Source organism: Mesorhizobium sp. M1428 (assembly GCF_040317515.1).
Classification (GTDB): Bacteria; Pseudomonadota; Alphaproteobacteria; order Rhizobiales; family Rhizobiaceae; genus Mesorhizobium.
On record NZ_JAMYKT010000027.1, the window covers coordinates 1 to 54913 of the forward strand.

60 protein-coding genes and 1 pseudogene (1 of these 61 cut by a window edge) are annotated in these 54913 nt (G+C 61.4%); 43 read left to right on the forward strand and 18 right to left on the reverse strand.

What is annotated here, in order from left to right; genetic code table 11:
- Positions 1 to 80: 80 nt before the first annotated feature.
- Positions 81 to 314: pseudogene (locus tag NKG60_RS26550) on the forward strand (mandelate racemase/muconate lactonizing enzyme family protein); the annotation flags it as partial.
- A gap of 329 nt (positions 315 to 643) precedes the next feature.
- Here NKG60_RS26550 and NKG60_RS26555 read toward each other — a convergent pair.
- The gene (locus NKG60_RS26555; RefSeq protein WP_352975990.1) at positions 644 to 2389 is read right to left on the reverse strand and encodes an adenylate/guanylate cyclase domain-containing protein; all 1746 of its coding nucleotides are present in this window, start codon (positions 2387 to 2389) and stop codon (positions 644 to 646) included.
- A gap of 339 nt (positions 2390 to 2728) precedes the next feature.
- On the opposite strand from NKG60_RS26555, the gene NKG60_RS26560 reads away from it, so the two are divergent.
- Positions 2729 to 3121, forward strand: a complete 393-nt coding sequence (locus NKG60_RS26560) for a hypothetical protein (RefSeq protein WP_502911931.1) — start codon at positions 2729 to 2731, stop codon at positions 3119 to 3121.
- 1835 nt (positions 3122 to 4956) lie between these two features.
- Here the strand turns inward: NKG60_RS26560 and NKG60_RS26565 are convergent.
- The 4 genes from NKG60_RS26565 to NKG60_RS26580 all read right to left on the reverse strand — a co-directional run bounded on the left by NKG60_RS26565 (position 4957) and on the right by NKG60_RS26580 (position 6929).
- Positions 4957 to 5247 (reverse strand): DNA ligase-like domain-containing protein, encoded by a 291-nt coding sequence (locus NKG60_RS26565; RefSeq protein ID WP_352869951.1) that lies wholly within the window; start codon positions 5245 to 5247, stop codon positions 4957 to 4959.
- The gene (locus NKG60_RS26570; protein WP_352869953.1) at positions 5244 to 5519 is read right to left on the reverse strand and encodes an ATP-dependent DNA ligase; all 276 of its coding nucleotides are present in this window, start codon (positions 5517 to 5519) and stop codon (positions 5244 to 5246) included. The genes NKG60_RS26565 and NKG60_RS26570 overlap by 4 nt, the downstream gene beginning before the upstream one ends.
- A gap of 165 nt (positions 5520 to 5684) precedes the next feature.
- Positions 5685 to 5981, reverse strand: a complete 297-nt coding sequence (locus NKG60_RS26575; protein WP_352869955.1) for a hypothetical protein — start codon at positions 5979 to 5981, stop codon at positions 5685 to 5687.
- A gap of 642 nt (positions 5982 to 6623) precedes the next feature.
- Positions 6624 to 6929: a hypothetical protein gene (locus tag NKG60_RS26580; protein ID WP_352869957.1), complete on the reverse strand. Its 306-nt coding sequence runs from the start codon at positions 6927 to 6929 to the stop codon at positions 6624 to 6626.
- 629 nt (positions 6930 to 7558) lie between these two features.
- Between NKG60_RS26580 and NKG60_RS26585 the strand changes: the two genes are divergently transcribed.
- The 3 genes from NKG60_RS26585 to NKG60_RS26595 all read left to right on the forward strand — a co-directional run bounded on the left by NKG60_RS26585 (position 7559) and on the right by NKG60_RS26595 (position 9141).
- Positions 7559 to 8032, forward strand: a complete 474-nt coding sequence (locus NKG60_RS26585; protein ID WP_352869959.1) for a mobile mystery protein A — start codon at positions 7559 to 7561, stop codon at positions 8030 to 8032.
- Positions 8029 to 8616, forward strand: coding sequence for a mobile mystery protein B (locus tag NKG60_RS26590; protein WP_352869961.1), 588 nt, complete (start codon positions 8029 to 8031; stop codon positions 8614 to 8616). The genes NKG60_RS26585 and NKG60_RS26590 overlap by 4 nt, the downstream gene beginning before the upstream one ends.
- 327 nt (positions 8617 to 8943) lie before the next feature.
- A complete protein-coding gene (locus NKG60_RS26595) occupies positions 8944 to 9141 on the forward strand; it encodes a hypothetical protein (RefSeq protein WP_352975993.1) in 198 nt (65 codons plus the stop codon).
- A 162-nt stretch (positions 9142 to 9303) separates the two neighbouring features.
- On the opposite strand, the gene NKG60_RS26600 is transcribed toward NKG60_RS26595, so the two are convergent.
- On the reverse strand, positions 9304 to 10020 hold the full coding sequence (locus tag NKG60_RS26600) for a pentapeptide repeat-containing protein (protein ID WP_352975995.1): 717 nt from the start codon (positions 10018 to 10020) through the stop codon (positions 9304 to 9306).
- A 364-nt stretch (positions 10021 to 10384) separates the two neighbouring features.
- On the opposite strand from NKG60_RS26600, the gene NKG60_RS26605 reads away from it, so the two are divergent.
- The 9 genes from NKG60_RS26605 to NKG60_RS26645 all read left to right on the forward strand — a co-directional run bounded on the left by NKG60_RS26605 (position 10385) and on the right by NKG60_RS26645 (position 20521).
- On the forward strand, positions 10385 to 12133 hold the full coding sequence (locus NKG60_RS26605) for an adenylate/guanylate cyclase domain-containing protein (RefSeq protein WP_352868546.1): 1749 nt from the start codon (positions 10385 to 10387) through the stop codon (positions 12131 to 12133).
- 1217 nt (positions 12134 to 13350) lie between these two features.
- Positions 13351 to 13962 (forward strand): cupin domain-containing protein, encoded by a 612-nt coding sequence (locus NKG60_RS26610; protein WP_352868549.1) that lies wholly within the window; start codon positions 13351 to 13353, stop codon positions 13960 to 13962.
- Between the two features lie 116 nt (positions 13963 to 14078).
- Positions 14079 to 15017 carry an ABC transporter substrate-binding protein gene (locus NKG60_RS26615; RefSeq protein ID WP_352975998.1) on the forward strand — a complete coding sequence of 313 codons (939 nt, stop codon included), beginning with the start codon at positions 14079 to 14081 and terminating at the stop codon, positions 15015 to 15017.
- Positions 15018 to 15091: 74 nt separating this feature from the next.
- Positions 15092 to 15889, forward strand: a complete 798-nt coding sequence (locus tag NKG60_RS26620) for an ATP-binding cassette domain-containing protein (RefSeq protein ID WP_023721835.1) — start codon at positions 15092 to 15094, stop codon at positions 15887 to 15889.
- Positions 15886 to 16890: an ABC transporter permease gene (locus tag NKG60_RS26625; protein ID WP_352868554.1), complete on the forward strand. Its 1005-nt coding sequence runs from the start codon at positions 15886 to 15888 to the stop codon at positions 16888 to 16890. The genes NKG60_RS26620 and NKG60_RS26625 overlap by 4 nt, the downstream gene beginning before the upstream one ends.
- A 4-nt stretch (positions 16891 to 16894) precedes the next feature.
- A complete protein-coding gene (locus tag NKG60_RS26630) occupies positions 16895 to 17983 on the forward strand; it encodes a phosphotriesterase family protein (protein WP_352976000.1) in 1089 nt (362 codons plus the stop codon).
- Positions 17984 to 18011: 28 nt separating this feature from the next.
- On the forward strand, positions 18012 to 18782 hold the full coding sequence (locus NKG60_RS26635; RefSeq protein ID WP_352579663.1) for a glutamine amidotransferase: 771 nt from the start codon (positions 18012 to 18014) through the stop codon (positions 18780 to 18782).
- Positions 18783 to 18785: 3 nt separating this feature from the next.
- Positions 18786 to 19694, forward strand: coding sequence for a ribokinase (locus NKG60_RS26640; protein ID WP_352868561.1), 909 nt, complete (start codon positions 18786 to 18788; stop codon positions 19692 to 19694).
- Complete coding sequence (locus NKG60_RS26645; RefSeq protein ID WP_352868563.1) at positions 19691 to 20521, forward strand: BtpA/SgcQ family protein; 831 nt, start codon at positions 19691 to 19693, stop codon at positions 20519 to 20521. The genes NKG60_RS26640 and NKG60_RS26645 overlap by 4 nt, the downstream gene beginning before the upstream one ends.
- 218 nt (positions 20522 to 20739) lie before the next feature.
- On the opposite strand, the gene NKG60_RS26650 is transcribed toward NKG60_RS26645, so the two are convergent.
- The 3 genes from NKG60_RS26650 to NKG60_RS26660 all read right to left on the reverse strand — a co-directional run bounded on the left by NKG60_RS26650 (position 20740) and on the right by NKG60_RS26660 (position 21928).
- A complete protein-coding gene (locus NKG60_RS26650) occupies positions 20740 to 20943 on the reverse strand; it encodes a PIN domain-containing protein (protein ID WP_352868566.1) in 204 nt (67 codons plus the stop codon).
- Positions 20940 to 21185, reverse strand: coding sequence for a type II toxin-antitoxin system Phd/YefM family antitoxin (locus NKG60_RS26655; RefSeq protein WP_352868569.1), 246 nt, complete (start codon positions 21183 to 21185; stop codon positions 20940 to 20942). Before NKG60_RS26655 ends, NKG60_RS26650 begins: the two co-directional genes overlap by 4 nt.
- A gap of 455 nt (positions 21186 to 21640) precedes the next feature.
- Positions 21641 to 21928 carry a hypothetical protein gene (locus NKG60_RS26660; RefSeq protein ID WP_023679221.1) on the reverse strand — a complete coding sequence of 96 codons (288 nt, stop codon included), beginning with the start codon at positions 21926 to 21928 and terminating at the stop codon, positions 21641 to 21643.
- A 404-nt stretch (positions 21929 to 22332) separates the two neighbouring features.
- Here NKG60_RS26660 and NKG60_RS26665 point away from each other — a divergent pair, with 404 nt between their 5' ends.
- The 3 genes from NKG60_RS26665 to NKG60_RS26675 all read left to right on the forward strand — a co-directional run bounded on the left by NKG60_RS26665 (position 22333) and on the right by NKG60_RS26675 (position 25685).
- Entirely contained in the window at positions 22333 to 23472 is a 1140-nt protein-coding gene (locus NKG60_RS26665; RefSeq protein WP_352976004.1) for an FIST N-terminal domain-containing protein, read from the forward strand.
- Between the two features lie 10 nt (positions 23473 to 23482).
- Positions 23483 to 24823 carry an ATP-binding response regulator gene (locus NKG60_RS26670; protein WP_352868572.1) on the forward strand — a complete coding sequence of 447 codons (1341 nt, stop codon included), beginning with the start codon at positions 23483 to 23485 and terminating at the stop codon, positions 24821 to 24823.
- A 178-nt stretch (positions 24824 to 25001) separates the two neighbouring features.
- Entirely contained in the window at positions 25002 to 25685 is a 684-nt protein-coding gene (locus tag NKG60_RS26675; protein ID WP_352976006.1) for a hypothetical protein, read from the forward strand.
- 107 nt (positions 25686 to 25792) lie between these two features.
- Here NKG60_RS26675 and NKG60_RS26680 read toward each other — a convergent pair whose 3' ends face one another.
- The 3 genes from NKG60_RS26680 to NKG60_RS26690 all read right to left on the reverse strand — a co-directional run bounded on the left by NKG60_RS26680 (position 25793) and on the right by NKG60_RS26690 (position 28645).
- A complete protein-coding gene (locus NKG60_RS26680) occupies positions 25793 to 26476 on the reverse strand; it encodes a response regulator (protein WP_023679211.1) in 684 nt (227 codons plus the stop codon).
- A 400-nt stretch (positions 26477 to 26876) separates the two neighbouring features.
- Positions 26877 to 27446 (reverse strand): S-(hydroxymethyl)glutathione synthase, encoded by a 570-nt coding sequence (gfa, locus tag NKG60_RS26685; RefSeq protein ID WP_352667921.1) that lies wholly within the window; start codon positions 27444 to 27446, stop codon positions 26877 to 26879.
- Positions 27447 to 27517: 71 nt separating this feature from the next.
- Complete coding sequence (locus NKG60_RS26690; RefSeq protein WP_352868577.1) at positions 27518 to 28645, reverse strand: S-(hydroxymethyl)glutathione dehydrogenase/class III alcohol dehydrogenase; 1128 nt, start codon at positions 28643 to 28645, stop codon at positions 27518 to 27520.
- A gap of 329 nt (positions 28646 to 28974) precedes the next feature.
- On the opposite strand from NKG60_RS26690, the gene NKG60_RS26695 reads away from it, so the two are divergent.
- From NKG60_RS26695 to NKG60_RS26715, 5 genes are all read left to right on the forward strand, one after another.
- Positions 28975 to 30150 carry an ABC transporter substrate-binding protein gene (locus tag NKG60_RS26695; protein ID WP_502911918.1) on the forward strand — a complete coding sequence of 392 codons (1176 nt, stop codon included), beginning with the start codon at positions 28975 to 28977 and terminating at the stop codon, positions 30148 to 30150.
- 21 nt (positions 30151 to 30171) lie between these two features.
- Complete coding sequence (locus tag NKG60_RS26700; RefSeq protein ID WP_352868582.1) at positions 30172 to 31143, forward strand: YVTN family beta-propeller repeat protein; 972 nt, start codon at positions 30172 to 30174, stop codon at positions 31141 to 31143.
- 98 nt (positions 31144 to 31241) lie between these two features.
- Positions 31242 to 32030, forward strand: a complete 789-nt coding sequence (locus NKG60_RS26705) for a lanthanide ABC transporter ATP-binding protein PedB/LutE (protein WP_352868585.1) — start codon at positions 31242 to 31244, stop codon at positions 32028 to 32030.
- Entirely contained in the window at positions 32027 to 32902 is an 876-nt protein-coding gene (locus NKG60_RS26710; protein ID WP_352868588.1) for a lanthanide ABC transporter permease protein PedC, read from the forward strand. Before NKG60_RS26705 ends, NKG60_RS26710 begins: the two co-directional genes overlap by 4 nt.
- Positions 32902 to 33531, forward strand: a complete 630-nt coding sequence (locus tag NKG60_RS26715; protein ID WP_352868591.1) for a hypothetical protein — start codon at positions 32902 to 32904, stop codon at positions 33529 to 33531. Before NKG60_RS26710 ends, NKG60_RS26715 begins: the two co-directional genes overlap by 1 nt.
- A gap of 27 nt (positions 33532 to 33558) precedes the next feature.
- On the opposite strand, the gene NKG60_RS26720 is transcribed toward NKG60_RS26715, so the two are convergent.
- The 4 genes from NKG60_RS26720 to NKG60_RS26735 form a co-directional block, all read right to left on the reverse strand.
- On the reverse strand, positions 33559 to 33759 hold the full coding sequence (locus NKG60_RS26720) for a hypothetical protein (RefSeq protein WP_352976010.1): 201 nt from the start codon (positions 33757 to 33759) through the stop codon (positions 33559 to 33561).
- A gap of 294 nt (positions 33760 to 34053) precedes the next feature.
- The gene (locus NKG60_RS26725; RefSeq protein ID WP_352868593.1) at positions 34054 to 34869 is read right to left on the reverse strand and encodes an oxidoreductase; all 816 of its coding nucleotides are present in this window, start codon (positions 34867 to 34869) and stop codon (positions 34054 to 34056) included.
- Positions 34870 to 34934: 65 nt separating this feature from the next.
- On the reverse strand, positions 34935 to 36239 hold the full coding sequence (gene fabF, locus NKG60_RS26730) for a beta-ketoacyl-ACP synthase II (RefSeq protein WP_352868596.1): 1305 nt from the start codon (positions 36237 to 36239) through the stop codon (positions 34935 to 34937).
- Positions 36240 to 36285: 46 nt separating this feature from the next.
- Positions 36286 to 36864, reverse strand: coding sequence for a TetR/AcrR family transcriptional regulator (locus NKG60_RS26735; RefSeq protein ID WP_352868598.1), 579 nt, complete (start codon positions 36862 to 36864; stop codon positions 36286 to 36288).
- An 81-nt stretch (positions 36865 to 36945) separates the two neighbouring features.
- On the opposite strand from NKG60_RS26735, the gene NKG60_RS26740 reads away from it, so the two are divergent.
- A complete protein-coding gene (locus NKG60_RS26740; protein ID WP_352868600.1) occupies positions 36946 to 37308 on the forward strand; it encodes a hypothetical protein in 363 nt (120 codons plus the stop codon).
- Between the two features lie 343 nt (positions 37309 to 37651).
- Entirely contained in the window at positions 37652 to 38110 is a 459-nt protein-coding gene (locus tag NKG60_RS26745) for a nuclear transport factor 2 family protein (RefSeq protein ID WP_352868602.1), read from the forward strand.
- Positions 38111 to 38320: 210 nt separating this feature from the next.
- Here the strand turns inward: NKG60_RS26745 and NKG60_RS26750 are convergent, their stop codons facing one another.
- Positions 38321 to 39280 carry a LysR family transcriptional regulator gene (locus tag NKG60_RS26750; protein ID WP_352868604.1) on the reverse strand — a complete coding sequence of 320 codons (960 nt, stop codon included), beginning with the start codon at positions 39278 to 39280 and terminating at the stop codon, positions 38321 to 38323.
- A gap of 123 nt (positions 39281 to 39403) precedes the next feature.
- Between NKG60_RS26750 and NKG60_RS26755 the strand changes: the two genes are divergently transcribed.
- The 10 genes from NKG60_RS26755 (at position 39404) to gph (ending at position 49392) form a co-directional block, all read left to right on the forward strand.
- Positions 39404 to 40450, forward strand: coding sequence for a class 1 fructose-bisphosphatase (locus tag NKG60_RS26755; RefSeq protein ID WP_352868607.1), 1047 nt, complete (start codon positions 39404 to 39406; stop codon positions 40448 to 40450).
- Positions 40451 to 40455: 5 nt separating this feature from the next.
- Positions 40456 to 41328, forward strand: coding sequence for a phosphoribulokinase (locus tag NKG60_RS26760; RefSeq protein WP_352868609.1), 873 nt, complete (start codon positions 40456 to 40458; stop codon positions 41326 to 41328).
- A gap of 10 nt (positions 41329 to 41338) precedes the next feature.
- Positions 41339 to 43360 carry a transketolase gene (tkt, locus tag NKG60_RS26765; RefSeq protein ID WP_352868611.1) on the forward strand — a complete coding sequence of 674 codons (2022 nt, stop codon included), beginning with the start codon at positions 41339 to 41341 and terminating at the stop codon, positions 43358 to 43360.
- A 10-nt stretch (positions 43361 to 43370) separates the two neighbouring features.
- Positions 43371 to 44450 carry a class II fructose-bisphosphate aldolase gene (fba, locus tag NKG60_RS26770; RefSeq protein WP_352868614.1) on the forward strand — a complete coding sequence of 360 codons (1080 nt, stop codon included), beginning with the start codon at positions 43371 to 43373 and terminating at the stop codon, positions 44448 to 44450.
- Positions 44451 to 44486: 36 nt separating this feature from the next.
- The gene (locus tag NKG60_RS26775; RefSeq protein ID WP_352665803.1) at positions 44487 to 45965 is read left to right on the forward strand and encodes a ribulose-bisphosphate carboxylase large subunit; all 1479 of its coding nucleotides are present in this window, start codon (positions 44487 to 44489) and stop codon (positions 45963 to 45965) included.
- A gap of 18 nt (positions 45966 to 45983) precedes the next feature.
- Positions 45984 to 46418, forward strand: coding sequence for a ribulose bisphosphate carboxylase small subunit (locus tag NKG60_RS26780; RefSeq protein WP_023678835.1), 435 nt, complete (start codon positions 45984 to 45986; stop codon positions 46416 to 46418).
- An 8-nt stretch (positions 46419 to 46426) separates the two neighbouring features.
- Positions 46427 to 47365 carry a CbbX protein gene (gene cbbX / locus NKG60_RS26785; protein WP_352665679.1) on the forward strand — a complete coding sequence of 313 codons (939 nt, stop codon included), beginning with the start codon at positions 46427 to 46429 and terminating at the stop codon, positions 47363 to 47365.
- Between the two features lie 63 nt (positions 47366 to 47428).
- The gene (gene rpe, locus NKG60_RS26790) at positions 47429 to 48115 is read left to right on the forward strand and encodes a ribulose-phosphate 3-epimerase (RefSeq protein ID WP_352665680.1); all 687 of its coding nucleotides are present in this window, start codon (positions 47429 to 47431) and stop codon (positions 48113 to 48115) included.
- 21 nt (positions 48116 to 48136) lie between these two features.
- Complete coding sequence (locus NKG60_RS26795; RefSeq protein WP_352665681.1) at positions 48137 to 48694, forward strand: thioredoxin family protein; 558 nt, start codon at positions 48137 to 48139, stop codon at positions 48692 to 48694.
- On the forward strand, positions 48691 to 49392 hold the full coding sequence (gene gph, locus NKG60_RS26800; RefSeq protein WP_352665682.1) for a phosphoglycolate phosphatase: 702 nt from the start codon (positions 48691 to 48693) through the stop codon (positions 49390 to 49392). Before NKG60_RS26795 ends, gph begins: the two co-directional genes overlap by 4 nt.
- Before the next feature lie 63 nt (positions 49393 to 49455).
- On the opposite strand, the gene NKG60_RS26805 is transcribed toward gph, so the two are convergent.
- A complete protein-coding gene (locus tag NKG60_RS26805) occupies positions 49456 to 49836 on the reverse strand; it encodes a c-type cytochrome (RefSeq protein WP_352665683.1) in 381 nt (126 codons plus the stop codon).
- Between the two features lie 363 nt (positions 49837 to 50199).
- Here NKG60_RS26805 and NKG60_RS26810 point away from each other — a divergent pair, with 363 nt between their 5' ends.
- The 9 genes from NKG60_RS26810 to NKG60_RS26850 all read left to right on the forward strand — a co-directional run.
- Positions 50200 to 50409: a hypothetical protein gene (locus NKG60_RS26810; RefSeq protein WP_352665684.1), complete on the forward strand. Its 210-nt coding sequence runs from the start codon at positions 50200 to 50202 to the stop codon at positions 50407 to 50409.
- Between the two features lie 43 nt (positions 50410 to 50452).
- A complete protein-coding gene (locus NKG60_RS26815; protein WP_352665685.1) occupies positions 50453 to 51439 on the forward strand; it encodes an ABC transporter substrate-binding protein in 987 nt (328 codons plus the stop codon).
- The gene (locus NKG60_RS26820) at positions 51436 to 52233 is read left to right on the forward strand and encodes an ABC transporter permease (protein WP_352976017.1); all 798 of its coding nucleotides are present in this window, start codon (positions 51436 to 51438) and stop codon (positions 52231 to 52233) included. Before NKG60_RS26815 ends, NKG60_RS26820 begins: the two co-directional genes overlap by 4 nt.
- Positions 52202 to 52942, forward strand: a complete 741-nt coding sequence (locus tag NKG60_RS26825) for an ABC transporter ATP-binding protein (RefSeq protein WP_352976026.1) — start codon at positions 52202 to 52204, stop codon at positions 52940 to 52942. The genes NKG60_RS26820 and NKG60_RS26825 overlap by 32 nt, the downstream gene beginning before the upstream one ends.
- Before the next feature lie 35 nt (positions 52943 to 52977).
- Positions 52978 to 53136 carry a hypothetical protein gene (locus NKG60_RS26830; RefSeq protein ID WP_352665688.1) on the forward strand — a complete coding sequence of 53 codons (159 nt, stop codon included), beginning with the start codon at positions 52978 to 52980 and terminating at the stop codon, positions 53134 to 53136.
- A gap of 4 nt (positions 53137 to 53140) precedes the next feature.
- Entirely contained in the window at positions 53141 to 53563 is a 423-nt protein-coding gene (locus NKG60_RS26835; protein WP_352665689.1) for an MBL fold metallo-hydrolase, read from the forward strand.
- Between the two features lies 1 nt (position 53564).
- Positions 53565 to 53750 (forward strand): MBL fold metallo-hydrolase, encoded by a 186-nt coding sequence (locus NKG60_RS26840; protein WP_352665690.1) that lies wholly within the window; start codon positions 53565 to 53567, stop codon positions 53748 to 53750.
- A gap of 194 nt (positions 53751 to 53944) precedes the next feature.
- Positions 53945 to 54868, forward strand: coding sequence for a DUF899 family protein (locus NKG60_RS26845; RefSeq protein WP_352665691.1), 924 nt, complete (start codon positions 53945 to 53947; stop codon positions 54866 to 54868).
- Between the two features lie 43 nt (positions 54869 to 54911).
- On the forward strand, positions 54912 to 54913 hold a 2-nt sliver of the coding sequence (locus NKG60_RS26850; RefSeq protein ID WP_352665804.1) for a thiosulfate oxidation carrier complex protein SoxZ. It continues 154 nt past the right edge of the window; only 2 of the gene's 156 nt are visible here; its start codon straddles the right edge of the window (only 2 of its three bases are visible, at positions 54912 to 54913); its stop codon lies beyond the right edge, outside the window.

A 54913-nucleotide genomic window follows, 5' to 3' on the forward strand; every position in this document is an offset into this window, starting at 1 on the left:
ACCTCCATCGAGGTGGATGTTGAATCAGCACAAAACGCAGCCGTCACATCACAATCGATTCATCGATCACAGGACGTGCTCTAGGCCTCGGCGCGCTGATCAATGTCTGCGCCACGCTGCCCGCCAACTACATCGCGTTCGAATACCCGAGCGCCTCCGATCCCTGGTGGGAGGATCTTGTAATCGGCCTGCCGTCGCAGATCGTGAAGGACAGCATGGTGGACCTGCTGGAAGCGCCGGGGCTGGGCCTCGATATCGACGCCGAAGCAGCCAGGAAGTATCTCCGGGAAGAGGATGCGGGCTTCTTCGACTGAACCATCCTTCTTGGGCAACCCTGCACCATGCGGACCGCTCTACGCAATTGACATCCGGAATGACCACTTCGGGCCGAAAGCTGGCTGGCGGCTTCAGCTCGGCGCAGGTCTGTCCTCACCTGACCCAACGGCGACATTTGTCTGGACCGTCGGTAGGTCTCGTCAGGGTGGAAACCGAAAGTTCGACGCGAATTCAGCAGAGAGCTTGCCGGCTGTTCACGGCTTCTCTACGCGCTCAGTCGTCAGACAAGCCGGCCAGAGGACTGTCCTTGCAGAAGCGAAGCGGTCAAGGGCCGTCGCCTCGCTGGGCATCTTTGCAGCCGCGACGATCACTCCGGCACGCCGGAGATGCCCAGCGCCTCGACGTAACGCTCGGCGAACACCTCGTCCAGCCACGGGTTGATCTGTCTCTGCAGGGTGAGCGTGTAGGTCGGGAACGCCTTCATCAGCCGCCGCGCCGCCGCCTGCGCCTCGTGCAGCCGGTTGAGTTTGACCAGCGCCATGATCACAACCCGGTGCGAGGAGCCGTAGTTCGGCATCTCGTGCAGCGCGCGTTCTCCCCATGCCAGCGCTTCCTCGTAGCGCTCGAGCATCAGGTAGCTCATCCCGATGCCGGAGAGGGCGATGCCCTTCTCGGGGTCGACCGGGCTCAGCCGCATTGCCCTGTGAAAGTGCTCGATGGCGACGAGCGGGCGGCTGGAGTGTGCGTTCACCCAGCCGCTGCCCGTATAGCCCTGCGCCGAATTGGGATTAAGCAGCAGGGATCGTTCGATCGTGCGCAGCGCCATCTCGTAGTTCTTCGCGCTGTAGGCGATCACCTGCGCGGCGAATCGTAGGCTCGTGGGGTCGTCGCGCGCTTCCGCCAGTACCTCGCGCGCCATGCGCGCGGCGACTCGGATATCGTCCGGCTCGTGCCAGCACTGGCTCACGGATAGGCTGCGGATATAGGCGCCGAGTGCCTTCGCCAAGGTGAAGCCAGGGTCGATGCTGAGCGCCTCGTTGGTGAGCCGGCGCACGTCGGCAAAGCCTTCGCGCGTCATGCTGTAGAAGCGCGGCAGCGCGCGAAGGAAGAGGTCGTAGGCGCTGATGTAGTCGGTCGGCTTCATGCGCGCCTGCCTGATCTCCGCCAGCCGGATGGTCGGCTCGACAGCGCCGACGACGCTCTCGGTCACCTTGTCCTGCAGGTCGAAAATGTCGCTCACGTCGCCCTCGAAGCGGTCGGCCCAGACATGATGTCCGCTGATCGCGTCCACCAACTGCCCACTGATGCGCACCCGCGATCCTGCTCTGCGGATGCTGCCTTCGAGCACGTAGCGGACGCCCAGCTCGCGCCCAACCTGGCGCAGGTCCACCGCCCGGCCCTTGTAGGTGAAGGACGAGTTGCGGGCGATCACGAAGAAGGAGTTCACCCGGCTCAATCCCGTGATGATGTCCTCCACCAGTCCGTCGGCGAAGTATTCCTGGTCGGGATCTCCGCTCATGTTGGTGAAAGGCAGAACCGCGATCGAGGGTTTCTCGGGCAGCGGAGGCAGTGCAGCCACCGAGGCGCTGGCGCCGGTCTCGACGCGGTAGGCGCGCACAGGACGCTCGATGTTCTTGAGGCGCAGGTTGCCGAGCGGCGTGAAGCCGCAGTCGAGCTTGCCCTGAAGGTGGTCGAAGGCGGTACCCGAGACGACCACGGTGCCGGGATCGGCGGCGCTTTCGAGGCGGGCGGCGATGTTGACCGCGTCGCCGTAGAGGTCGCCGTCCTCCTCGCAGACCACGTCGCCGAGATTGACGCCGATGCGGAAGCGAATCCGCTCTTCCTCGGGCGTCTCCGCCTCGTGATCTGCCAGGGCCTGCTGGATCGCCATTGCCGAGGTCACCGCGTTAACGACGCTCGCGAACTCACACAGCATGCCGTCGCCGGTGAGCTTGACGATCCGACCCCCGTGCTCGGAGACCAGGGGTTCGAGGAGGTCCCTGCGGTAGATCTTCAGCCGCTCGAGGGTCCCGCGCTCGTCGCGCTCCGTCAGGCGCGAATAGCCGACCACGTCGCAAGCCAGGATCGCTGCGAGGTGGCGCTGCGTGGTCATTGCATCGCTCAGCCAAGCGCCTGCACGCGGGCCGCCCCGTGTCCGTGTCCTGCCAACTTCCAGACGCCCCATGTCCATGGTATCCATCTCTCCGGTCGCCGCCTGTCGCCGATACAGAACGAGAATGCAGCTCGACCTTGCGTTCACGAGATTTCGCTATACCGCTTGCGAGGCGTAGAGCGTTCCAGTCGCCGCGCTAGCAGCCCAACCGACAACACGCCTATGCAGCCTCTGGGGACGCTGGCACTTCACTCCCAGAAGGCCGGAAATATTTCTTGTCCTGTGTAACCGGTTGACGCCACCGTGGCGGTGCTTTTGTCACCGCGATGTAACAGCGAGATGCCCTACGAACGGGCGCAGCGGGCATTACACCAGACGTTCGCGCTTAGAGGTGCTGAGGTCGGCAGGTGGCGCATCGAAGACTTCCAAATCCTGGTGAGCATCGGCTTCACCAACCTGTTGCACCTCTACTCGCCTGATCTGATCGTGACGGGCGGCGGCCTCGCCAACGGCTTCGATCTCCTGGCGGGTGCGGGTGATGCCACCTACCGCGACGTGCCGATCGTACAGGCGCAGCTCGGTGACCAAGCCGGCCTGGTCGGCGGGGCAACCCTTATCCTGCGGGAGGGCGAGCCAGGAACGTCACTGGCAATCGCGCAGAACGACAGAGAAGATGACGCCGGCACTCGCCGTGAGCGCTTCGGCCGCAGCTCCACCAGCGGTATGTCGTAAGCGGCCGAAACATCATGGTATTTTTCAGCACCCGCCATCGATCCCCACTTTTGTCCCCACTTGTTGTCATTGCGTACCGATGGGAACGGCCAGAATGCCCGTGAACTGCTTTGGCGGGTTGCCTGCTTTCGAGGAATAGTTTTCCCCCTCTCTGGTTTCCTTTCTGTCTCCAGGCGTGAGCCCCTGTTGGCGCGGCTCACTGTTCCTCGACTGTTCTCAGTGGAGAGCGGTCGGCCGACGCTGTTCCGCCGCTGTTTTCAGCGAGAATGCTAACTGTTTCCGACTGTTTTCAGTTGCAGCGGTTAACCAGAAATCCGTAATTAAAGTCGGCTCAAGCCATTGGCGACATCACTCAAACGAATGGCAATTATCTGTTTGAATGCGTCTAGGGTCCCTCCGCGGAGACCCACGCATCCGCGCGTAGGGACACAGCAACTTCCCCTTTAAAGGCGTCGAGATGCCACGAGCACCGAAACCTCAGTTCCTTAGACCTAAGGATCGAGCAATCTGCCAGCGGGTTGTCGACCAGGTAGCCGCCGACGCCAAATCGCACAGCACCTCGATAAACAGACAGATTCTGGCCTCGACCACGCTGTCTCTCTTTCAATGCGGGGTCGTCAATGAAGTGAATTTGCTGGCACATGTTCGCGCGCGCCGCCATGACTTCACGAAGCAGGCCGGCACTGCGTCGCCGGTCGCTTCGTGACGCCCTCAGGTGCCGGCACGCACCGTCGCTCACCACCTTGTCCGATTACTAATGAAGAATGCGGGGCGGAGGCGCTCACCCACTCTGACGAGTATCGTGCTGTTGCGACGCTGTTCTGAGCATCGAATTCAACGGATGTGCCGATCGATTTGGGAATCCGGTAAGAACCGCTCCCTCACGGCGCTTCTCGCTTCCTCCTGTCCATGATCTCTACCATCCCTTCCATAACCCGTTTGTCGGGATTTCTCTTACAAAAGCCGTAGAGAGACGCCCAAATCTCATTGATGGTCATGCTACCGAGATCGTATCGAGGCTGACCTAAGTGCTTCAGTGCCGTGTTCGCTGCAGTAATGTAGCCCTCCGTCCACGCGACCATTGCCATCGGGATGCGAGAACGAGGCGAGTCAGACTCGCTTGTGATACTCAGCAGCTTCGTGCACTCCATACCTGTTGCGATGGAGCACACTCGAAAATCTACGAGATCCCAGCACCGGCTTCGATTGAGCGGCGATAATTCACTCCGATTCGCATAAGGGGCAGAGAGGTGAAAGCTGAGTTCCGGCGATCCGGCCAATGGGCCGACATAACGAACGCCACAGGGACCGAGCGATGGCTGAATGATGGGGACGGTTGTCGCAGGATCAGCCCCTAAAGATTGCCGGCCGAATGACATGCATGGAGATGACGGGTGGTCAACTTGCTCTAATGGACCGTTGCCGGTGAATGAGGGCGAGGCGCTTGCAAAGGCGATCATCGAAACGGTCGCGAGATTAACCCGCGGGCGAATTGACGGGGCGCCTTGATCAAGGCCGAATTAGCACTCCCGAGCCGTACAGTTGCACTCCAAGCCGATCGTTCTTCCGCCACCGGACCACCGCCTGATAGGTGGCCCCGTCCTCAGGGATGAACAGCACAAAACGATCCGGGACCAAGGCATCAGCAGCGACCCGCAGTTCCGCGCCTCTCTCATGCTGGTTGCAGACCGAGCAGCTTATGTCCATGTCCCGACGCCCAGTGGTTATGGTCGCGTCCTTCAGAACAGGCGTTCTCTGGTGAAGGCGGCGGTCAGGTTTAGGCTCGGTAGGGTCCATGGGATGCAGTCCTTGTCGTGCTGGATTAGCCGTGTGGTTCATCGCCGAAACCTTACAGCGAAGCGCTGCGTATACAATTGTGCTCGCCGCGGAGGTGCTTGAGGCGCCGCTTGACCTCCTCCGGCTTTACCCACTGCGTCGCCGGTCGCTTCCCATGCGGAGGCGGGCCGGCATGGTCCTGCACCCGCTTCGCCGGGAATGCTTTCGCTGAACTGGATCCGGCTGTTCGGCTTGATGATACTGAACAGGATTTCGCGGCGCGCCTTGCAGCCGATATCGCGCAGATCGTGGCCGTCCAAATACATGATGTCGAAGGCACCGAGGATCATGGCATAGGGGTCGCTGTGAACGGCCTTCTGCAGTGCATTGAAGTCGGGCAGACCGGCGGCGTGGTGACCACCGCCTCACCCTCGAAGATCGCGGTCTTGACGTCGAGCTGACGCGCGGCCTCGAAGAGGCCGGTGTATTTGGTTGTCCAGTCGGCACCGCTTTTGGTGAAGGCGCGGATATCGTCGGGGCTGTTGATGACGATCTGGGTGCGGTAGCCGTCGAGCTTGATCTCGTGAATCCAGTGCTCACCCTCGGGTGGCTTTGAGACCAACTTGGGCTCCATCGGCGGAATGAACTCGAGACGGCCGCCGCCGGTACTTACAATTTTACGCACCCAGTCAATACTAGGTACAAAGCTTACATTAGCTAGAGTGAACGGAACGTGATTCCGCGCGGCTCCTGGCGACCATCGTGAAAGACACAGACGGAGCGGGCGCTATAGAGAATACGCACGAGCGAGCGCGTACCCGGCCAATACCAACATCGAGAGCACATAGAGAACCAGCAGCAACGGAACCACGGATGATTGGTGGGCGACGGAGGCGTCAGCTTCTTCCTGTTCCTCAAAAAGATTGTGATCCAGACCGGCCTTCGTGACCACCGTATGGTCAGGCCCATTCTTGCCGTAGGTCTCTCTCGAAACCCGTGTCGCGATATCGGCCCGGATCACTCGATCGTCGGGCAGGTCGCCCGGAAGCCATTCTGGAAGATTGTCGCCGTCGCTCTTGTCCATGGCGCCAATAATGCTTTGTGCCTCACCTACGTTCCAGATTCCTAATGTACGATTCTAACCAGCGGCTCGCTCACTGCGGCAACGCGTCGGTCGGGTGTCACGGCAGTAAAAAGTCCCGCCGCACTGCCAGGACGGCGGGACCCGATCAAGCGACTTGCACCAAGCTTAGGGACTTCGGGGTTGCTCTGGTGCGCGCGATCAGCTCGATTTTAGGCGCATGAGCTGTAACGCGTCCACCAACTGGCGGTTTTGGTAGTGGGTTAGTTTGAAACCTGTCTCGCCTGAACGTGTCTTAATAGCCAGACGACATATCGTTCCATATCAAGCCGGCGAGCGGTTCCAAGTACACTTGCCCAGGTATCCTGAGGACTGGCGCCAGACGCGATCATGGCCGGTGCGTTGTGAAATGAGTCAGCGAGCATCCGTGCTTTGGATAGATCATCGGTCGCGCGAATTTCGACGAGAACGATGCCAAGAGCCATCAGAATATTTTCGTTCGTGATGGGTTTAGGATCAATCAATCGAGACGCCTTTCTTCCGGTACGGTCCGCGCACTATTGGCTTCTCCGCTTCCTTGGCTTCGACCGCTACGCGACAGCGGCGTTTTCAGCCTCAATTTCAAACTGACCCACTACCGCGGTTTTAGTTCAGCGCCGGCGTCCGTCCCGGCCTGAAACCCTTCAGCGCCGCGGCGATGCCCATCATCACTGATTGCTCCGGGCGATCGAGAACGCGCAGGGTGCCCGGCTCGTCGCCACCCACCCCGCAGATCGGTAGGATCTGATAGTCGCCTTCGAAAGGCTCCGTATCGCCATTCAAGAAGAAGTCATATTCGGGGAAACACCTTTTCAGCTTCCAACGCTTCGTGATCGCATCGGGCCATACCGCACCCTTGGCGATCGCCTGCTCAAATGCGATGTGTCTTTGGATGTGGGGCGAACGTCTCATGCAGCCCGATCGTGTCGGCGCGGAGCTTCACCAGTCCGTCGGAATATCGGGCGCTGATCCGATCCACCAGATTGGTAGGGATTGGTTTACCATCTCGGATCGCAGATGTGATCGTTCGGTCGAAACGTTTGTCGCGTTGCTTCCGAGTCAGATAGGCCCGCAACTGGTCGGGCTCGCCAGAGAGCAGTTCATCGCGGGGTCGGGCGACACAGTGGCTCTGAACTGTGGTGAGCCCGATCACCCCCGCCTTTTCTGCTGCCGGTCACCCGATTGATGCGCCCGACCACCTCCAGTGCGGTCCTGGTCGGATTAGCGCCGCAGCACAACGAAAGCCGCTTGGATCGCGAAGCGCCGGCATCTGCTCGACGCTGGCAACCCCGTCGTCATTGAAGGTCTGCCGGATGGCTTCTTCCAGCGGCCGAAACGCGGCCTCATCGAGGTTCATCGCCTGGATCGCGCCGTTGCGAACGAGAACGGCCGAAGCAGTCCGCTACGCGTGACCTTGCCCCCAGTTCTATCCTACTGATCAGACTCGCCAATGGCAATAACATATATGTTATAGTAATTTGACAAATTGATTATATATATGTTATTGCATGAAATGTTTGAATAATGAGGGGATCATCAAAATGCGCCCGCAGGAACGCGCCACAGCCAGACGCCAGCTCGACAAGAGGCTCAGCCCCTTGCGAACCCAGGAGGGATTCGCAAGGCCGCCGCGCGGCTGGATCAAGGCGATCCGCGAGGCGCTCGGCATGACGACGGCACAGCTTGGAAAGCGGCTGGGCGTCAGCCAGCCGCGCGCCGTCGCCATCGAAAAAGCCGAAAGCACCAATGCGATCACGCTCGATTCGCTTGAACGCGCCGCCCGGGCGCTGGACTGCGACCTCGTTCATGCGCTGGTGCCGCGCAAGCCGCTCGAAGCCCTTACAGAAGAACGCGCTCTCAAGCTAGCAAGGCGCCGCGTCAAGCCTGCCCGCCACACAATGGCGCTTGAAGCACAAAGCCTCGATCCGGAAGCCGAAGAAGAGCAGGTCAGGCAACTCGCAAGACGCCTGCTGGAAAAGCCCGGCTCGGCGCTGTGGGATGACGAGGCGTCATGACTGATCCGCTCCTCGAACAGGATGACGCCGCAACGCCGCTCAGCCCTGAAGAGCGCGAAGCCCTGATCCCGGCTTACATCACCCTGCGCGGCGAACTGAACGAAGCCGAACAGGCGAATATTCTCGACGCGGAAGAATGGGCGTTCGCCCGCAAACGCGATGTGCTCAGCGAAAAATTCCTGAACGATCTGCACAAGCGGATGTTCGGCCGCGTCTGGCGCTGGGCCGGCAGCTACCGCCACAGCAACAAGAATATCGGCGTCGATGCCTACCGCATCCCCACCGAACTGCGACAGCTCATCGATGACTGCCGCTACTGGATCGACCACGAAACCTACCCGCCCGATGAAATCGCAGCGCGCTTTCACCACAAACTCGTATGGATCAATCCCTACCCCAACGGCAACGGCCGCCACGCACGGCTCGCGACCGACCTGTCGCTCGTCAGCAAGAACCGCCCCCGTTTCTCCTGGGGCAGCGCCGGCCTCGTCGATCCCGGCGAAACCCGCCAGCGCTATGTCGAAGCCCTGCGCGCCGCCGACAATCACGATATCGGCCCGTTGCTGGAATTTGTCCGGTCCTGAGGGGCACGATTCCACCGCTTGCCACCTGGCAAAGCTCATCCTACTCCACGTCGTTCTCGACTAACCGGTCCATGAGAATGTCAGGCGCTTCCCGCTCCGCCGCCTTGAGCAGCGCGAGAACGCACCATCCCCTAAAATAGGTGGACACAATCCGTTAATCCCCCAAGATGCCACGGCCTATTTCAAGTGCTGTCGCCCGGTACTGGACCGGGTGTTTGTGACCGGCGACGAAGTGACGGCGGGAGGGCTGATCATCGCAGGCGTGTTGACAGGCTTGCAGGTTCGTATCGAGCGCCGCGCTCCTACCATTGTGGAAGCAGAGGCGTTATGAGAGTCGCCTATCGAAAACCGGTCGCTCGTCGTCTCGGTTGGAGGCTTCGCCGCGAGCATCGCGGCGAACACCAGTTCGACGCCGTCACCCATTTTCCGGACAGGCGCGCAAATATCGAGCTCGACGAGCTTGCAGCGCGTCTCAATGACTTTGATTTATTCGGACAGGAGCTACCGGTTCGATTGAACCGGTAGCGGTGAACGGAAGCGGCACAAACACCCTTTGGCTGCGATTTCGCCAATAGCAATACCGTAGAAACGTGCCACTTTGGCGGAGGATCTGCGCCCCTCCGAAGGCACAAGTTACAGGTTCGAATTCTGTCGGGTGCAGCATTGCCGCAGTTCGCTTGCCGACAACTATTCCTGCTGGAATTGACAGGGCCAATCTTCAGGCCTCGTCAAGCCAGAAGGCAACTCGGTCCGGGCGTCTCCGCAAGCCATGTTGAGCTGCCACTGGGACAGACCCACCGAATTGGAAAGGTCGACGCCCTCGATACGGGTCAGAAAGAAAAAGGCGCGGTCAAAGTCTATCGGCGCGGTAAACCTCGCTCCTCGGAAGTCCGCCCGTGCGAGATTGGCAAACGAGAAGCGGCTGCCGCTGATATCGGCGTCATGGAACTGCGCACGCCCCAGTTCTGCCTTTGTGAAATCAACATTGGTCAGATTGGCGTCCTGGAAATTCGAGCGCTGCATTTCCGCGCTCGCAAACACAGCGCCCTGCGCGTCCATACGGCTGAAGTCGGTCCTGTAGCCCTCGATTCTGTCGAACCGGGCGCCTTTGGCGGTCGAGTCGGCCAGGGAAGCACGCACAAGAGTTGCCTTCTCAAGATTTGCCGCACGGAGATTGGTGTTCCTGAGGTCGGTCGAAGTGAAATCAACACCGAACAGGTTCGCCCCGCTCAGGTCCTGTCCATCTAGGATGAGAAGCTTCTTGTCACACTCTTGCCAATTGACGCCAGGCGTCGCGGCTGCGTCGCAATTTTGAGCGGCAGCGGCGTTCTGCCAAGCAAACACGGTGCAAACCGCTAGAACCAAGCCGGATGCGCCGTAACCTCTGGTTCGCCTCAAAGTCATTGTTGCTGCACCTCTGCCACTCGCCGACACTCAACCCTTACCACATCTGCTGACACACGAGCCACGGTGACCACCGCCGTCACAGTTAGCGCGTTTCTCATATCAAGCTTCGATGTTGATCAACCGATCACCCCGCGCGTAGGGCGCGATTTGCGAGCGCCTCCCCATATCATATCATCGGCGGTCCAGCGGAGAGGGCCCTGAAAGACTGGTGGTCCATTCCCCCACTCCCTGGTTGCGAGCGCAAAGGTATCGTCACGTGATCCATCCAAGACATTCCCCGCAGCCCGCCGTGTAGCACTCGCGGAGAACGTCATGTCGGCGTATGATCCGACTGCTTCGAACGCGGTTGAAGGCCTTAGCAATGGATCGGATCGAACGAAAGCTTTCGGCGATCCTCGTCGCCGACGTGGCCGGCTACAGCCGCCTCATGGGGATCGACGAAGAGGGGACGCTGACCCGACTGACCGCGCACCGCCGTTACGTTGTCGATCCGAGCATCATTCGCAACCGCGGCCGAATTGTCAAAAACACCGGTGACGGGCTGCTGGTGGAGTTTGCGAGTGTCATCGACGCAGTACGATGCGCGGTCGAAGTGCAGACCGATATGGCCAAACGGAACTCCGGCGTGGCCGAGGATAAGCGCATAAGTTACCGAATTGGCATTAACGTTGGCGACGTCGTAGAGCAGGACGGCGACATTTTCGGTGAGGGCGTGAACATCGCCGCGCGGCTGGAAGGCATTGCCGAGCCGGGTGGGATTTGCGTGTCAGCACGCGTGCAGGAGGATGCCGCCGGAAAAGTCGACCTCACCTTCATAGATATGGGTGAACAGGCGCTCAAGAACATCGCACGTCCAGTCCGCGCCTTTCGGCTGCTGGTCGAGCAACCCGCCCCATTTGACGCGGCTGCGCATCCGACGTCGCCCGATAAGCCGTCGATCGCGGTCCTGCCATTTCAGAATATGAGCGGTGATCCGGAACAGGAATATTTCGGCGACGGAATAGCCGAAGACATAATAACCGGCTTGTCGAAGCTCCGGGGCTTCTTTGTCATCGCCCGAAATTCGACCTTCGCCTACAAAGGCAAAGTGCCGAACATCCGGCAGGTCGCGCGCGAGCTAGGCGTGCGGTATGTACTCGAAGGCAGCGTCCGCAAAGCAGGCGAGCGGCTGCGGGTGACTGGGCAGCTCATCGACGCGACCAGCAGCAATCACATCTGGGCAGAGCGCTACGATCGTCCCATCGCTGACATCTTTTCAGTGCAGGATGAGATTACGGCAAGCGTCGTTGCAGCTATCGAGCCGCAACTTTATGCTGCTGAAGGCCTTCGTCTCCAAAGCAAGCCGCCCGAAAGCCTCGATGCCTGGGGCTGCGTCGTTCGGGCAATGCCCCATATCTGGACTTGGGTTGCCCAGAACGAAGACGATGGGGTCAATCTTCTGAATCGGGCGATTAAGCTCGATCCGAGTTATGCGCGCGCACGGAGCCTTCTGGCGTGGGCTTTCGCCACCCGCGTCGTCCTCGGCAACATGGATTTTGAGAGAGGCATCTCCGATGGTCTCGTTCTCGCCCAACGTGCGATCGACCTCGATCCCGACGACCCCTGGGCCCATATCGCGGCTGGGTACGTCTATGTGTTTTCGCGACGATTTGGGCCTGCCGTCGAGGAGTTGAACGAAGCGCTGCAGCGCAATCCGAATTTCGCCTTTGCGCGGATGATCCTTGGCTGCGCCTACGGCTATGCCGGGTTAGCGGAGGAAGGTCACCGTCAGCTCGAGATCGCAACACGATTGAGCCCGCGCGATCACACCCAGGCCGCCAATCTTTCGATCGAAGGGCTTTGTCATTTTGTGGCCGGCCGGTACATCGAAGCCGCAACCGCGGAACGCCGAGCCGTCCAACTGCGGTCGAATTTCGGCACCGCTTGGCGCACGCTCACTGCCGCCGCGGGCCTCGCGGGCGATCTGGAGTTAGCCCGGCAAGGCCTCGCCGAATGCAGGCGTTTACAGCCGGACGTCAGCCTCGCCTGGGTTGAGAAATATTATCCAATGATCCGGGTTGAAGACCGCGCTAGGTACATCGAGGGCTTGCGACGGGCGGGGCTCGAATAGCGGAGGCAGCCGTTCGGAAGTGCGACAGTTGGGGGTCGCGACATCCGTTGCTGGCGCAACCGCGACTCCCAGAGTGGTTGCCCGGTATGTTCGCTTCCAAATCTGGCAAATCCGACCTCAACGGCTGAGTTGAGGCGCAGAGCAGACGGTCGGCTTTCAAACCCGGAGCGACACGAGCAGACCTTTGTTCGGCGCAAGTGTCGTCCTGACGTGGTCCAAGGCGGTCTTCCGTTGCCACCGTCGCTTGCTGGAGCTGCGTTAAGTCGGTCGGAAGCCAATGGTATTTTCAATGGAACGCTAATATACATGGAACCCCAACGAGCAGCGCCTGCCAGATACTTGAGGGATGCCATGCGAAGGCTCATCTTCACGGCAATGTGTATCGCCGCCGCAACAGCCGCTAACGCCCACGATTGGTACGAAGACAAGATTGACCCACAGACCAAATTCAAGTGCTGCGGCGGTTCAGATTGCCGCGCCGTACCTCGGTCTTCGGTGCAGTCCAGGGTAGACGGTGGGTACACCTATTTGCCGCATAATTTCATCATCCCACGGGACCGCGTACAAGAATCGCCGGACGGCCAATACCATATCTGCGAAAATAAATATGTTGTAACCAACCAGCTGTATTGGCGTTGCTTCTTCGCACCTCGTGTCGATGTGTCTATACTTCTAAAGCATTAACTGCGCGTCGCTTCCGCAACTTACATCCGCAAGGTGCTAGTCCATTAATTCTGTTGGACTTTCTTCAAAATTGTCGAAGCTCAAGCGGTGCGCGACTGCCCCAGGGATTTCATTGGATACGTCGCGGCTATCGAGAGCCTGCGCACGCTAGGCGTTACTCCATAGGGCGCTGCCGCGGGTGACTTCTGGCGGACTCCGCAAGTTCGGTGACAGGCCAGATTTTATCGTGTCGGCAGGGCCGTGGTTGTGTAGATTGGCTGCGTGGCCCGCCTTGCCTGCATTGTCGTTCCAAGTCCACTCGCCACGTGACGCAAACGCGGTAACGGCTGGCGATTTCGACCACGATGGACAGCCAAGCGATAGGGGATAACTGGCGCGGGATCATCAGCACAGTTCATGCGGGAGCGGCATTCGCCGGATGCGGTAGTTGCGGCTGCAGTCTCGAATTTGACGCATCAGCACTTGCAAATCGTCAGCCGAGGTCTTTTGCTCGCGCGATAGTTGCCCTTGACCGTTGAATGGTTGGCGAACAGATGAACAAAATCGATCGACGGCGGCCAGAGTCAGAAACGGACGCCACCGTAAATGCCGCAAGACTTGGAACTCGGCTGCGCCTCGCCCGCCAGACACGCGGCATGACGCTGAAGAGCCTGGCCGCGGCTGCGAATTGCTCGGAAAGCCTGCTGTCCAAGATCGAGAACGGCAAGGCTTCGCCGTCCCTGCCCATGCTTCACCGTCTGGTCGAGGTTCTCGACACCAACATCGGCTGGATGTTCGAGCAAGTCGATGACGACGAGGCGATCGTATTCCGGGCGGGCGCAAGGCCTTTGATTGCGCTCGACGCGCTACGGCGTGGCGAAGGAATTTCGCTCGAACGCATCATTCCGTATTCGCCTGGCCACCTCTTACAATGCAACATCCATCACATCGAGGCAGAGGGCTCGAGCGAAGGTCCGATCCAGCATGCCGGCGAGGAAGTCGGCTATGTGCTCGCCGGCCGGATCGAGTTGATCGTTGACGGCAAGAGCCATGCTCTCGCCACGGGTGATGCCTTCGTGTTCAGATCGGAGTTGCCGCATCATTACCGCAACATCGGCGAGGAACGGGCCAGCATTTTCTGGGTCAACACGCCGGCGACTTTCTGAGCGACGCACTGCGTTCATTTGGATTGACAAATATTCAAGTCTCTTGAATGCTTGCCTCGTGCCTGTAGCACCAACGGGACCAGCCGAGGTCTGGTCCGCAAGCAAGGGGAACCAAAATGCGTCTGTTCAAACTTCTCGCCGGCTGTGCCGCCGCCATTGCCGTGGGCTCGGCAGCCATGGGATCGGCGCTTGCCGATACGTTCGCTCTCGTCAACATCAACCAGCAGGCCCTGTTCTTCAACCAGATCAACGAGGGCGCGCAAAAGGCAGCCGACGCCGCCGGCGCCAAGCTGGTCATTTTCAACGCCAACAATGTGCCCAGCGCGCAGAACGACGCGATCGAGAACTACATCACGCAGAAAGTCGACGGCATCATTCTGGTCGCCATCGACGTCAACGGCGTCAAGCCTGCGATCACCGCGGCCAAGGCGGCCGGCATTCCCGTCATAGCCATCGACGCGCAGATCCCCGACGGCGACAATATTTCGTTCATCGGCGTCGATAACACCAAGGCCGGCGAGGACATCGGCAAATTCTACGCCGACTATGTGAAGGCCGAGATGGGCGGCAAGGCCAAGATCGGTATCGTCGGCGCACTCAATTCATTCATCCAGAACCAGCGGCTCGACGGCTTCAAGAAGGCGGTGACCGAAAGCGGCCAGGCCGTCACCTTCCTCGACACGGTCGACGGCCAGAACGTTCAGGAGACCGCGTTGAGCGCTTCGGAAAACCTGATGACCGCCAATCCGGACATGAACTCGCTCTATGCGACCGGCGAGCCGGCATTGCTCGGCGCCGTTTCGGCTGTGACTAGCCAGGGCCGCACCGGCGACGTCAAGGTGTTCGGCTGGGATCTGACCAAGCAGGCCGTTCAGGGCATTGACGACGGCTGGGTGGTGGCGGTGGTGCAGCAGGATCCGGCCGGCGAAGGAAAGGCCGCAGTCGAAGCGCTGGGCAAGCTCAAGAAGGGCGAGAAAATCGATCCGATCATCAATATCCCGGTGACGATCGTGACCAAGAAGAATGTCGACGAATACCGCGCGATGTTCAAGTAAACTGCGTCGGCGACCGAGCCGCGGCGCCGCCTGAGGCTGCGCTGCGGACCCCTTGCAATCGCGTGGAATCCCAGATGAGCAGCGGCCAGACCTATCGGGTGCGGATGAGCGGCATCTCAAAGCGCTACAACGCCATCCAGACGCTCGATGACGTGTCGCTGACGCTGAAGCCGGGCGAGGTGCTGGGGCTCGTCGGCGACAATGGCGCCGGCAAGTCGACATTGAGCAAGGTGCTGTCGGGGGCTGTGGTTCCCGACGCGGGCACCATCGAGATCGACGGTAAGCCGGTGATCTTCAGCTCGCCGGCGGACGCACGTGCGGCGCGCGTCGAGATGGTCTACCAGGACCTGTCGCTGTGCGACACGGTCGATGTCGCCGGCAATCTGTTTCTCGGCCGCGAGCCGCGCCGCCGCATCGCAGGCATTTCCTTTCTCGACAAGAAGCGCATGCATGACGAGACCCGCCAGATGCTCGATCGGCTCGGCATCGTCATTGCCGACACGCGGCTCAAGGTCGAAAACCTCTCCGGCGGGCAGCGCCAGTCGATCGCGATCGGCCGCGCCGCCTCGTTCGAGCCGGCCGTGCTCATCATGGACGAGCCGACGGCAGCGCTTGCCGTGGCCGAAGTCGAGGCGGTGCTCGAACTGATCCGCGCGGTCAGTGCGCGCGGTGTCAGCGTCATTTTGATCACCCACCGGCTGCAGGATCTGTTCCTTGTCTGCGATCGCATCCAGGTCATGTATGAGGGGCGCAATGTCGCCGAGCGACTGATCGGCGAGACCAATATCGAAGACGTGGTCAATCTGATCGTCGGCCGCAAGTTCAGTGCGCGTTCCGCCACCAATGGCTATCGCGGTGGAGCGCCGGCATGAGTGACGCGATCCACGCCGCCCAGCCCTCACGAGTGCACAAGGGCACCTGGCGCGATGTGCTGCTCGCCAATGGCAGTGTCGTCTCGATCGCGCTGTTCTTCCTGGTCGTCTGCATCATCTTCTCGCTTGCGACCGACGCCTTTCTGACGTCGCCCAATCTGTTGAACATCCTGCGGCAGTCGGCGCCGCTGTTGATCGTCGCCGCGGCAATGACTTTCGTCATCACCACTGGCGGCATCGATCTTTCTGTCGGCTCCGTACTGGCGCTGGTGGCGACGCTGTCGGCGACGCTTTTGCAGTTCGGCCTGCCCTGGCCAGTCGTTATCCTCGCGATGTTGGCACTCGGTGCCCTGCTTGGCGCGGTGCAGGGCTATTTCGTCGCCTATGAGGGCATCCCGTCCTTCATCGTTACGCTTGCCGGGCTTTCGGTGATCCGTGGCGTGGCGCTGCTGATCACCGGCGGCTATTCCATCCCGATCGAGCCAGGAAGCGCTTTCACCGTGCTGGGCCGCGCCTGGTTCCTTGGCGTGCCGGTGCCGGCGCTGATCGCGCTGGCGATCCTGGCCATCGCCTATCTCGCCTTCAACGAGACGCCATTCGGCCGCTATGTCACCGGTATCGGCGCCAACGCCGAGGCGGTGCGGCGTGCCGGCGTCAACACGCGGCAGACGACGCTGTTCGTGTATGTGATTTCCGCCACCGCGGCAGCCCTTGCCGGGATCATCATTGCTGCCCGGCTTGGATCGGGATCTTCGAATGCCGGACAGGGTTTCGAGCTGGAAGTCATCGCCGCCGTCGTGCTCGGCGGTACCAGCCTGTTCGGCGGCCGCGGAACGATCATCGGCACGGTGCTCGGCGCGCTGACCGTGGCCGTCATCGGCAACGGCCTGATCCTGGCGCATCTGTCGCCTTTCCTGACGCCGATCGTCACCGGAACGATCATCCTGATCGCTATCTGGCTGAACTTCCGCCTGTTTCGCGGCGCCGTGCGGAGCCGTTGAGCCGATGAGCGATCTGTTCGATGACGCGGTACCCAGGCAGCGGCTGCCAATCGGGGTCGAAACCGGCCATGTGATGACCGTGCTCGGCCCGGTTCCGGTCGAGGAGATGGGCATCACGCTGATGCACGAGCACATATTGCTCGACGGCGCGCGCAGCTGGAAATGCCCCTGCCATCCCAATGACATGGCGATCGCCGAGCAGCCGGTGAACATCGAGATCATCGGCGAGTTGCGCATGAACCCATACGTCAACCGCGACAACGTCTCGCTCGACGACGCCGACCTGGCGCTGTCGGAGCTGCAGCGCTATCGCGCGCTGGGCGGCCACACCGTCGTCGATGCCACCAATATCGGCATCGGCCGCGACCCCGAAAAGCTCGCCCGCATCAGCCGCATGTCCGGCCTGAAGATCGTCATGGGCACCGGCTTCTATCTCGAGCACACCCATCCCGAATGGCTGAAGGCGATGGATGTGGACGCGGTGACCGAGTTCATCGTCAACGACGTCGGCGGCGGCGAGACGCAGCCGCCGATCATGGCCGGGCTGATCGGCGAGGTCGGCGTCAGCAAGGATTTCACCGCCGAGGAACGCAAGTCGCTGCGGGCTTCCGCGCGTGCCTCGCGCATCACCGGCGTGCCGCTGTCAATCCATCTGCCTGGCTGGGAGCGGCTGGCGCACGACGTGCTCGATATCGTCGAGGCCGAGGGCGCCGATCTTCGCCACACCGTGCTCTGCCACATGAACCCGAGCCACGACGACCCCGATTACCAGAAAAGCCTCGCCCGGCGCGGCACGTTCCTCGAATACGACATGATCGGCATGGATTATTATTATGCCGACCAGGACGCGCAATCGCCCTCCGACGAGGAGAATGCACGCGCCATCGCTGCCCTTGTCGAGGCGGGCTTCGGCGACCGCCTGCTGTTGTCGCAGGATGTATTCCTTAAGATCATGCTGACGCGCTTCGGCGGCTTCGGCTATGGCTATATCCTGAAGCATTTCATACCGCGCCTGAAACGCCACGGCGTCGAGCAGGCTGCTATCGACCGCATGCTGATCGCCAATCCAAAGAGCGTATTCGCGCGGCTCTGAATGGCCTCGAGTTACGACGGGAGTTCAAATGTCCAAGAAGAAAATCCTGCTTGCCGGCGAATCCTGGGTTTCGACCGCGACCCATATCAAGGGTTTCGATCAGTTTCCGACCGTTACCTACCACACCGGCGCGGACGAGTTGCTGGGCGCGCTGAAGGCGACCGACTTCGACGTCACTTTCATGCCGGCGCATGAGGCGCAGCGCGGCTTTCCACAGACGATGGAGGCGCTGTCCGCCTATGACGCGGTCGTGCTCTCCGACATCGGCGCCAACACGCTGCTGCTGCATCCCGACACCTGGGTACACTCCAAGCCGACGCCGAACCGCTTGCGCCTGCTGCGCGATTACGTCAGCGGCGGCGGCGGTCTATTGATGTTCGGCGGCTACTACAGCTTCCAGGGCATCAATGGCGGCGCGCGCTACCGCAAGACCCCGGTCGAGGACGTGCTGCCGGTGAACTGCCTGGCCTACGACGACCGCGTCGAGGTTCCCGAAGGTTTTGCGCCCGTGCCGAAACCAGGGTCGAGCCATCCCATCCTCAGGGGCCTCGGCTCGGACTGGCCGATCCTGCTCGGTTTTAATGAGGTGACGCTGAAGGACGGGGCCGAGGTCCTGGCCAGCGTGTCGTCGGATTATGGCTCGCTGCCGCTGCTTGTCACCGGCCATTACGGCAAGGGCCGCACCGTTGCCTGGACATCCGATGTCGGGCCGCATTGGCTGCCGCCGCAATTCATCGCCTGGCCAGGTTACAAGACTCTGTTCGAACAGATGCTGGGCTGGGCGACCGGTGAGAGCTGAGCCATGCATGTCCACGTCGTCGGCAATGCCTGCGTCGATACCGTGTTTCGCATCGGCCGCTTCCCTGCCGCGGGCGAGACTTTGAATGCCATGAGTTATGCCGACGGGCTCGGCGGCAAGGGCGCCAACCAGGCAGTCGCAGCAGCACGGACTGGTGCAGAGGTGACGTTCTGGACGGCGCTCGGCAAGGACCCTGCTGGCGCGTGGATCAGGAGCCGCCTCGACAGCGAGCTATCAAACCTTGAGGCGAGCGAATTCGAGCTGTCGAGCGACCGCTCGACCATCGTCGTCGATAAAGGCGGAGAGAATTTCATCGTCAGCGGCGTCGCCTGCAGCGAAGCCTTCGATCCGGTGGCGCAAACAGCACTTGCCCGCTGGATCGCCCCCGGCGATATCCTCGTCTGTCAGGGCAATCTGCGGGCCGCAGCGACCAATGCCTGCCTGGGGGCAGCAAGGGAAAACGGCGCGCGCACCGTCCTCAACGCCAGCCCCATCGATGCGGCTTCTGTGCCCGATCTCGGCCTGGCGGAGGTTTTGGTGGTCAACCAATCCGAGGCGAAAACCCTGACCGGCCGGGATGACATGACAGCAGCAGCCGGCGCGCTGGTGGCCAAAGGCGCAGGGGCCGTCGTCATCACCCTCGGTGCCGCAGGCTGTCTCTTGCTTGGTCCGGGCCGGGCGGAACCAATTCGCTTGCCGGCGCCGAGCGTCGAAGCGCTCGACACCAGCGGCGCGGGCGATGTGTTCTGCGGCTGTCTGGCCGGTGGGCTTGCGCGGGGCATGCCGGTCATCTCGGCACTGGAGCTGGCGCTCGCCGCCGCCGCGATCGCCGTGACACGGCCGGGCACGCTGGCATCCTGTCCTTCCGCCTCCGAGATGGCGGCACTCATCGACAAAATGGAGTTCTCATGACCCAGCTCGGCCAATCCGGCGGCGATGCATTGTTAGACCTTTTCGGCCGCACACAGGTGGTGATCGGCGTCGTTCATCTGGCGCCGCTGCCCGGCGCGCCCCGCTATCACGGCGAGGTTATCGAGGCGATCTACCAGCGCGGGCTCGACGACGCCAAGGCCTATCTCGACGGCGGCTGCGACGGCGTCATCGTCGAGAACCATGGCGACATCCCCTTCGCCAAGCCTGACGATATCGGCCCGGAGACGGCCGCCTATATGGCGGTCGTCTCCGACCGCATCCGCCGCGAACTCGGCAGGCCGATCGGCATCAATGTGCTGGCCAATGCCGCGATCCCGGCCTTGGCGATCGCCAGCGCTGCCGGCGCCGGTTTCGTCCGCGTCAATCAATGGGCGAACGCCTATGTCGCCAATGAGGGATTTGTCGAAGGCGAGTCTGGCCGCGCGGCGCGCTATCGCGCCAAGCTGCGCGCCAACGGCATCCGCATTTTCGCCGATGCCCATGTCAAGCACGGCGCACACGCCATCGTTGCCGACCGCCCGGTGGAGGAACTGGTCAAGGACCTGGTCTTCTTCGATGTCGATGCCATCATCGCCACCGGCCAGCGTACCGGCCACGCCGCGGATTTGGGCTACATCAGCATGATCAAGCAGGCTGCCGGCCTGCCGACGCTGGTCGGCAGCGGTGTCACCCCGGATAACGCCAAGGATATTCTCGCCATTGTCGACGGGGTCATCATCGCCAGCGCGCTGAAGCACGACGGCGTCTGGTGGAACCAAGTCGACTCTGCTCGAGTAAAGGCTTTCATGGCTGGTCTGAAGCGATAGCTGACTACCCTACCGGGGGGCTTGGGGTCCCAGCTTGATCAGAGACGACGGACCGGCGCAGGATACTGCGCGACCAGATCGTCGACGGTCAGCAAAGTAATGCCTTCCACAATCGATTGAGCAACCAGGATCCGATCGAAAGGTCCTTGTGGATAGGTGGAAGCCCCTCCACTGCAATGGCATGCTCGCCGGTGATTGGCAGCTTATGATAGCCATTGTCAATCAGGCCCCGACGTAAAAGACGCATCGATCTTACAGTCAAGGCGGCCCAGACCGCGTCTAATGGCAATCTCCCGGGGAGTTGCGGCGCTGAACGTCAAGTGATTATTGGCATTCTCGATCTCAGCGAGGGCTGCGGGCGGGAGCTTTTCGGGCTCGCCCGCCGCCCAGAGCAGAAGATAAGTATCGAGAAGAAGTTTCATGTATCGCCGCCAAACAGCTTTTCGATCTCGTCATCGGCCATGCGATCAAAATCGTCCGGAACTGAAAACTGCCCGGCCATAAACCCCACCCGACGCATTTCGCCGGCCGCAGGTGCGTCTATGGCAACCACCTTGACCATCGGCTTGCCGGATTTGGCAATAATGAAGGATTCGCCTTTGGCTGCCCTGTCGACAAGACAAGACAGATGCGTCTTGGCCTCGTGGATATTGACGGTGCGCATTGCGGGCCTCACGACTTAGTCCATACAACTTAATCTACATCGGGCCCCGATTTTCAAGTGTGTTTCAGTCAGTGAAGGATGCCGCATGCGGCCGATCCTTTCGGATCGGCCGCATGCGCTACAAGAAAGGAATTGAGAGGCCCCACAGAGTGGCGAGGATGAGCGAGTCCTAGATCAATCGTTTCAGGTCCGGCGCTCATTTGGTAGGGTACGACTTCAACAAAGACGCGTAATCGATTGTCTGAACTGCATGTTTGTTGGGACTACATCTCATCTGATGTTGGCCGAACCTGTTGGTCCGCCATGCGACGTCGGAGTTCACAGGAGCGATTTTTGCCGAGCAAATGCTCTACGTCGCGCTAGGGGCGGAAAGCGTAACGTCCGCTTTTAGGGCGCTGCACCACGGCGGCGACGAAGGCGATCGACGTGACGGGCGCCAAAAGCCTTACCTGGCTCTATGTTCCCTTCACGATTCTCGGTTTAGTCGGTCGGCGGGATTGAGCCGCGCTCTCGAGGGCCAGGGCCAACCGCTTCTCGTCTTCGATGGCGCGATCGACTGCCTCAATTTCCTCTTGGAGCACCTTCAGCTCGGCTCCGTAGCTGGAGCCGTCGCTGTCCCCAATCTGAAAGCCACTTGCGCGCATTGCGTCGCGAGTATGGTGCACGTTACGGACTCCTTCGCGTCGAGTCGCGACCAAGATTTCCCTAAACTCTCCAAGACGTTCAACGTGATTGCGAGCCATTGCTTTCTCCTATTTCGTCGTCATCGTCGCCGACGGCGATTCAGAACGGCTAAAACCTACGGAGATACTCTCGACAAAGCATGAGTGCGGAAGCTCAAATTTGAATGTCTTGCAACAGCTTGAAGCGCGGCAGGCGGAAATTGGCCGCGACCCAACCGATCTCAGACCAACTGCTAGACAGTTTCGGCCGAGCGCGCCTGCGGCTCCCCCAACGGGGCCATCGCGCGGAAGCCGTCAAACGGCAGAAACTTCAAATCCATCATGTTGGCTCATTGCCAAAGCGCCGCTTCAAGACAACAATGACCTCGACGCCGGCGCGCCAGACGCGCACAAAAAAGCGTCGGAGGAAATGGAGGAGGAAGCCGCTGGCCAAGTCACGGACGCGCTATGCATGCGGCCTTTCGGTGCTCACCACCGACGAATCTGACGCGGATGCGTTCGCCCGGGCGGTGGCAGCGGAAGCAGTGGCCATCGACGCCGGGTTTGCCCTCCTGTTTTTCTCGCAGAGTCTAATAGAGGCCGTCGCCCTGTCGGAAGCGCTGAACACCCACGCGCCGGCGCTCCACTATGCCGGCTGCTCGACGGCCGGTGAGATAACGCCCAAGGGGCTGGAGGAAGGTCAGATCCTGGCGATGCTGCTTCCCTCCGTATCGTTTTCGGCAGCCAGCACCATGGTCGAAAATCTGTCGTCATCAGGCATGGACGGGATTACCGGCGAAGTCGAGGCGCTGAGGCGTTCGTTACGCGAGCGCCTCGGGCACGAGCGGGCCGACACCACTTTCGCGCTCTGCTTGATCGACGGGCTGTCGTATGCCGAAGAAGCGGTGACCTCCGCCATCCATTGGGGGCTCGACGACATCCCACTGATCGGCGGGTCGGCTGGCGATGATTTGAAATTCGAGACAACACGGCTGATCTCGAACGGCAAAGTGACCTCCGACAGCGCCATCATCGTGCTGATCACCACGGAAATTCCTTTCCACGTGTTCAAGACCGACAATTTCGTTCCCACCGACGAGAAGCTGGTGGTGACGGCATCCGATCCCGACCACCGCATCGTGCGCGAATTCAACGCCACCATTGCCGCCGAGGAATATGCCGCCTCGGTCGGCGTCGTCGCGCAGATGCTGACGCCACTGAGTTTTGCCTCGCACCCAGTGGTGGTGAAAGTCGGCGGCGAATTTTACTGCCGTTCAATCCAGAAGATGCACGCGGACGGCTCGCTGTCGTTCTTCTGCGCCATCGACGATGGTGTCGTGCTTGCCGTCGCCCAGCCCAAGGACATGGTCGAGGCGACCCGCGCCGCTCTCAGCGACGTCAGCGAAAGGCTTGGCGGCATCGACCTGATCCTCGGTTTCGACTGCGTGCTGCGCCGGCTCGACGCGCGCAATCGGCAGGTCTATCGCGAGATTTCGGAACTCTACAAGGTCAACAACGTCCTCGGCTTCGGCACCTATGGCGAACAGTACCGTTCGATGCATCTGAACCAGACCTTCACCGGCATCGCCTTCGGTGAACGCAATGCGGCCGAAGCGGCGGAGTAGGAAATCCGGGATGCCGCTCAGGAACATCGACGACCTGGAAAGGCTGAAGAAAATAAACGCCGCGCTGATCAGCCGCGTCGAGCGTTCCATGGACCAGCAAGGCAATGCCTTTTCGCTGTTCCAGACCGCCATTTCGCTCGAGAGCCGGGTGCGCAGCCGCACCGAAGAGCTGCATTCGACCTTGCGCCGGCTGGAGCAGTCGAACATCGACTTGAACGCGGCCAAGGAAAACGCCGAGCTGGCGAACCTGTCCAAGACCAGGTTCCTGGCGGCCGCCAGCCATGACGTGCTGCAGCCGTTGAACGCCGCGCATCTGTCGGTCTCGGCGCTTGCCGAAGTACAGACCAGCAACGAAGGCAGAAACCTGGTCCGCCAGGTCGAGCGATCGCTGGAGACGATGGAGGACCTGCTCCGTACCTTGCTCGACATTTCTAAGCTCGATGCCGGCGTCGTGCAGCCCGACATCACCGATGTCAGCCTGGAGACGCTGTTTTCGTCTCTGCGCTCGGATTTTCAGCCAGTCGCCGAAATGAAGGGGCTGACGCTGAAGTTCCGGCCGGTCAACGCGCTGGTCCGCTCGGATCGCACCTTGCTGCGCCGCATCCTGCAGAACATCCTTTCCAATGCGCTGCGCTATACCCGCTCCGGTGGCGTGTTGGTCGGCACCAGGCATCGCGGCGACACGATCCGCATCGACGTCGCCGATACCGGCTGCGGCATCCCCGACGACCAGCGCGAGGCGGTGTTCGAGGAATTCCATCGCGGCGTGATCCCGACGGATGCCGGGCTTGCCGCCGGCGGGCTGGGGTTGGGGCTAGCCATCGTGCGCCGCATCGCCGCGGCACTCGGCCATCCCGTCACGTTTTCGTCGAAGGTCGGACATGGCACGATTTTCCATATCGACGTTCCGGTCGGGATCGGCGACACGGCCGATCCAATCGCCAGCACGGTCGACATGGAGCGGCCGCGCGGCTACGGTCTGTTCGGCACAAGGGTGCTGCTGGTCGAAAACGACATCGAGGTGTTGCAGGCGATGACCTCCCTGCTCGAGCGCTGGCAATGCCTGGTGCGCCCCGCCACCTCGACCGGTGACGCGCTCGACCTGCTTGGCGATACCGACTGGTTGCCAGATATTGTCATAGCCGACCAGCATCTCGACGCCGGCGACCTCGGCACCACCACAATCGCCGAGGTCCGTGATTATCTCGGCCGCGCGGTGCCGGCGCTGATCGTCACCGCCGATGGTTCGGAGACAATCGCCAACGCCGCCCGCGCCGCCGGCATCGAGCTGATGCGCAAACCGTTGAAGCCGGCGCAATTGCGGGCGCTGCTGGCGCATCTGCTGGCTTAGGAAATCGCGCGGACTTTCCTAGCATCGGGAGGTGGCAAAACAGATGGTTCGACTCATGTCCGAAGAGACGATTAAGAACCTGCTATGGACGCGGCGCGGAACCAACGTTCTTCTGGGGCGGCTGAGCCGCCAGGGCATGGGAAAGCCGCAAGGCCCAACCAATGCTTGATCCTTATGGGTGTCTGGCGCGATCGTTCTCGCAGCCAAGCGCGAGGAAACGGGTGCAGTTCAAAACCTGCCGCTAAAGGGAAGGAAGGAAAGATGCAATTGGCGGCTGACGCCGCCAAAAAAGTTCCGCGCGCCCTTGACGAGGGGCCGGCCAATGGGTGTCACCGTAATTCTGGGTGAACGGGAGGGCAACGAAGGGGTGGCCAACGAAACAATGACCAACGGCAATAAACAAACGGCTGGATACCATACGTCTCCCTTCTGGCGCATTCTTCGAGGAGAGGCTGTGTACCAACTTGATGAAACGTCAGTGCCGGAACCCATCAATCGAGCGCTTGGTCCCGACCCTTTTTGGGACAAGGGTGAGAACATAATGTGCTTCGACGACCTCGAGGTCGGACTGGACGAGACAAACGAATTGAAGACGGTTCGTTACTTCGGCTTATATCCTGGAAAAACGAGTAAAGGCGAAATCAGGCTACCAAAACATGATAGCGAACGGATTTCCAAAAAACTGATGCGAATGAGCAGCGTTATGGAATACTTGATGACTAATTCAGTTGGATTCAACTACGATAGAACCTTTGACAGCAATTCTGATCGTGGTATTCACCTACACGATGGAATTAGTCTTCATTTTTATGAAAAATCGGGGATCTTTTATCTTGGTGCTGTGTTTTTGACGAAAATATAGGCACGCAGATTTTCGCCTGATGTTACTGGACCGCATTGCTCATCTTAAATTACCAATTACGGTGACAGTGCACTTCTTGCATGTTCGCCCAAAGCCTCTCCTGCGCCTCAAAACCCCGCCGGATCCCTAAACAACTCCGCATTGTCCAGCTTCGAGACCTCGATCACCGCCTGTGTGCGGCTGTAGACGTTGAGCTTGCGCAGAATTTCGGAGACATGCGCCTTGACGGTGGTCTCGCCGACCTGCAGCTCATAGGCGATCTGCTTGTTGAGCAGGCCCTGGCGCAGCATCTGCAGCACCTTGAGCTGCTGCGGCGTCAGCGTAGCCAGGCGCTGCACCATCTCGGCGCGGTCGGTGCTGTCGGCGTCGCGCGGCCGGCCTTCATAAGTCTCGGGAACATAGATCGCGCCTTCCATCACCGAGCGGATGGCGGCGGCAAGGTCGCTCTTGCGCGCCGATTTCGGGATGAAGCCGGCCGCACCGTAGGACAGCGCCTCGGAAATGATCTTCGGTTCCTCATAGCCGGAGACGATGACCACCGGCAGGCGCGGATAACGCGTCCTGAGCTGCAGCAGCCCGTCAAACCCATGCACGTCGGGCATACTGAGATCGAGCAGCGCCAGGTCGAACGGCTTGGCATCCGTCAGAAGCTCGAGCGCCTCGGCAATCGAGCGCGCTTCCACCGTGTCAACCTCCGGGTAGGCCATCTGGACGGCGCTGTGCAGCGCCTCGCGAAACAGCGGATGGTCGTCGATGATCAGGAACCTGGCGCGATCGGTCATCAGCTTCATTTCGGTTTGGTCTGGCCTAGAATAGTCCTGCAACCATGGCCAGCTTATTGGCAAATAGTACATTGCCATCTTGGCTGGCCAAAGCAGAATGTGCCCATGATTTCCGCGGCGCCACGCGGCAGATGTGGCCGTTCTAATGCAATGCCTTGCCCGGTGGCCCAAATCGGCCGATCTGGGCCGCGCCAAGCCAGAACCAACTGATCGCAGTCGCTGATGTTGAAATTACACGATCCGGTTGGACCAATTTCAGCGTATTCCCGTTGAGCCCAACGCCCCCGAGGCTGACAGCACGTCGGCAATGACCTGCGAAGCGTGTCCGTCTACGCGCTCGCCTGCGTTCGTTCCAACGCGTGGGACCGGGCGATTTCGTCCGGCCCCAAGGATAGTGTCTGATCAGTCGTTAGGCCGGCAACGCGCCGGATCTCTTCGCCGTCCAGGTGGCGATATAGTCCATCAGGCCGGGATTGAGGCAATCATAAGGTTCGAGCCCGATCGACTTCAGCTGTGATCTTATGCCGTCCATGCGGCTCGGATCGACACCGGATTCAATGATCGAGGAAACAAAAGCGGTGAAGCCCGGCGGCGACCAGCCGTCTTCCTGGAAGCGTTCGGGATGGATGAAGGACAGCCCCTTGAAAGCGTGGTCGCGCTCGACCGGGCCGTGCATGTGGACGCCGCAGCCGGTGCAGGCATGGCGCAGGATCAGCGCGCCCGGATCGACCACCTTCAGCTTGTCGCCGTTTTCGGTCACCGTCACGTCGTTTGTAGCGGCAACCGCCACGACCGAGAACAATGCGCCTTCCGGCTTCCAGCATTTGGTGCAGCCGCAGGCATGGTTGTGGGCGATCTGGCCCTTGACCTTCACCTTGACCGGGTTGCTGGTGCAGGCGCAGACCAGCGTGCCGCCGGCAAAATCGGGCTTTTCCCGTGGCAGTCCATTGTCGATTTTAGGATGCAGTTTTTCCGGCATTTTTGTCTCCTCCCGTTTTGAACATCTGCATTTTTCGGCCGCTGGCTGGTTAGCCGGCGGCTTTCTCCTCCTCAGTAAACCACCACGCTCCTGATCGACTTGCCTTCATGCATCAGGTCAAAACCCTTGTTGATGTCCTCGAGTTTCAGCGTGTGGGTGATCATCGGATCGATTTCGATCTTGCCGGCCATGTACCAGTCGACGATCTTCGGCACGTCGGTGCGGCCGCGCGCGCCGCCGAAGGCGGTGCCCATCCAGGTGCGGCCGGTGACCAGCTGGAACGGCCGCGTCGAGATCTCCTGGCCGGCGCCGGCAACGCCGATGATGACCGACTTGCCCCAGCCGCGGTGCGACGATTCAAGCGCCTGCCGCATGACTTTGGTGTTGCCGGTGCAGTCGAACGTGTAGTCGGCGCCGCCGATCTGGTCGGCGCCGCGCTTGGTCATGTTGACGAGATGAGCCACGACATCGCCGTCGATCTCCTTCGGATTGACGAAATGCGTCATGCCGAATTTCTCGCCCCATTCCTTCTTGTCGTTGTTCAGGTCGACGCCGATGATCATGTCGGCGCCGGCAAGGCGCAGGCCCTGGATGACGTTGAGGCCGATGCCGCCGAGGCCGAAGACGACGGCCGTCGCGCCTTGCTCGACCTTGGCCGTGTTGATCACAGCACCGATGCCGGTGGTGACGCCGCAGCCGATGTAGCAGATCTTGTCGAACGGGGCGTCGGCATTGACCTTGGCCACCGCGATCTCGGGCAGCACGGTGAAGTTGGAAAAGGTCGAGCAGCCCATATAGTGGAACAGCTTGTCCTTGCCGATCGAGAAGCGCGAGGTGCCGTCCGGCATCAAGCCCTGACCCTGCGTGGCGCGGATGGCGGTGCACAGGTTGGTCTTGCGCGACAGGCAGGACGGGCACTGCCGGCATTCCGGCGTATAGAGCGGGATGACATGGTCGCCCTTCCTGACCGAGGTGACGCCCTTGCCGACGTCGACGACGATGCCGGCGCCTTCATGGCCGAGGATCGCCGGAAACAGGCCTTCCGGGTCGGCACCCGACAGCGTGAACTCGTCGGTGTGGCAGATGCCGGTTGCCTTGACCTCGACCAGCACCTCGCCATCACGGGGACCCTCGAGGTCGACCTCCATGATCTCCAGCGGCTTTCCGGCGGCGACGGCGACAGCGGCGCGCGTTTTCATCAGGCAATCCTCCCAAGACAACCCATAGAGTTCACATTCCGGCATTGCTGCGGATGATCTCGGAGTCGAAGACCGCAACACGCTCATTCACCGCCGTATCTCCGCGAAAAGCCATAGGACTAAAGCAGATACGCAAGTCCACTTGCAGGGCTTTGATAAATCTTGTGGGGTCCGCTAAGCTCATTGTGGGCACCTTGAATTCGCGCTGGTCCGGGAACAATCGGACTTTAGTGCAAGAATGGGCAGTTTTATCGATGACGAGCGCGGTGCCAGGCACTCTCGCGGCCTTTTTGTGCTTATTTTTTCAGACCGCCAACGTTGCGGACGTGATGGCCCAGGAAGCGACGGGCAACCAACCGGTCGCAACCGACAGGCCAGAAAGAAAGATAGCTGAAATCAGAATAGGTTATTTGCGGGCCTACGCGCCGCAACTGGCGCTTTCCTTGCTGGACCTGCCGCCACGCGACGAAGGTGTCGCCGGCGCCAATGTGGCGATCGGCGATAACAATACGACAGGAAAGTTCCTCAGCCAGAAATTCAGCCTCGACATAGCCGAGATCAAGCCGGACGCCGACGCGGTTCAGGCGTTCAACGATCTGATTGCCAAAGGTGACCGCTATGTTGTCGCAGATCTCTCGGCCAAGCAATTGCTGTCGATCGCCGACATCGCCCGTGACAAGGGCGTTTTGGTCTTCAATGTCGGCGCCACTGACGACAGCCTGCGCGAGGAAGACTGCCGCATAAACATTTTCCATGTGGCGCCGACGCGAAGCATGCTGGCCGACGCTCTGGCGCAGTATCTCGTGGTAAAGAAATGGCCGAATTGGGTGCTGCTCTACGGTTCGCACGAGCGGGATCATCTATATGCGGCCGCGTTGCGCCGCGCGGCGGCCCGCTTCGGCGGTCAGATCGTCGCCGAGAAGGAATTCAAAGACACTGGCACGGCGCGCCGCACCGACACCGGCGCCACGCAGATACAGCAGCAGATTTCCGTGTTCACGCAGGATCTGCCGGAGCATGACGTGGTGCTTGTCGCCGATGAGAGCGAGGTGTTCGGAACCTATGTGCCCTACCGCACCTGGACACCGCGGCTGGTCGCTGGCACGGCCGGTCTTGTCGCATCCTCCTGGCACCCCGCGAGCGAGCAATGGGGCGGCATTCAAATGCAAAGCCGTTTCCTGAGGACGACCGGCCGGCGAATGCTGTCCAAGGATATGTCGGCCTGGACGGCGGTGCGGGCGGTGGGCGAAGCCAGCACGCGCACCAATGGCGACGATCCGAAGAAGATCAGCGACTACATCCGCTCGGATGATTTCTCGGTCGCCGCCTTCAAGGGACAGAAGTTGACCTTCCGTAAGTGGAACCATCAGCTTCGCCAGCCAATCCTGCTCGGCGACACCAAATCGGTGGTCTCCACATCGCCACAGGAGGGTTATCTCCACCAAATCTCCGAGCTCGATACGCTCGGCGTCGATCAGCCGGAAACGAAATGCGTCCTTAAGTAGAACCAATCGGGAGGAATTTTCGTGCAGAGACGAGCTTGCGCACTCGCCATTCTCGCAACCGGCTTCATGGCCAATCCGGCGTGGGCTTACATCGTTTATGTCTCCAACGAGAAAGACAATACGATAACGGTCGTCGACACGGCGACGATGCAGGTGGTCAAGACCGTCGAAGTCGGCCAGAGGCCGCGCGGCATCACCATCTCGCATGACGGCAAGTTCATCTATCTGTGCGCCAGCGACGACGATATGATCGAAATCATCGATACCGCGACGCTGCAGATCGTGGGCACGCTGCCATCGGGCCCCGATCCCGAACTGTTCGTGCTATCGCCCGACGGCAAGACGCTCTACGTCGCCAACGAGGACGACAATCTCGTCACCGCGATCAACATCGAGAGCAAGCAGGTCATGACCGAGATTCCCGTTGGGGTGGAGCCTGAAGGCATGGCCGTCAGTCCCGATGGCAAAACCATGGTCAACACCTCCGAAACCACCAGCATGGCGCATTTCATCGACACCGACAGCCATGAGGTGACCGACAACGTCCTGGTCGACACGCGTCCGCGTTTTGCGCAATTCAAGCCCGACGGATCACAGATCTGGGTCAGTGCCGAAATCGGCGGCACCGTCAGCGTCATCGACAGTCTCAAACGCGAGGTGGTGAAGAAGATCCAGTTCGCGATTGCGGGACTGCGGCCCGAAACCATCCAGCCGGTCGGCATCGCGATCAGCGCCGACGGCAAGAAAGCCTATGTCGCGCTCGGGCCAGCGAACCACGTCGCCGTCATCAACACCGAAACCTACGAGGTGGAAAAATACATCCTGGTCGGCCAGCGCGTCTGGCACCTCGACTTCACCCCCGATCAGAAGACGCTGATCACCACCAACGGCAATTCCAACGACATCACCTTCATCGACACGGCGACCGACGAGCCGGTTCAATCGATCACCGTGGGCCAGCAGCCTTGGGGCGTGGCCATATCGCCCCACTAGACCGCATCGATTATCAGGGAGGCCGACATGACAAATCTTTGCCGCGGGGCTGTTGCAAGTGCACTAGATAACCAGCGCGCCCCGAAGGAGCCAGCCGCATGCAGCATGTGAGGACAGGCGGACCTGGAGAGGAGGTGGCGGCGCTCGATGTTGCCGGTATCAGCCATTCCTATGGTCCGAAGCGGGCGCTCCACGACGTCTCATTCTCCATCGCGCCGGGAACTTTCACCGTTCTGCTCGGCCTCAACGGCGCCGGCAAGACAACTTTGTTCTCACTGATCAGCCATCTTTACGGCACCCGCCGCGGATCGATCCGCATCTTCGGCCATGACGTCAGCCGCGCTTCGGGCGAAGCGCTCAGGCGTGTCGGCATCGTGTTCCAGGCACGCACGCTCGACCTCGACCTCAGCGTCCACCAGAACCTCTCCTACCACGCCTCGCTGCATGGCATTGGCGGACACCAAGCCCGGCAGCGCATTGCCGCGCTGCTCGATACAGTCAACATGCAGGGCCGTCAGCATGACAAGGCACGCAGTCTTTCCGGCGGGCAAATGCGGCGCATCGAGATCGCGCGGGCGCTGCTCCACCGCCCTTCCCTGCTGCTGCTCGACGAGGCGACGGTCGGACTCGACATCCAGTCGCGTGCGGGCATTCTGGCCACCATCCGCAAACTCGTCGAAACCGAGGGCATCGGCGTGCTGTGGGCGACGCATCTGATCGATGAGGTCGAAGACGGCGACCATGTCGTCGTGCTGCGGCAGGGCGACCTGGTTGCCAAGGGTAAGGTGGCCGATGTCGTTGCGACGAGCGGTGCCAGTTCGATCCGCGACGCCTTTTCCAGGCTCAACCGCATCGAGACAAGCGGCATCGCGGAGATGTCGCCATGAGCGCTCCCGCAACGCCCGCAAAAGTCGCCGCCCTCACGCAGGTGAAGTTCGAACAATTTGGGCTCCGCCACTACCTCATTTGCCTCAAAGGGATCGTCGTGCGGGAGTGCCTGCGCTTCCTGCATCAGCGCGAGCGCTTCATATCCTCGCTGGTTCGGCCGCTCGTCTGGCTGTTCATTTTTGCCGCCGGATTCCGCCAGGTGCTCGGCGTATCGATCATCCCGCCCTACAAGACCTACGTGCTCTACGAGGTCTACATCACGCCGGGCCTGTGCGGCATGATTCTGCTCTTTTCGGGCATGCAGTCTTCGCTGTCGATGGTCTATGACCGCGAAATGGGCAACATGCGCACCCTGCTGGTCAGCCCCTTCCCCCGTTGGTTTTTACTGATCTCGAAGATGCTCGCCGGTGTCGCCGTGTCGATCGCGCAGGTTTACGCGTTCCTGATCGTTGCCTGGTTCTGGGGCGTCAAGGCGCCGCCGCTTGGCTATCTCACCGTACTGCCGGCGCTGTTCCTGTCAGGCATGATGCTGTGCGCGCTCGGCATGCTTTTGTCTTCGATGATCAAGCAGCTCGAAAACTTCGCTGGCATCATGAACTTCGTCATCTTTCCTGGCTATTTCGCTTCTCCGGCACTCTATCCCTTGTGGCGTATCCAGGAGGCTAGCCCCCTGCTCTACAAGATCTGCCTCGCCAATCCGTTTACTTACGCCGTCGAACTGATCCGCTTCGCCTTCTACGGCCAGGTTGACTGGCTGTCGCTGGGCGTCGTTGCCGGCTGCACGCTGCTGTTCCTTGCCGCCGCCATCCTCGCCTACGACCCTTCGCGCGGCCTGATGACCCGCAAACAGGACACGGGAGGAAATGCCTGATGGCGCGAATGATTCACGTTCGCGGCCTGGCTCTGGTTGCGATGCTCGCGCCGGGCGTCAACGCCATGGCAGCCAACCCCGATCCAGACTGGCCCTGCATACAGCGCAAGGTACCGCAACTCTCGCTCGGCCAGATCTGGACCGGACCGGACCTTCCTTCAGTGGCGAAGGGCTGGTCGAAGGACCCCACCATCTCCGCCTTGGTCGAGGAGCTGGCAGCTCGCCGCATGCCGATTGCGGAAGCTCAAAAGAAGATCAGGGATTTCGCCGCTTCCTTGCCGGCCGAGCAACTTGCACCCAAAATGGCGATGCTGGTGCAAGGCATGTTCGATCACATGGACGCCGAGCGCTCGCAGGTGATCTCCGGTATTTCCCGTTACGCCCACAAGCAGCTCGAAATGGCCGCCGCGTTGCGCAAGGAAGCGTCCGATGTCGACGCGTTGCGGGCAAAGCCGGATGCGGATCCCGAAGAGATCGATCGGCGAACCGAACAGCTGAAATTCGCAACGCGAATTTTCAATGAACGCGTCCAATCACTGACTTACGTCTGTGAAGTGCCGACGATAATCGAGCAGCGGCTTTATCAATTGTCCAAGGTCGTCTCGGAAACGCTGGCCGCGAAGAAATAGAACCTCATTCGATCTTCGCGGCGGATATCACGATCCGCGGCCGGGCAGCACGCGCCAGCGCTGAACGAAATAACCGGGATGCGTCCCGATCCACTGGGCTACCAGCGATTGCGCCTGCATGAAGGCGGTCCCGGGATTCATCGCCAGGCCGTCCACCATCTGTTCGCGTTGTTCACAGGTCTGCGGCACATCCGTCAGGCAGATCATCATAACGAGCGTGTAGAGCATTACCCCTTGTCCCCATCGAATCCCGAACCCCATGCCCGGGAGCTTCCGTGATACCGACCAGTCTGCAGGGGTCGCACATACGGATCACTTACGGGTGTGAAAGGAACGTGGCCCCCGCTCTTTCGCGCCGCAATATAACATGGCGCTAATCTAACGCCAATGACCGCAGGGCTAAGTCGCGGACGCTGGCGCATCGAAGATGCGCGTCTGGCTGTGCCAGTGCCAAAAATGTGAACTCCTGGAACGCGCGCTCCCATAGGTTCGACCGAAACAGGAATATCATTGTTGTCGACCTCAGACCGGAAGCCCGTTCTGCTTTCGCAGGCTTTTGTCGAATGCGGATGCCGGGACGAAACGGCGCAGGAAACTGACCTGGCGCGCCATTTTTCCAGCCGCATAGCGCCTCTTCGGAGCGGGATCGGTCGCAGCCGCCAAAACGGTCCTGGCTACCACTTCCGGCGCATCGCCTTTTTCCATCGCTTTCCGCACAGCTGCATTCATGCCGGCGCGCGCAGAGTCGTAGATATCAAGCAACTGGTCCGGCCTGGCGAGATTTTCTTCAAATGAGGTGCGGGTATAGGCGGGCTCCACCAACACGACGCGAATTCCGAAAATACGCAGTTCGTGGTCGAGCGATTCGGAATAGCCCTCAACGGCATGTTTGGTCGACGAATAGAGCGCGAAATAGGGAGCTGGAATGAACCCCTGCACCGAACTCAAATTGACGATTCTGCCCTTGCCTTGACGGCGCATTGTCGGCAACACAGCTTTGGTTACGCGCATAACGCCAAAGACGTTCACGTCAAATAATGACTTGGCCTGGGCCATCGAGGACTCCTCCGCGCCACCAAGCAGGCCAACGCCGGCATTGTTTACGAGCAGGTCGATGCGCCCGGTCTCGGCCAGCACGTCCTGGACAAGTTTCGCCACGGACGTGTCATCGGTCACGTCGCAGGCCAGCATGGTAACGCCGTCGGATCGGTCGGCGACCGCGCGACGGCTGGTTCCGAACACACGAAAGCCCGCGTTCTGCAGGGCTTTGGCCGTTGTGTGCCCGATGCCGCTGGATGCCCCGGTCACCAGGGCGACGCCTAGATTGGTCTTGTTCATGGAGGTCACTTCTTTCTTCGTATTGAATTGGCGTGGGGAGCACGAAAAGGTCGGAGCGAAAGGCGTCAATCATGAGCGCCTCCGGTGCTCGCGCCGGCCAGATCATCCGTCCAGCGCCGGAACAGCGCGCTGGCATTAACGCCTCCGAAGCCGAAGCCATTGGAGATTGCATAGCCCATCGCCACCGGCCGGGCCCGGTTTGCGACGAAGTCGATCCCGTCGCCGGCCGGATCGGGAGCGCTCAGATTGAGGGTCGGCGGTGCGATCTGATCCCTAAGTGCCAGAATTGCGAAGATTGCCCCGAGCCCGCCGGCGGCTCCGAGCAGGTGTCCGGTTGCCGATTTCGTTGCACTGACAGCTATCGCGAAATCGCGCCCGAACACGCTCTTGATCGCTTCGATCTCACCCAGGTCGCCCACCGGCGTGGAGGTCGCATGGGCATTGAGATGACGAACCTCGCGCGGCGAAATCCCTGCTTGGGCGATTGCGATCTCCATGGCCCGGCGCGCACCGTCGCCGTCCTCGGGACCGGAGGTGACGTGATGAGCATCCGCCGTCGTGCCGTAGCCGACAAGCTCGGCCATCGGTCTTGCGCCGCGCGCCAGCGCGTGGCTCAATTCCTCGATGACCAGCATGCCGGCTCCTTCGCCCATGACGAAGCCGTCGCGCGACTTGTCGAACGGTCGCGAGGCCTCATCAGGACGGTGATTAAAGGAAGTCGAAAGAGAGCGTGCCGCGGCAAACCCACCGAGGCTGACAAGATTCATGCATGCTTCCGTCCCGCCGCACACGGCAATATCGGCCTCGTTGGCGCGGATTAGGCGAGCCGCATCGCCGATCGCCTGAATGCCGGCCGCGCACGCCGTCACGGGTGCACCGAGCGGACCTTTGAAGCCATAGCGGATCGAGACGTGGCCTGCCGCGAGGTTCACCAGGAAGGACGGCACCGTAAAAGGTGACAGACGGCGGACGCCGCGCCGGTCGACCGTGCGCACCGCCTCGGTTATGGCCGGGAACCCGCCGACGCCCGAGGCGATGATCGTGGCCGTGCGCAAGCGATCCGCTTCCGAGACGGGAGCCCATCTTGCTTGGGCGAGCGCCTCTTGTGCCGCCGCCAACGCAAAGACAATGAACCGGTCTACCTTGCGCTGATCCTTCAGCGGAAGGACGGCTTCCGGATTGAAACCAGCGTCCGGATCTTCTTCTGTCGAGGGCACTACCCCGCCGACCTTCGCCGGCAGGTCGCCCACCACATCATCCGCAAGCCTCCGGATGCCCGAGCGGCCGGCCAGGAGACGCGACCAGGACGTTTCAACATCGGCAGCAAGGGGCGTGACCGCACCCATGCCCGTAACAACAATCCGTCGCATCTATTTTCCTATCAGTTTGGGCGCGCCGCCGGCGCAGCCACGCCGTTCAAGCGTCGGCTGATTCACGAACCTGATTGGCCGCCGCATCCAGAAAGGCCTGCGCGAGGTCAGGATCGTTGATGACGCGCGATAACATCAGCGAACCGACCATCGTCGAGAGAATGGCCATGGCCTTGCCATCGAACTCCCCGCCATTGGCCTCAGCAATGAAACGGCCGAGGATCTCGAGATGCTCCTTGATCCCGGCTTCGAACGGCGCTTTCACGTCCTTGCCCTGTCTGGCGGCATCCGAGCCGAGCGCCACGATCGGGCAGCCGTCCATCTTTTCTCCGCGATGGTCCATACTGAGGTAGAACGCGATCACCGCGCCAAGCGGATCATCGGGGTTTGCCGCAGTCGCGGCCGACCATCGATGCGTGGCGCTCTCCATCGCCCGCCTGGACGCCTGCGCCGCCAGGTCGTCCTTGGATGCGAACTGCTTGTAAAACGCGCCTTGGGTCAGCCCGGCAGCCTTCATCAGATCTTTAAGGCCGATACCGTCAAAGCCGCGCTCCCGAAAAAGGCGGCTTGCCACGTTGATTACGGTTTCGCGGTTTTCCGCGGCCTGAGTACGAGTTACGCGCATCGTTGACCTCTCTTTTTAGATTGCGTTCGTAATCTATAGCCTATATAGAGTTCGAACGCAATCTAAAAAGGAGATACGAAAATGATCCGCAAAACCCTGAGCGCATCGCTCCTGGCCGCGCTGTTTCTTGCGACCCCGGCTTTTGCCGAGGAAGCCACCATCGGACGCCCGATCGAGGGCGGCAGCCTGCACGAGGGACACCTTGACATGGTGGTCTACTACGTCCCGGTCGACGGCGACCTCCTGGAGGTCACCGCCACCTTCGCGCCGAAGACCGGGGGCGATCCGCTGCGCATCGTCATGGGTCTCGCCGACGACGACTCCGTGGCCTTTTCCATGCCGGGCCACCAGGGCTCGCTTTACGCGTTCTCAAGGTCCGGCGAGCAGGTGACGGTCTCGACCGAGACTGACATGGCTCGGCGAGCCGACGCGACAATACGCTGACCCGACGTGCAGACCGCAATCTGCGTGCTGCTGACCGTGGGCTCTCGCGTCCGCGCGGCCGACGTAGAGGTCGAACGCGATCTACTCGATATGAGGAGATGGGCATGAAAAGGAGACCCGCCATTGTGCTGGCGGGCGTCCTGTTCGGATGGTCCTCTCGAGAGCGCCTGGAGCAGGCAAAAGCCGTATTAGAGACTGCAGCGGCCACCGGACAAAAACCAGCAAGGTTCCACCGGATCAACGCCTGCGTTCCCCAATGGCGGCGAGCACCATCAGAAATCAGCGGACGGAGCGCCACGGTGCCCTCGATCACGCCATCGAATAAGCTTGGAGGAGAGGTCAAATGCTATACAGTTATTTTGTCGAGAAATCGATCCGAGAGAGCTTCGACCACGTCAACAACCATCGCTGGGATGAGGCTGTGAAGGCACTCGCGCCGCATGTCCATCACCGCGTTTCCGGCGCCCACGCGCTTGGTGGTGAGCGCCACGACAAAGAAGCCATGCGCCGCTGGTTTGAGCGCCTCGGCCGCGTCCTGCCCAATCTCCATCTCACGGTCAACCACATCTGGGTGAAGGGCTGGCCGTGGCATACTACCGTGTTTGCCCAGTGGGACGGCACCGCGACGCTGCTCAATGGCGACGCGTCGTACATCAACCGTGGTCTGCACGTGTTCACCCTGCGGTGGGGCAGAGTCTATGCACTTGAGGAATTTTACGATTCACAAGCAGCGGCCCGCGGTCTCGCCGCCCCAGCGGCAGCTGGCCTCGAAGAAGCTGTCGCCGAACCAATTGTAGGCTAGCAGACGCTCAGTCAAAGCCCACCCGTTCCGTGAACGCGGGGGACGCTACCCCGTTGGCCCAGCGCTTCGGTAGCGGTCGCCTCGGCAAATGCGTGCCACCAGCGAAGCCTCCCGATCCTCTGCTCGTGGACGTCGGTCTGGAGACCACAGCTGATCAGCCGCTGCTACGCACCATCGTTTGTCTGAAGCGTTTGTCTTGGGCCGCGCGCCCTAACTCGCTCGACCTCTACTGTTCAGTTCCTCGTGCGGATAGAGCTTGCCGAACAGTGGCAGGTACATCGCGCCCTTGCGCATCAGAAAATCGTGGAAGGTCGCCATCGCCGGCGAGATTGCGTGATCGCTGCGCATCACGGAAAACCATTGCCGGCGGATCGGCATGCCGACGACGTCGAGGATAACCAGCCGGCCAGCCTCGATTTCCGCGGCGATGGTGTGGGCAGAGATGAAGGCGATGCCGAGCCCGGCCATCACCGCTTGCTTGATCGTCTCGTTCGAGCCCATCTCGACGCCGAGATCGTCGATGCGGCCAGGCACGTCGCTCAAAAATATTTCCAGCGAGATGCGCGTGCCGGAGCCGGACTCGCGAATGAGGAAATGTTCCTGGGCAATCCGCTCCTTGGATATCTCGCGCACCGAGGCCAGCGGGTGGTCCGGCGGCGCGATGATGACCAGCGGGTGATCGCCGAAGACCGAGGCGCGCACCGGGACTTCTTTCGCCGGGCGTCCCATCAGCGCGATGTCGATGTCGTGATTCTTCAGATTGTCGATCGTCTCGGCGCGATTACCAATGGCAAGCCGCATGTCGATGTCGGGATGTTCCTTCATGAAGGCAGCCATTAGCCGCGGTGCGAAATATTTGGCCGTGGAAACAACGCCGAGCCGCAAGCTGCCGGCGCGCACGCCCTTGATCGCATCCATCTTGTCTTCGAGCAGACGAAGCCGCTCCTCGATGGCCTGTGCCGTCTCGACGAAGGCAAGACCTGCGGCAGTGGGACGCATACCGTCCGCCGTGCGGTCAAACAAGGCCAGCTGGAATTCTTCCTCAACCTGCCGCAACTGGATCGTCAACGCTGGAGGAGACAGCCCTAACACCTTGGCTGCACTGACGATTTTCCCGTGGGCGACGATTGCCTGAACGGTCTTGAACTGCTTGAGCGTGAGGTTTCTCATATAGCATACTAAAATTTTTTTAGTGGTAAAGTAAAGTTATTGAATTTTACTTATCCCGCATCGTTTGTTTTCATTCCCCAATCCGGCCGATCCGAGGAGAGGCGGCGGGATGGGGAGGTTACGATGCCAGCGGCAACGCTCGACGCTTTTCTGAACTCCTATCTCGGAGAGCCGGACGAACTGCGCTCCGCGGTCGTAATGACCGTCCGTCGGCTGACGCAGGCGGCCACCACGATCCGCAACACCATCAATCAAGGGGTACTCGGCACCGCCTTTGCCGGAACCCGTGGTGCCAATGCTGACGGCGATGTTCAGAAGGATCTTGATGTCTTCGCCGACGACATCTTTCTCGATGCCATGCGCCACGCTCCGGTCGCGCTCTACGCTTCCGAGGAACTGGACCAGCCGGTGCTTCTCGACAGGCAAGCGCCTCTTGCCATCGCCATCGACCCGCTCGACGGCTCTTCCAACATCGACACCAACGTGTCGATTGGAACGATCTTCTCGCTTCTCCCTGCAACTGGTGCGCCGGATGGGAATCCGGCCGCCTCATTTTTGCAGGCAGGGGTGAACCAGCTGGGCGCCGGTTTCTTCATCTACGGGCCGCAGCTGGCGCTCGTTCTGTCTCTCGGCAGCGGCACGCATGTCTTCGTTCTCTCAGCCAGGCTCGGCACCTTCGTCCAGGCCTATGAGAGCCGGGTCATCCCCCAGCGTACCCAGGAATTTGCCATCAACGCCGCCAACTACCGGCACTGGGACGAGGCGGTGCGGCTCTACATCGACGACTGCCTCGAAGGCACCGAAGGCCCACGCGAGAAGGACTTCAACATGCGCTGGATCGCCTCCCTGGTCGCCGATTGCTACCGCATATTGATGCGCGGCGGCGTCTTCCTGTATCCCGGCGACAAGCGCAAGGGCTACAGGCAGGGGCGACTTCGCCTCGTTTATGAGGCAAACCCGATCGCCTATCTCGTCGAACAGGCGGGCGGTGCCGCCACCGATACGATCACCCGCATCCTCGAAATCGAACCCGAGAGCCTGCACCAGCGCGTGCCCATGATTTTCGGATCGGCGCGGGAAGTCGCGCGCATCACCCGCTATCACACGGAGCCGAGCGCCATCGGCGAGCGCGCGCCGCTGTTCAGCCGCCGCGGCCTTTTCAGGGCCTGAAGACCATGTCGGCAAAGCACCCCATCATTACCATCACCGGGTCGTCGGGCGCAGGCACTACCTCTGTCAAGCGCATCTTCGAGCTGATCTTCAGGCGCGAGAACATCGGGGCCGCCTTCATCGAAGGCGATGCTTTCCATCGCTACGACCGCGCCACGATGAAGGCGAAGGTGGCCGAGGAGGAAAAGGCGGGCAATCCGAACTTCACCCACTTCCATGCCGAGGCCAATGAACTGGCAATCCTCGAAGAGGTATTCGAGGAATATGGCCGCCGGGGAACCGGAAAGACCCGCACCTACATCCATGACGAGGATGAGGAGAAGCAGTACGGCACGCAGCCGGGACATTTCACCGAATGGCGCGAATTTCCGCCGAGCGACCTGCTTTTCTACGAGGGCCTGCATGGCTGCGTCGTCACCGACAAGATCAACCTGGCCAGGCACGCGGACCTCAAGATCGGCGTGGTGCCGGTCATAAATCTCGAATGGATCCAGAAGATCCATCGCGACCGCGCAACGCGCGGCTATTCCACCGAGGCGGTGATGGACGTGATCCTGCGTCGCATGCCGGACTATGTCCGCTACATCGTCCCGCAGTTTTCGCAGACCGCCATCAACTTCCAGCGCGTGCCGATTGTCGACACGTCCAATCCATTCATCGCGCGCTGGATTCCGACGCCCGACGAATCAATGCTGGTCATCCGCTTCGCCAACCCCCGCGGCATCGATTTCCCCTACCTGCTTTCGATGATCCACGACTCGTTCATGTCGCGGCCGAATTCCATAGTGGTGCCCGGCAACAAGCTCGACCTTGCCATGCAGCTGATCCTGACGCCGCTCATCCTGCAATTGATCGAACGCAAGAACCGTGTGTCGTGAGGAGGACGCCATGAACAGCCAAGCCGCAGCATTGAAGCCCGTCGCCGCCGTCTCGGAACGCGACATGGCCAACGCCATTCGCGCATTGGCGATGGATAGCGTCCAAAAGGCCAATTCCGGTCATCCGGGCATGCCGATGGGCATGGCCGATGTCGCGACGGTGCTGTTCAGCCGCTTCATCAATATCGATCCGTCGATGCCGGACTGGCCCGATCGCGACCGCTTCGTGCTTTCGGCCGGGCACGGCTCGATGCTGCAATATGCGCTGCATTACCTGCTCGGCTACGAGGACATGCCGATCGAGGAGTTGCAGCGGTTTCGTCAGCTGGGCAGCCGCACCGCCGGACATCCGGAATATGGCCATGCGCTTGGCATCGAGACGACGACCGGCCCGCTTGGACAAGGCATTTCGACCGCTGTCGGCATGGCACTGGCGGAGCGCATGCTCGCTGCCCGTCACGGCGCAGATGTCGTTGACCATTTCACCTACGCGATCGCCGGCGACGGCTGCCTGCAGGAAGGCATCAGCCACGAGGCGATCGATCTTGCCGGTCACCTGAAGCTCTCCCGGCTGATCGTCTTTTGGGACGACAATGCGATCTCGATCGACGGACCGACTTCGCTGTCGACTTCGATGGACCAGCCGGCACGGTTCAAGGCCGCTGGATGGCAAGTCCAGTCGGTGGACGGCCACGACATGGAAGCCGTTGGGGCTGCAATCGAAGCAGCGCAGCAGTCGGATCGGCCGTCTCTGATCGCCTGCCGCACGGTGATCGGCAAGGGTGCGCCCAATCTGGGCGGTTCGGAAAAGACGCATGGCGCGCCGCTGGGCGATGCGGAGATCGCCGCGACGCGCGAAAACATCGGCTGGGCCTACGCGCCGTTCGAGGTGCCGGACGATATCCTTTTCGCCTGGCGCGAGATCGCCGGCCGCGGGCAAGCGGCACGTCGCGCCTGGGAGCAGCGGCTTGCCGCCTCGCCGCAGCGCGAGGCCTTCGAGAGCGCGGTCGCCGGCACCCTGCCCGACGCGGTCTTCGAAGCGCTCGTTGCTTTCCGTAAGGAGCATCTCGAGAAGGCGACCAAGGTTGCAACGCGGAAAGCCTCGGAAATGGCGCTGGGTGCAATCAACGCCGCAACCGAGCTGACCGTCGGCGGCTCCGCCGATCTGACGCATTCGAACCTGACGATCACCAAGGGTATGGGTCGCATAGCGCCGGGCGACTACGCCGGCCGCTACATCCACTATGGAATCCGCGAGCACGGCATGGCCGCAGCCATGAACGGGATCGCACTGCATGGCGGCTTCGTGCCTTATGGCGGCACGTTCCTGTGCTTCGCCGACTATGCGCGCGGCGCGATGCGGCTCTCGGCGCTCATGGGCCAGCGCGTCATTTATGTGATGACGCATGATTCCATTGGTCTCGGCGAGGACGGCCCGACCCACCAGCCGGTCGAGCACCTGGCGATGCTGCGGGCGACGCCAAACCTCAACGTCTTCCGTCCGGCCGACATCATCGAAACGGCGGAGTGCTGGGAACTGGCGCTTAAGAGCGCGAACCGGCCGAGCGTGCTGGTGCTCTCGCGCCAGAACCTTCCGATGCTGCGCCAAGCACCTAGCGGCGAGCCACACAGCGACGAGAACCGGTCGAGCCGGGGCGCCTACATCCTGCGCGAGCCAGCCGGGCACCGCGCGGTGACCCTGATCGCCACCGGCTCGGAGGTCGAAATCGCGGTTGCCGCCGCCGAACGGCTGGAAACCGAGCACGGCATCGCGGCCGCGGTTGTCTCGATGCCGTGCTGGGAGCTTTTCGAGGAACAGGACGCCGGCACCCGCAAGGCCGTCCTCGGCTCGGCGCCCCGCATTGCCATCGAAGCCGCAGCACGGCTCGGCTGGGACCGCTGGATCGGCGACACCGGCACTTTCATCGGCATGGCCGGTTTCGGCGCCAGCGCTCCTGCCCCGGATCTCTACCGGCATTTCGACATCACGCCCGAAGCCGTCGCGGCAGCGGCTCTGAAGCTCATCATCTAGGAGGACGACCATGGCCCGCATCACCCTTCGCCAGCTTCTCGACCATGCCGCCGAGCACGGCTACGGGGTGCCGGCATTCAACATCAACAACATGGAACAGGGCCTCGCCATCATGGAGGCCGCCAGGGCCTGCGATGCGCCGGTCATCATCCAGGCCTCGCGCGGCGCCCGTTCCTATGCCAATGACATCATGCTGGCCAAGATGATGGAGGCTTTGACCGAAATCCATCCGGCCATTCCGCTATGCATCCATCAGGATCACGGCAACAACGAAGCCACCTGCCTGTCGGCGATCCGCCACGGCTTCACCTCGGTGATGATGGACGGGTCGCTGATGGCGGATGCCAAGACGCCGGCGAGCTACGATTACAACGTCGCCATCACCGAACGTGTCGCACGCATGGCGCATTGGGTCGGCGCTTCGGTCGAAGGCGAGCTTGGCGTGCTCGGCTCGCTGGAAACCGGCCAGGGCGAGGCCGAGGACGGGCACGGCGCCGAAGGTGTGCTTTCCCACGACCAGCTTTTGACCGATCCCGATCAGGCGGTCGACTTCGTGACCGCCACGCAGGTCGACGCGCTGGCGATCGCCTGCGGTACCTCGCACGGCGCCTACAAATTCAGCCGCAAGCCCGACGGCGGCATCCTGGCCATGCAGGTGATCGAGGCGATCCACGAAAAGCTGCCCAACACGCATCTGGTCATGCATGGGTCTTCCTCCGTGCCGCAGGAACTGCAGGACATCATCAACAACTATGGCGGCGAGATGCCCCAGACCTTTGGCGTCCCGGTCGAGGAAATCGAGCGCGGCATCCGCTACGGCGTGCGCAAGGTCAACATCGACACCGATTGCAGAATGGCCATGGCCGGACAGTTCCGCCGCGTCGCGACGGAGGACCCGCGCGAATTCGATCCGCGTAAATTCCTGAAACCCGCCACGGACGCCCTGCGCGACCTTTGCCGCGATCGCTTCGAACGCTTCGGCACCGCAGGCCACGCGTCGAAGATCAGGGTGATCGCCATGGATGAGATGGCGAAACGTTACGCCGCGGGAAAGCTCGACCCCCAAATCGCAACCGCGAAAGCCGCCTGAGCGGCAAACAGGAGACCTGCCATGAACAAGATCGACATGCCCTCAGCAGGCACGCTCAAGGAAGGCAAGGAACGCTACAGGTCGGGCGTCATCCCCTACAAGAACATGGGCTACTGGGAGCCGGACTACCGGCCCAAGGAGACCGACCTGATCGCCATGTTTCGGATCACGCCGCAGCCCGGCGTCGACCATGAGGAGGCGGCCGCGGCCATCGCCGGTGAATCCTCTACCGCGACATGGACCGTGGTGTGGACCGACAGGCTGACCGCCTGTGAGCTCTACCGCGCCAAGGCGTTCAAATCCGAGCCGGTGCCGAACACAGGTCCAGGCACCAGGATCGAGCAACAGTACTTCGCCTATATCGCCTACGACCTCGACCTGTTCGAGCCCGGCTCCATCGCCAACCTGACTGCATCGATCATCGGCAACGTGTTCGGCTTCAAGGCCGTCAAGGCCTTGCGGCTCGAGGACATGCGCATCCCGGTGGCTTACCTCAAGACCTTCCAAGGCCCGGCGACCGGCGTCGTGGTGGAACGCGAGCGGCTCGACAAGTTCGGCCGGCCGCTGCTCGGTGCAACGACGAAGCCGAAGCTTGGCCTGTCAGGCCGCAACTACGGCCGCGTCGTCTACGAGGCGCTGAAGGGTGGCCTCGACTTCGTCAAGGACGACGAGAACATCAACTCACAGCCCTTCATGCATTGGCGCGACCGTTTCCTCTACTGCATGGAGGCAGTGAACAAGGCGTCGGCCGCCACCGGCGAAGTCAAGGGCCATTATCTCAACGTCACCGCCGGCACGATGGAGGACATGTACGAGCGCGCCGAATTTGCAAAACAGCTTGGCTCCTGCATCGTCATGATCGACCTCGTCATTGGCTACACGGCGATCCAGTCGATGGCCAAGTGGGCACGCCGCAACGACATGATCCTGCACCTGCACCGCGCCGGCAACTCGACCTATTCGCGCCAGAAGAACCACGGCATGAATTTTCGCGTCATCTGCAAATGGATGCGGATGGCCGGCGTTGATCACATCCATGCCGGCACGGTGGTTGGCAAGCTGGAAGGCGACCCGCTTATGATCAGGGGGTTTTATGACACGCTGCGCGAGGAGCGCACGCCGCAGAACCTCGAAACCGGGCTGTTCTTCGATCAGGAGTGGGCGTCGCTCAACAAGGTGATGCCCGTCGCCTCGGGCGGCATCCATGCCGGCCAGATGCACCAGTTGATCCATTATCTCGGCGAGGACGTCATCCTGCAGTTCGGCGGCGGCACGATCGGCCATCCGGACGGCATCCAGGCCGGCGCGACGGCCAATCGCGTCGCGTTGGAGGCGATGATCCTCGCCCGCAACGAGGGCCGCGACTATCTGCGCGAAGGGACCAAGATCCTCGAACAGGCGGCCAGATGGTGCACGCCGCTGAAGGCGGCCCTGGAGACGTGGAAGGACGTCACCTTCAACTACGAATCGACCGACACGGCCGACTTTGTGCCAACCGCAACGCCGAGCTTCTAGACGAAAGGAACCGTCGCCATGATGACCAATCCGGGAAACAAGGTCACGCAGGGACAGTTTTCGTTCCTGCCCGAACTGACCGATGAGCAGATTTCGGCGCAGATCAAATACGCGCTGAAGAACCACTGGGCGGTCAGCGTCGAATACACCGACGATCCGCATCCGCGAAACACCTATTGGGAAATGTACGGCAACCCGATGTTCGACCTGAGGGACCCGGCGGGCATCCTGCTTGAAGTCAACAATTGCCGGAAAGCCATGCCCAACATGTATGTCCGGGTCACCGCCTTCGATTCGACCAAGGGCTGGGAAGCGCCGCGCATGTCATTCATCGTCAACCGGCCACCTAATGAACCCGGGTTCCGGCTGCTGCGCCAAGAGCGTGACGGCCGCAGCCAGGGCTATTCGATCGTGCCTTATGCGACCGACAGGCCCGAAGGCGAGCGGAGCTAGGCGACACCATGCTGGACGCGATAGCAAAGGGCGCTGCCGCGCAGGACGAATCGGTTGATCTGCAGGCCGAGTTCGAGGCATCCAGCATCGATGAGGTGATGGACAAGCTCGACCGCGAACTCGTTGGCCTGAAGCCCATCAAGACCCGCATCCGCGAGATCGCGGCGCTGCTCCTGGTCGACCGACTTCGCCGCAGGTTCGGCCTGACCTCGGGCGCGCCGACGCTCCACATGAACTTTACGGGCAATCCCGGCACCGGAAAAACCACCGTGGCGCTGAGAATGGCAGAAATCCTGCATCGTCTCGGCTATGTCCGCGAAGGCCACATGGTCGCGGTGACGCGCGACGATCTCGTCGGCCAGTATGTGGGCCACACCGCGCCCAAAACCCGCGACGTGATCAAGCGCGCCATGGGCGGGGTGCTTTTCATCGACGAGGCCTACTATCTCTACAAGCCCGAGAACGAACGCGACTACGGCCAGGAATCGATCGAAATCCTGCTGCAATGCATGGAAAACAACCGCGACGATCTGGTTGTGATTCTTGCCGGCTACAAGGACAAGATGGACCGCTTCTTCGACAGCAATCCCGGCATGCGCTCGCGCCTCGCCCATCACCTCGATTTTCCGGACTACGGCGTCAGCGAACTCAAATCCATCGCCGAGATCATGCTGGCGCAACAGAATTACCGTCTCAGCGAAGCGGCGGCTAAGGCGCTCGACGAGTATCTCCCGATCCGCATGCGGCTGCCGCATTTCTCCAACGCCCGCTCGGTCCGCAATAGCCTCGACCGGGCCCGGCTTCGCCAGGCCAGCCGGCTTTTCGCATCGCGCGACCGGGCGTTGACGAAAACCGACCTTATCACCATCGAGGAATCCGACATTCGCGGCAGCCGCGTATTCGCGGAAGGTAAGCTCGAAGGCGAACCGGAGACGAAGGTGCGCTGACAAGACGACGCCGGTTGTGTGTGCAGCGACCGGAAACGGACGACAGAATGGGAGCCGACGATCATGGATACCAAGACAATCATTGCGCCCTCGGTGCTATCTGCGGACTTCTCGCGGCTCGGCGACGAGGTGGAAGCGGTCGTCCGGGCGGGTGCCGATTGGATCCATCTCGATGTGATGGATGGCCATTTCGTGCCCAACATCACCTTCGGTCCGCCGGTGATCAAGGCGATCCGTAATCGAACGGACAAGGTCTTCGACTGCCACCTGATGATCGCGCCGGCCGACGCCTATCTCGGCGCCTTCGCCGATGCCGGCTGCGACATCATCACGGTGCATGCCGAGGCCGGACCGCATCTCGACCGTTCGCTGCAGGCAATCAGAAACCTCGGCAAGAAGGCCGGCGTTTCGCTGAACCCCTCGACGCCAGAAAGCGTCATCGAATATGTGCTCGACCGGCTCGATCTGGTGCTTCTGATGACGGTTAATCCGGGCTTCGGCGGCCAGGCCTTCATTGCGGCGGTCGTTGACAAGGTCAGGCGGGTCAAGGCCCTAGTCGGCCATCGTCCGATCGACATAGAGATCGACGGCGGCGTCACGCCCGAAACCGCTCCGCTGGTCACCGCGGCCGGCGCCAATGTGCTGGTCGCCGGCTCTGCCATCTTTAGGGGTGGCACCGAGGCTGCCTATCGCGCCAATATCGGCACCATCAGGCAGGCGGCCGACGGGGCGATCCGGAAAGCTGCATAATCGTCTCATCGGAGGGCAAATATGGCGGCAACCCCACCTGTCTGCGATTTCGGCTGGCGAGCCATCGACGCCGTTTTGCCCGGCGTCGACGGCAAATCGCATTCGATCTTCAGCCATGCCGGCCCGAACGGGCTGGTGCTGGCCTTCATCTGCAATCACTGCCCCTATGTGAAAGCGGTGATTTCGCGCATGGTGCGCGACGCCAACGACCTCAAGGCCGAAGGCATCGGCTTTGTCGCGATCAACTCAAACGATGCCGGGGCTTATCCGGATGATTCCTTCGACAATATGAAGCTCTTCGCCAGGACGAACGGCTTCACTTTCCCCTATCTCCACGATGAGCACCAGACGGTGGCGCGTGCCTACGGAGCCGTTTGCACCCCGGATTTCTTCGGGCTCAACAGCGAGTTGACGCTGCAATATCGCGGCCGGCTGGACGCGTCGCGACGCGACGCCGCATTGCCCGGGCTGAGGCGCGACCTGTTCGAGGCGATGAAGCAGGTTGCCCGAACCGGCGACGGACCGCTCGACCAGATCGCTTCGATCGGCTGTTCGATCAAGTGGAAGGATGCTGCATGAACGTCGGCGCAGGCAGGCCGTTTCGCTCGCCCAAGGCGATCCTGTTCGATCTGGACGGCACACTGGTCGATTCGGCGCCTGATATAGCGGCCGCCGTCAACGAATTGCTGGCCGACCGCGATCTGCCGCCGCTGCGGCTGGATCAGGTCAAGGCCATGATCGGCGGCGGCATCAGGAAACTGGTCGAACGAGCCTTCGCGGCTTCCGGCACGCCGCTCCTCGGTAGCACGCTCGATGAGGCCAACCGCGTCATGGCGCCGATCTATCGCAGGCATCTGACCGGCCGCACGAGGCTGATGCCTGGCGTCAGGGAGGTTCTCACGCACTTCCACTTGAGCGGAATAGCCATGGGCGTGGTGACCAACAAGCCGCAGTTGGCGGCTCGCGAAATCCTTTTGCATTTTGGGCTGACGGAATATCTCGGCGCGATCGTCGGCGGAGACGCGGTGACATACTTGAAACCGGCCCCAGACGCGCTGTTGCTGGCCCTCGACCAGCTTCAGGTCGAACCTCGTGACACGCTGATGGTCGGAGACAGCGGCGCCGACGTGGCCGCCGCACGTGCCGCCGGGATGGCAGTCATTCTGCTGCGTGGAGGATACAGCCAAATTCCCGTTGAAGAGCTTTGCGCCGACCTCGTTTGCGACAGCCTGTTCGATATCCCGTCCGCGATGCAGAGGCTGCAAGACGCTGCGTGACCTCGAGCGCAAAGCCCAGGGCAACGCCGGCCGGGCGCAGTCCAATTGGTCGGCGGTACCGCGTTATTTCGAGAATTGCTTCAGGTAGGCAATGACGTTGGCGATGTCCTCGTCTTTCTTGAGGCCGGAAAACGCCATCTTCGTTCCTTTGACCATCGCCTTGGGATCGTGAAGGTAGGTCGTCAGCGTGGCTTCGTCCCATTTAACGCCGGATTTTCCGGCCTCGGTCATGGCCTTGGAATAGCTGAACCCCGGATGCGTCCCGGCCGTTCGGCCGATGACACCGTTCAAGGACGGACCGACCTTGTTCTGGTCCTTGTCGGCGACGTGGCAGATCTTGCATTTGGCGAAGACCTTCTCACCCGCCGCGGCATCCTGTGCCTGAGACTGGGTAGTGACAAAGGTGGCGACGGACACGGCGGCGAAAAATGCGACTGCGCGCATGGCATTTCCTCATTGATCGTGTGAGTGCCCTGGACACTTTACGCGTGTCGATGCCTTGCCGGCATCCGTTTTTACGCGGGAGAGCGAACTATTCGTCCTTCCTCCCCGGACTGGCAGCACCTGCACGCCTCGAAAAGCTAGACTGCCGATGAAAGAAGTCAATCGTACAAAGGTCCTGTTTCGTTTCCCGACTGCGCGAAGGGAAGTGTGTAGCGACACGCAGTCCCACATCATTGACGCCTATTGGCCGAACGCGTAGCCTCACTCCAACCCGTTTCCTGTTTGGGCACCTTCAGGAAATCCGATGAAACTCCAAAGCACGAACTCTGGAGAGATCGCTGCACAGGCGACGATAGGTGCCAAATGGATATGGTCGATCTCATATTAACGGTGTGCCTGAGCACCAATCCGGGCAATTGCCGAGATGAACACCTCTATTTCGGGAGCCGCGGCTCTCTGTTCCAATGCATGTTCCTGGCGCCCGCCGAGATCGCAAAATGGTCTCAGGAACATCCAAGTCTCAAGGTCGTGCGCTGGAAATGTGCCGTTCCGAGCAAGGAACGAGCGATTTGATCGACATTCCTGGTTCGTCGACGACCCTGAAAGAGGAGACGCCATGATGATTTCGCGGCGCATGATGCTGCGCTTGGCCGCTGTGGGGGCCATCCTCGCCTCAAAGCCGTTTGCCGTCTTTGCGGCAGCCAAGGTCCGAATTGGTGTCCTGAAGTTCGGCACCGTGAGCTGGGAACTCGATACGCTGAAACGCCACAAGCTCGACGAGGCCAACAGGATCGATCTGGAAATTGTCTACTTCGCCGGGGAGGATGCGACCAACGTCGCGCTGCTGGCCGGCGCGATCGACATAATCGTGACCGACTGGCTGTGGGTCTCGCGCCAGCGCTCCGAGGGCGGCGACCTTACATTGGCCCCTTATTCGACCGCCGTGGGGGCAATCATGGTGAAGGAGGAATCGCCGATCCGGACGCTGGCCGACCTCAAGGAAAAGAAAATCGGTGTCGCCGGCGGCCCGCTCGACAAGAGCTGGCTACTGGTCCAGGCGTTGGCCAGACGCGATCACGGCCTCGACCTGCCGACAGCCTGCGACGTCGTCTTTGGTGCGCCGCCGCTGATTTCCGAAAAGGCGATGCAAGGCGAACTCGATGCCGTGCTCAATTTCTGGCATTTCTGCGCCCGGCTCGAGGCCAACGGCTTTCGTCGGCTGATCGGCGCGGATGACGCGACGAAAGCGCTTGGTGCCTCGGGCCCCGTATCGGCACTCGGTTATGTCTTCCATGACCAATGGGCGAACGACAATCCGGATGCCGCCCGGGGCTTCGTCAAGGCATCCATGCAGGCCAAGGACTTGCTGGGCAGGTCCGATGATGAATGGCTGCGCCTGGCGCCACTCATTCGCGCAGAAGGCAAGGAGTTGGAAAAACTGCGCGACCGCTATCGCCAGGGCATCCCAAGACGGCCGGTCGCCGAAGAAGCGGTCGATGCGGGTAAACTCTATCACGTGCTGGCCGCGATAGGCGGCGAGAAGCTGGTTGGCAGGGCGCCCGAGATGGCGCCCGGCACGTTCTGGGCGGAACTCGCGAAATGACCGCAACGGAAGACAAGTCGGGTCGATCCGGCTTTGCGTCGCCGCTAACGCCAGCGCTGACGGTAACGGTTTCCCTGCTCGGACTTTGCCTGTTGTGGGGCCTCGCGGCCCATCTGTGGCAAAGCCGTGCCTTCCCCTCACCAGGGCAGGTCTGGCAGGTGCTGCTCAGGGAAGCGGCGAGCGGCGACCTTTTTTATCATCTTGGCGCCACGCTCGGACGGGTTGCTGCGGCGTACGTCGTCGCAATGATTATCGGCTCCCTCATCGGCGTCATCCTCGGGAGCTACCGCGGTGCGGACCGGTTCTTCAGTCCGTGGGTGGTCCTGTTTCTCAACATTCCCGCGCTGGTGGTCATCGCGCTCGCCTATATCTGGTTCGGCCTCAACGAGGCGGCGGCGATTGGCGCAGTTGCCGTCAACAAGATCCCGAACGTCGTGGTGACAATGCGCGAAGGCGCGAGGGCGTTTGATCCGCGTTATGCCGAAATGGCCGCCGTCTACCGCTTCGCCCCGCTCGAGCGCATCCGCCATGTCCTGCTGCCGCAACTGCAGCCCTATTTTGCTGCGGCCTCGCGGTCCGGCATCGCCCTCATATGGAAGATCGTCCTGGTGGTCGAACTGCTCGGCCGCTCCAATGGCGTCGGCTTCCAGATCTATCTTTATTTCCAGCTCTTCGACGTCGCCGCCATTCTTGCCTACACGCTGGCTTTCGTGGCGGTGATGCTTGTCATCGAACTTCTCCTGGTGCAGCCCATTGAACGACATGCAACCCGTTGGCGCCGCCGTCCCGCTTAGGGTCGACATCGCCGAAAAGACCTTCAGGTCGGCGCAAGGCGTGTCGATCACGGCACTCGAGGGTCTGTCCTTCGAGGTGCGGCAGGGCGAATTCGCTTGCCTGTTTGGGCCGTCGGGCTGCGGCAAGACCACGACGTTGCGCATCCTGCTTGGACTGGACAAAGACTTTTCTGGCTCTTTCCAGCTGCCGCAAGGCGGCTCGAACCGCATCGCCGCCGTGTTCCAGGAGCCTACTTTGCTGCCATGGCGGACGGTGGAGCAGAATGTCAGGCTGGCGCTGCCGAAAAGCCTAAGAGCGAACAGTCTCGACGAGCTGTTTGACACTCTCGGCCTCGCCGGCATGCGCTCGCTCTATCCGGCGGAGCTTTCGCTCGGCCTTGCGCGCAGGGCAGCGCTTGCCAGGGCCTTCGCCACCGAACCGGCGGTGCTTTTCCTGGACGAACCCTTTGCCTCCCTCGACGAACAGACCGCCGAGCGACTTCGGCAATTGCTTTTGACCGTGTGGTCGGCGCGGCCCAGGACTGCCTTGATGGTAACGCACAATCTGCGCGAGGCACTGATGCTGTCGGACCGCATCATCGTGCTTGCGCAGCGCCCAGCCCACGTGCTCGGCATGTTCGACGTAAGAGTGCCGCGACAGCATCGCAATCCACTGGTGATGAGCGACCTTTTGCGATCATTCCAGCAAGAATTTCCGGGCGTGGGCTGATCGCCTTGCCGTTCGGAATGCATATCGGAAAAGACATGTCGATCGACAGGGTACGACGCAAGCTCGTGAACGGCTTCGCCTGTACCGCGGCCAGCGCCGCGATGCTGTCGGGCGGGCCGCCTTCGCCCCTGCCGACAGCCTTCAAGGTCAGGAAAGTCGCCGACAACGTCTTTGTTTTTCCAGGGCGTGGATGAATTGATGAGCGCCGCCAACCAGGGCGCGATCTCGAACCTGGGCGTCGTCGTCGGGACTGACGCCGTTGCCGTCATCGACAGCGGCGGCAGCCCGATCGAGGCGCACGCCTTTACCGCCGCGGTCGGGAAAATAACCGCCAAGCCGGTTCGCTACCTGATCAACACTCACGCGCACCCAGACCACGTCTTTGGCAACGCTGCGTTTCGGGAGATCGGCGCGACCATCGTCGGCCATCACAATCTGCCGCGCGCTCCCGAGGCGCGCGGCGCGTTCTGCCTGCAAAGCTTTCGCGAACAGATCGGCGGCGCGCTCATGAAAGGGATCGAGACCGTGTCTCCGACAATGCTGGTCAAGGATCGCCTGCATCTCGACCTCGGAGAACGCACGCTCGAAGCAGGCATGGAAGGCGGCTCACACCGCCAATGATTTGACCATTTTCGACAGCGCGACCGGTACGCTGTTTGCCGGCGATCTCGTGTTCGTAGGTTCCTTGCCGACGCTCGACGGATCACTGCTCGGCTGGCTCCGCCAGATGGACGCGCTCGCCGCGATCGCCGCCGCGCGCGCCGTGCCGAGTCTCGGCCCGGCGCCGGCGGCTGGCCGGAGGCGCTGACGGCGGAGCGGCGCTATTTCGACATCCTGCCGCGCGATATTCGAAAGGCGATCGCGGAAGGGTTGCCGCTCAGCGAGGCCATCAAGACCGCCGGCCAAAGCGAACGCGGCAATTGGCATCTGTTCGACGACTACAACGAGTGCAACGCGACAGCGGCTTATGCCGAGCTCGAATGGGAATAAGCGACAACGACAATGCTGGGGGTCGCCGTTCGCAAATTGACCGGCCGTCGTCTGCTGCGCTACGATCGCTTCGACGCGCGTTCCGTCGCGGGCTACTTGTGCCCGCCGGGCGAGCCAGGCTACCGTCCGCTTGCCGTGTCTGTGGTGCGACTAAGACAGGTCGCGGAGGCCGTCGAGTTCGCGGGGCTGATGGGTTTCCGCTCCGGCGCCATTTCAACAAGGATTAGGTCGAACATAGGAGGTCGGATGAAGGTCGCGACTGAGCAGGAGTGGCAGGCTGCCCGCAAGGAGCTGCTGGCGGCCGAGCAGGAGCTGGCGGCGCACGAACGGCGCGTGACTGAGCAACGGCGAGAGTTGCCCTGGGTGCCGGTCGAGAAGCACTACGCCTTCGCCACCGAGGAAGGGCCAAAGTCCTTGCCGCAGCTGTTCGATGGCCGCTCGCAGCTCCTCATTTATCACCTAATGTACGGAGAGGACTGGAAGACGGCGTGCCCGGGGTGCGCCTCGGTCGGCGATGGGCTGGGCGGCATGATCACGCACGTGAACGGCCGCGACGTGACACTCATCGCGATGTCGCTGGCGCCGCTGGAGAAGCTGATGGCAACTAAGACACAGCGCGGGTGGACGATGCCCTACGTGTCGGGCTACGGCGACGACTTCCTGTTCGACTACGGCTTCGCATTCCGCCGGGAGGAGATGTCCGGAATCGCCCGCGACGAGTTCGACATGGGGCAGCTGCTCCGCGAGGCCCCGCAATGGCTGCAGGATTACCGGGACGATGTGGGTGCGCCGGACCTCCAGTCGGCCGTGTCGGTGAGCGCAGGGTGGAGCGTCTTCGCGATGGAGGACGGAGCGGTCTACAACACCTACCGCCGCTATCCGCCGCTGGTCGGGCCGCCGTACGCGCCATTGCTCGAGTTCGTGCCAAAGCGGTGACACCCGGTATTTCATTCCCGCGCACTTCATCCACGAACTGTCGAT

Excerpts from the sequence above, each read along its gene's own strand:
- NKG60_RS26555 (WP_352975990.1), bottom strand. The coding sequence starts at position 2,389 with ATGACCACGCAGCGCCACCTCGCAGCGATCCTGGCTTGCGACGTGGTC.
- NKG60_RS26560 (WP_502911931.1), top strand. The coding sequence starts at position 2,729 with ATGCCCTACGAACGGGCGCAGCGGGCATTACACCAGACGTTCGCGCTT.
- NKG60_RS26565 (WP_352869951.1), bottom strand. The coding sequence starts at position 5,247 with ATGATCCTCGGTGCCTTCGACATCATGTATTTGGACGGCCACGATCTG.
- NKG60_RS26575 (WP_352869955.1), bottom strand. The coding sequence starts at position 5,981 with ATGGACAAGAGCGACGGCGACAATCTTCCAGAATGGCTTCCGGGCGAC.
- NKG60_RS26580 (WP_352869957.1), bottom strand. The coding sequence starts at position 6,929 with ATGAGACGTTCGCCCCACATCCAAAGACACATCGCATTTGAGCAGGCG.
- NKG60_RS26585 (WP_352869959.1), top strand. The coding sequence starts at position 7,559 with ATGCGCCCGCAGGAACGCGCCACAGCCAGACGCCAGCTCGACAAGAGG.
- NKG60_RS26590 (WP_352869961.1), top strand. The coding sequence starts at position 8,029 with ATGACTGATCCGCTCCTCGAACAGGATGACGCCGCAACGCCGCTCAGC.
- NKG60_RS26595 (WP_352975993.1), top strand. The coding sequence starts at position 8,944 with ATGAGAGTCGCCTATCGAAAACCGGTCGCTCGTCGTCTCGGTTGGAGG.
- NKG60_RS26600 (WP_352975995.1), bottom strand. The coding sequence starts at position 10,020 with ATGACTTTGAGGCGAACCAGAGGTTACGGCGCATCCGGCTTGGTTCTA.
- NKG60_RS26605 (WP_352868546.1), top strand. The coding sequence starts at position 10,385 with ATGGATCGGATCGAACGAAAGCTTTCGGCGATCCTCGTCGCCGACGTG.
- NKG60_RS26610 (WP_352868549.1), top strand. The coding sequence starts at position 13,351 with ATGAACAAAATCGATCGACGGCGGCCAGAGTCAGAAACGGACGCCACC.
- NKG60_RS26615 (WP_352975998.1), top strand. The coding sequence starts at position 14,079 with ATGCGTCTGTTCAAACTTCTCGCCGGCTGTGCCGCCGCCATTGCCGTG.
- NKG60_RS26620 (WP_023721835.1), top strand. The coding sequence starts at position 15,092 with ATGAGCAGCGGCCAGACCTATCGGGTGCGGATGAGCGGCATCTCAAAG.
- NKG60_RS26625 (WP_352868554.1), top strand. The coding sequence starts at position 15,886 with ATGAGTGACGCGATCCACGCCGCCCAGCCCTCACGAGTGCACAAGGGC.
- NKG60_RS26630 (WP_352976000.1), top strand. The coding sequence starts at position 16,895 with ATGAGCGATCTGTTCGATGACGCGGTACCCAGGCAGCGGCTGCCAATC.
- NKG60_RS26635 (WP_352579663.1), top strand. The coding sequence starts at position 18,012 with ATGTCCAAGAAGAAAATCCTGCTTGCCGGCGAATCCTGGGTTTCGACC.
- NKG60_RS26640 (WP_352868561.1), top strand. The coding sequence starts at position 18,786 with ATGCATGTCCACGTCGTCGGCAATGCCTGCGTCGATACCGTGTTTCGC.
- NKG60_RS26645 (WP_352868563.1), top strand. The coding sequence starts at position 19,691 with ATGACCCAGCTCGGCCAATCCGGCGGCGATGCATTGTTAGACCTTTTC.
- NKG60_RS26650 (WP_352868566.1), bottom strand. The coding sequence starts at position 20,943 with ATGAAACTTCTTCTCGATACTTATCTTCTGCTCTGGGCGGCGGGCGAG.
- NKG60_RS26655 (WP_352868569.1), bottom strand. The coding sequence starts at position 21,185 with ATGCGCACCGTCAATATCCACGAGGCCAAGACGCATCTGTCTTGTCTT.
- NKG60_RS26660 (WP_023679221.1), bottom strand. The coding sequence starts at position 21,928 with ATGGCTCGCAATCACGTTGAACGTCTTGGAGAGTTTAGGGAAATCTTG.
- NKG60_RS26670 (WP_352868572.1), top strand. The coding sequence starts at position 23,483 with ATGCCGCTCAGGAACATCGACGACCTGGAAAGGCTGAAGAAAATAAAC.
- NKG60_RS26680 (WP_023679211.1), bottom strand. The coding sequence starts at position 26,476 with ATGAAGCTGATGACCGATCGCGCCAGGTTCCTGATCATCGACGACCAT.
- gfa (WP_352667921.1), bottom strand. The coding sequence starts at position 27,446 with ATGCCGGAAAAACTGCATCCTAAAATCGACAATGGACTGCCACGGGAA.
- NKG60_RS26690 (WP_352868577.1), bottom strand. The coding sequence starts at position 28,645 with ATGAAAACGCGCGCCGCTGTCGCCGTCGCCGCCGGAAAGCCGCTGGAG.
- NKG60_RS26695 (WP_502911918.1), top strand. The coding sequence starts at position 28,975 with ATGGCCCAGGAAGCGACGGGCAACCAACCGGTCGCAACCGACAGGCCA.
- NKG60_RS26705 (WP_352868585.1), top strand. The coding sequence starts at position 31,242 with ATGCAGCATGTGAGGACAGGCGGACCTGGAGAGGAGGTGGCGGCGCTC.
- NKG60_RS26710 (WP_352868588.1), top strand. The coding sequence starts at position 32,027 with ATGAGCGCTCCCGCAACGCCCGCAAAAGTCGCCGCCCTCACGCAGGTG.
- NKG60_RS26715 (WP_352868591.1), top strand. The coding sequence starts at position 32,902 with ATGGCGCGAATGATTCACGTTCGCGGCCTGGCTCTGGTTGCGATGCTC.
- NKG60_RS26720 (WP_352976010.1), bottom strand. The coding sequence starts at position 33,759 with ATGCTCTACACGCTCGTTATGATGATCTGCCTGACGGATGTGCCGCAG.
- NKG60_RS26725 (WP_352868593.1), bottom strand. The coding sequence starts at position 34,869 with ATGAACAAGACCAATCTAGGCGTCGCCCTGGTGACCGGGGCATCCAGC.
- fabF (WP_352868596.1), bottom strand. The coding sequence starts at position 36,239 with ATGCGACGGATTGTTGTTACGGGCATGGGTGCGGTCACGCCCCTTGCT.
- NKG60_RS26735 (WP_352868598.1), bottom strand. The coding sequence starts at position 36,864 with ATGCGCGTAACTCGTACTCAGGCCGCGGAAAACCGCGAAACCGTAATC.
- NKG60_RS26740 (WP_352868600.1), top strand. The coding sequence starts at position 36,946 with ATGATCCGCAAAACCCTGAGCGCATCGCTCCTGGCCGCGCTGTTTCTT.
- NKG60_RS26745 (WP_352868602.1), top strand. The coding sequence starts at position 37,652 with ATGCTATACAGTTATTTTGTCGAGAAATCGATCCGAGAGAGCTTCGAC.
- NKG60_RS26750 (WP_352868604.1), bottom strand. The coding sequence starts at position 39,280 with ATGAGAAACCTCACGCTCAAGCAGTTCAAGACCGTTCAGGCAATCGTC.
- NKG60_RS26755 (WP_352868607.1), top strand. The coding sequence starts at position 39,404 with ATGCCAGCGGCAACGCTCGACGCTTTTCTGAACTCCTATCTCGGAGAG.
- NKG60_RS26760 (WP_352868609.1), top strand. The coding sequence starts at position 40,456 with ATGTCGGCAAAGCACCCCATCATTACCATCACCGGGTCGTCGGGCGCA.
- tkt (WP_352868611.1), top strand. The coding sequence starts at position 41,339 with ATGAACAGCCAAGCCGCAGCATTGAAGCCCGTCGCCGCCGTCTCGGAA.
- fba (WP_352868614.1), top strand. The coding sequence starts at position 43,371 with ATGGCCCGCATCACCCTTCGCCAGCTTCTCGACCATGCCGCCGAGCAC.
- NKG60_RS26775 (WP_352665803.1), top strand. The coding sequence starts at position 44,487 with ATGCCCTCAGCAGGCACGCTCAAGGAAGGCAAGGAACGCTACAGGTCG.
- NKG60_RS26780 (WP_023678835.1), top strand. The coding sequence starts at position 45,984 with ATGATGACCAATCCGGGAAACAAGGTCACGCAGGGACAGTTTTCGTTC.
- cbbX (WP_352665679.1), top strand. The coding sequence starts at position 46,427 with ATGCTGGACGCGATAGCAAAGGGCGCTGCCGCGCAGGACGAATCGGTT.
- rpe (WP_352665680.1), top strand. The coding sequence starts at position 47,429 with ATGGATACCAAGACAATCATTGCGCCCTCGGTGCTATCTGCGGACTTC.
- NKG60_RS26795 (WP_352665681.1), top strand. The coding sequence starts at position 48,137 with ATGGCGGCAACCCCACCTGTCTGCGATTTCGGCTGGCGAGCCATCGAC.
- gph (WP_352665682.1), top strand. The coding sequence starts at position 48,691 with ATGAACGTCGGCGCAGGCAGGCCGTTTCGCTCGCCCAAGGCGATCCTG.
- NKG60_RS26805 (WP_352665683.1), bottom strand. The coding sequence starts at position 49,836 with ATGCGCGCAGTCGCATTTTTCGCCGCCGTGTCCGTCGCCACCTTTGTC.
- NKG60_RS26810 (WP_352665684.1), top strand. The coding sequence starts at position 50,200 with ATGGATATGGTCGATCTCATATTAACGGTGTGCCTGAGCACCAATCCG.
- NKG60_RS26815 (WP_352665685.1), top strand. The coding sequence starts at position 50,453 with ATGATGATTTCGCGGCGCATGATGCTGCGCTTGGCCGCTGTGGGGGCC.
- NKG60_RS26820 (WP_352976017.1), top strand. The coding sequence starts at position 51,436 with ATGACCGCAACGGAAGACAAGTCGGGTCGATCCGGCTTTGCGTCGCCG.
- NKG60_RS26825 (WP_352976026.1), top strand. The coding sequence starts at position 52,202 with ATGCAACCCGTTGGCGCCGCCGTCCCGCTTAGGGTCGACATCGCCGAA.
- NKG60_RS26830 (WP_352665688.1), top strand. The coding sequence starts at position 52,978 with ATGTCGATCGACAGGGTACGACGCAAGCTCGTGAACGGCTTCGCCTGT.
- NKG60_RS26835 (WP_352665689.1), top strand. The coding sequence starts at position 53,141 with ATGAGCGCCGCCAACCAGGGCGCGATCTCGAACCTGGGCGTCGTCGTC.
- NKG60_RS26845 (WP_352665691.1), top strand. The coding sequence starts at position 53,945 with ATGCTGGGGGTCGCCGTTCGCAAATTGACCGGCCGTCGTCTGCTGCGC.